General features: G+C 47.4%; 46 protein-coding genes (1 of these 46 running past the window's edge). 39 read left to right on the forward strand and 7 right to left on the reverse strand.

Features of this window, described 5'->3' with window-relative positions; all coding sequences use genetic code 11:
* The 12 genes from EA408_06745 to EA408_06800 form a co-directional block, all read left to right on the forward strand.
* On the forward strand, positions 1-2,787 hold a 2,787-nt coding region (locus tag EA408_06745), incomplete at its 5' end, for a SusC/RagA family TonB-linked outer membrane protein (protein ID TVR72392.1).
* Positions 2,739-4,607 carry a RagB/SusD family nutrient uptake outer membrane protein gene (locus EA408_06750; GenBank protein TVR72393.1) on the forward strand — a complete coding sequence of 623 codons (1,869 nt, stop codon included), beginning with the start codon at positions 2,739-2,741 and terminating at the stop codon, positions 4,605-4,607. The genes EA408_06745 and EA408_06750, both read left to right, overlap by 49 nt.
* 232 nt (positions 4,608-4,839) lie before the next feature.
* Positions 4,840-5,871 carry a T9SS C-terminal target domain-containing protein gene (locus tag EA408_06755; GenBank protein ID TVR72394.1) on the forward strand — a complete coding sequence of 344 codons (1,032 nt, stop codon included), beginning with the start codon at positions 4,840-4,842 and terminating at the stop codon, positions 5,869-5,871.
* A 138-nt stretch (positions 5,872-6,009) separates the two neighbouring features.
* Positions 6,010-10,455 carry a response regulator gene (locus EA408_06760; GenBank protein ID TVR72395.1) on the forward strand — a complete coding sequence of 1,482 codons (4,446 nt, stop codon included), beginning with the start codon at positions 6,010-6,012 and terminating at the stop codon, positions 10,453-10,455.
* 281 nt (positions 10,456-10,736) lie between these two features.
* Entirely contained in the window at positions 10,737-12,722 is a 1,986-nt protein-coding gene (locus EA408_06765) for a glycoside hydrolase family 97 protein (GenBank protein ID TVR72396.1), read from the forward strand.
* Between the two features lie 383 nt (positions 12,723-13,105).
* Complete coding sequence (locus tag EA408_06770) at positions 13,106-14,410, forward strand: SGNH/GDSL hydrolase family protein (GenBank protein ID TVR72437.1); 1,305 nt, start codon at positions 13,106-13,108, stop codon at positions 14,408-14,410.
* Between the two features lie 139 nt (positions 14,411-14,549).
* Positions 14,550-14,978 carry a hypothetical protein gene (locus tag EA408_06775; protein TVR72397.1) on the forward strand — a complete coding sequence of 143 codons (429 nt, stop codon included), beginning with the start codon at positions 14,550-14,552 and terminating at the stop codon, positions 14,976-14,978.
* A 34-nt stretch (positions 14,979-15,012) separates the two neighbouring features.
* The gene (locus EA408_06780) at positions 15,013-15,885 is read left to right on the forward strand and encodes a hypothetical protein (protein TVR72398.1); all 873 of its coding nucleotides are present in this window, start codon (positions 15,013-15,015) and stop codon (positions 15,883-15,885) included.
* A gap of 48 nt (positions 15,886-15,933) precedes the next feature.
* On the forward strand, positions 15,934-16,767 hold the full coding sequence (locus EA408_06785) for a hypothetical protein (protein TVR72399.1): 834 nt from the start codon (positions 15,934-15,936) through the stop codon (positions 16,765-16,767).
* 59 nt (positions 16,768-16,826) lie between these two features.
* Positions 16,827-18,686 (forward strand): DUF389 domain-containing protein, encoded by a 1,860-nt coding sequence (locus tag EA408_06790; GenBank protein TVR72400.1) that lies wholly within the window; start codon positions 16,827-16,829, stop codon positions 18,684-18,686.
* A gap of 68 nt (positions 18,687-18,754) precedes the next feature.
* On the forward strand, positions 18,755-20,428 hold the full coding sequence (locus EA408_06795; protein TVR72401.1) for a PAS domain S-box protein: 1,674 nt from the start codon (positions 18,755-18,757) through the stop codon (positions 20,426-20,428).
* A 28-nt stretch (positions 20,429-20,456) separates the two neighbouring features.
* Positions 20,457-22,058 carry an amidase gene (locus tag EA408_06800; protein TVR72402.1) on the forward strand — a complete coding sequence of 534 codons (1,602 nt, stop codon included), beginning with the start codon at positions 20,457-20,459 and terminating at the stop codon, positions 22,056-22,058.
* A 75-nt stretch (positions 22,059-22,133) separates the two neighbouring features.
* Here the strand turns inward: EA408_06800 and EA408_06805 are convergent, their stop codons facing one another.
* Positions 22,134-22,946: a DUF1080 domain-containing protein gene (locus tag EA408_06805; protein ID TVR72403.1), complete on the reverse strand. Its 813-nt coding sequence runs from the start codon at positions 22,944-22,946 to the stop codon at positions 22,134-22,136.
* Between the two features lie 90 nt (positions 22,947-23,036).
* Here EA408_06805 and EA408_06810 point away from each other — a divergent pair, with 90 nt between their 5' ends.
* Positions 23,037-23,585: a DUF3267 domain-containing protein gene (locus tag EA408_06810; protein ID TVR72404.1), complete on the forward strand. Its 549-nt coding sequence runs from the start codon at positions 23,037-23,039 to the stop codon at positions 23,583-23,585.
* 133 nt (positions 23,586-23,718) lie between these two features.
* On the opposite strand, the gene EA408_06815 is transcribed toward EA408_06810, so the two are convergent.
* Together EA408_06815 and ggt are read right to left on the reverse strand one after the other, a co-directional pair.
* A complete protein-coding gene (locus EA408_06815; GenBank protein ID TVR72405.1) occupies positions 23,719-24,153 on the reverse strand; it encodes a hypothetical protein in 435 nt (144 codons plus the stop codon).
* Positions 24,154-24,240: 87 nt separating this feature from the next.
* Positions 24,241-25,947, reverse strand: coding sequence for a gamma-glutamyltransferase (ggt, locus tag EA408_06820; GenBank protein ID TVR72406.1), 1,707 nt, complete (start codon positions 25,945-25,947; stop codon positions 24,241-24,243).
* A 245-nt stretch (positions 25,948-26,192) separates the two neighbouring features.
* Between ggt and EA408_06825 the strand changes: the two genes are divergently transcribed.
* The 8 genes from EA408_06825 to EA408_06860 all read left to right on the forward strand — a co-directional run bounded on the left by EA408_06825 (position 26,193) and on the right by EA408_06860 (position 32,583).
* Positions 26,193-27,731 carry a hypothetical protein gene (locus EA408_06825; GenBank protein ID TVR72407.1) on the forward strand — a complete coding sequence of 513 codons (1,539 nt, stop codon included), beginning with the start codon at positions 26,193-26,195 and terminating at the stop codon, positions 27,729-27,731.
* Positions 27,732-27,861: 130 nt separating this feature from the next.
* The gene (locus tag EA408_06830; GenBank protein TVR72408.1) at positions 27,862-28,272 is read left to right on the forward strand and encodes a nucleoside diphosphate kinase regulator; all 411 of its coding nucleotides are present in this window, start codon (positions 27,862-27,864) and stop codon (positions 28,270-28,272) included.
* A 136-nt stretch (positions 28,273-28,408) separates the two neighbouring features.
* Positions 28,409-29,110, forward strand: coding sequence for an SDR family oxidoreductase (locus EA408_06835; protein TVR72409.1), 702 nt, complete (start codon positions 28,409-28,411; stop codon positions 29,108-29,110).
* 10 nt (positions 29,111-29,120) lie between these two features.
* Entirely contained in the window at positions 29,121-29,759 is a 639-nt protein-coding gene (locus EA408_06840) for a hypothetical protein (GenBank protein ID TVR72410.1), read from the forward strand.
* Positions 29,760-29,768: 9 nt separating this feature from the next.
* The gene (locus EA408_06845) at positions 29,769-30,251 is read left to right on the forward strand and encodes a hypothetical protein (protein TVR72411.1); all 483 of its coding nucleotides are present in this window, start codon (positions 29,769-29,771) and stop codon (positions 30,249-30,251) included.
* 102 nt (positions 30,252-30,353) lie between these two features.
* Positions 30,354-31,142 (forward strand): PhzF family phenazine biosynthesis protein, encoded by a 789-nt coding sequence (locus EA408_06850; protein ID TVR72412.1) that lies wholly within the window; start codon positions 30,354-30,356, stop codon positions 31,140-31,142.
* Between the two features lie 68 nt (positions 31,143-31,210).
* A complete protein-coding gene (locus EA408_06855; GenBank protein ID TVR72438.1) occupies positions 31,211-31,966 on the forward strand; it encodes a class I SAM-dependent methyltransferase in 756 nt (251 codons plus the stop codon).
* Positions 31,967-31,989: 23 nt separating this feature from the next.
* The gene (locus tag EA408_06860; protein TVR72413.1) at positions 31,990-32,583 is read left to right on the forward strand and encodes a hypothetical protein; all 594 of its coding nucleotides are present in this window, start codon (positions 31,990-31,992) and stop codon (positions 32,581-32,583) included.
* A gap of 154 nt (positions 32,584-32,737) precedes the next feature.
* Here the strand turns inward: EA408_06860 and EA408_06865 are convergent, their stop codons facing one another.
* The gene (locus tag EA408_06865) at positions 32,738-33,430 is read right to left on the reverse strand and encodes an SMUG2 DNA glycosylase family protein (GenBank protein ID TVR72414.1); all 693 of its coding nucleotides are present in this window, start codon (positions 33,428-33,430) and stop codon (positions 32,738-32,740) included.
* A gap of 53 nt (positions 33,431-33,483) precedes the next feature.
* Between EA408_06865 and EA408_06870 the strand changes: the two genes are divergently transcribed.
* The 9 genes from EA408_06870 (at position 33,484) to EA408_06910 (ending at position 40,856) form a co-directional block, all read left to right on the forward strand.
* Positions 33,484-35,019, forward strand: a complete 1,536-nt coding sequence (locus EA408_06870) for a hypothetical protein (GenBank protein TVR72415.1) — start codon at positions 33,484-33,486, stop codon at positions 35,017-35,019.
* Positions 35,020-35,023: 4 nt separating this feature from the next.
* Positions 35,024-35,773: a hypothetical protein gene (locus tag EA408_06875; protein ID TVR72416.1), complete on the forward strand. Its 750-nt coding sequence runs from the start codon at positions 35,024-35,026 to the stop codon at positions 35,771-35,773.
* 19 nt (positions 35,774-35,792) lie between these two features.
* On the forward strand, positions 35,793-36,704 hold the full coding sequence (locus EA408_06880; protein ID TVR72417.1) for a hypothetical protein: 912 nt from the start codon (positions 35,793-35,795) through the stop codon (positions 36,702-36,704).
* Positions 36,705-36,832: 128 nt separating this feature from the next.
* Complete coding sequence (locus EA408_06885; GenBank protein TVR72418.1) at positions 36,833-37,375, forward strand: carbonic anhydrase; 543 nt, start codon at positions 36,833-36,835, stop codon at positions 37,373-37,375.
* Positions 37,376-37,468: 93 nt separating this feature from the next.
* Positions 37,469-38,071 (forward strand): CDP-alcohol phosphatidyltransferase family protein, encoded by a 603-nt coding sequence (locus EA408_06890; GenBank protein TVR72419.1) that lies wholly within the window; start codon positions 37,469-37,471, stop codon positions 38,069-38,071.
* A gap of 12 nt (positions 38,072-38,083) precedes the next feature.
* On the forward strand, positions 38,084-38,881 hold the full coding sequence (locus EA408_06895; protein ID TVR72420.1) for a sulfite exporter TauE/SafE family protein: 798 nt from the start codon (positions 38,084-38,086) through the stop codon (positions 38,879-38,881).
* Entirely contained in the window at positions 38,881-39,615 is a 735-nt protein-coding gene (locus EA408_06900; GenBank protein TVR72439.1) for a phosphatidate cytidylyltransferase, read from the forward strand. Before EA408_06895 ends, EA408_06900 begins: the two co-directional genes overlap by 1 nt.
* 13 nt (positions 39,616-39,628) lie before the next feature.
* Entirely contained in the window at positions 39,629-40,303 is a 675-nt protein-coding gene (locus tag EA408_06905; GenBank protein ID TVR72421.1) for a phosphatidate cytidylyltransferase, read from the forward strand.
* A 121-nt stretch (positions 40,304-40,424) separates the two neighbouring features.
* Complete coding sequence (locus tag EA408_06910) at positions 40,425-40,856, forward strand: OsmC family peroxiredoxin (GenBank protein ID TVR72422.1); 432 nt, start codon at positions 40,425-40,427, stop codon at positions 40,854-40,856.
* Between the two features lie 91 nt (positions 40,857-40,947).
* On the opposite strand, the gene EA408_06915 is transcribed toward EA408_06910, so the two are convergent.
* Positions 40,948-42,153 carry a hypothetical protein gene (locus tag EA408_06915; protein ID TVR72423.1) on the reverse strand — a complete coding sequence of 402 codons (1,206 nt, stop codon included), beginning with the start codon at positions 42,151-42,153 and terminating at the stop codon, positions 40,948-40,950.
* A gap of 40 nt (positions 42,154-42,193) precedes the next feature.
* Positions 42,194-44,293, reverse strand: a complete 2,100-nt coding sequence (locus EA408_06920; protein ID TVR72424.1) for a DUF1538 domain-containing protein — start codon at positions 44,291-44,293, stop codon at positions 42,194-42,196.
* Between the two features lie 356 nt (positions 44,294-44,649).
* Between EA408_06920 and EA408_06925 the strand changes: the two genes are divergently transcribed.
* The 6 genes from EA408_06925 to EA408_06950 all read left to right on the forward strand — a co-directional run bounded on the left by EA408_06925 (position 44,650) and on the right by EA408_06950 (position 52,947).
* Positions 44,650-45,969, forward strand: coding sequence for a dicarboxylate/amino acid:cation symporter (locus EA408_06925; GenBank protein ID TVR72425.1), 1,320 nt, complete (start codon positions 44,650-44,652; stop codon positions 45,967-45,969).
* 169 nt (positions 45,970-46,138) lie between these two features.
* On the forward strand, positions 46,139-47,611 hold the full coding sequence (gene cls, locus EA408_06930; protein ID TVR72426.1) for a cardiolipin synthase: 1,473 nt from the start codon (positions 46,139-46,141) through the stop codon (positions 47,609-47,611).
* Between the two features lie 143 nt (positions 47,612-47,754).
* The gene (locus tag EA408_06935; protein ID TVR72427.1) at positions 47,755-48,858 is read left to right on the forward strand and encodes a hypothetical protein; all 1,104 of its coding nucleotides are present in this window, start codon (positions 47,755-47,757) and stop codon (positions 48,856-48,858) included.
* 160 nt (positions 48,859-49,018) lie between these two features.
* Positions 49,019-51,244: a bifunctional (p)ppGpp synthetase/guanosine-3',5'-bis(diphosphate) 3'-pyrophosphohydrolase gene (locus tag EA408_06940; GenBank protein ID TVR72428.1), complete on the forward strand. Its 2,226-nt coding sequence runs from the start codon at positions 49,019-49,021 to the stop codon at positions 51,242-51,244.
* Between the two features lie 84 nt (positions 51,245-51,328).
* Positions 51,329-52,018: a hypothetical protein gene (locus tag EA408_06945; protein TVR72429.1), complete on the forward strand. Its 690-nt coding sequence runs from the start codon at positions 51,329-51,331 to the stop codon at positions 52,016-52,018.
* A 17-nt stretch (positions 52,019-52,035) separates the two neighbouring features.
* Positions 52,036-52,947: a phosphoesterase gene (locus tag EA408_06950; protein ID TVR72430.1), complete on the forward strand. Its 912-nt coding sequence runs from the start codon at positions 52,036-52,038 to the stop codon at positions 52,945-52,947.
* Between the two features lie 92 nt (positions 52,948-53,039).
* On the opposite strand, the gene EA408_06955 is transcribed toward EA408_06950, so the two are convergent.
* The gene (locus EA408_06955; protein ID TVR72431.1) at positions 53,040-53,564 is read right to left on the reverse strand and encodes a tetratricopeptide repeat protein; all 525 of its coding nucleotides are present in this window, start codon (positions 53,562-53,564) and stop codon (positions 53,040-53,042) included.
* A 192-nt stretch (positions 53,565-53,756) separates the two neighbouring features.
* On the opposite strand from EA408_06955, the gene EA408_06960 reads away from it, so the two are divergent.
* The 3 genes from EA408_06960 to EA408_06970 all read left to right on the forward strand — a co-directional run.
* Positions 53,757-56,387 (forward strand): hypothetical protein, encoded by a 2,631-nt coding sequence (locus tag EA408_06960; GenBank protein ID TVR72432.1) that lies wholly within the window; start codon positions 53,757-53,759, stop codon positions 56,385-56,387.
* 126 nt (positions 56,388-56,513) lie between these two features.
* Positions 56,514-57,545, forward strand: coding sequence for a ChbG/HpnK family deacetylase (locus EA408_06965; protein ID TVR72433.1), 1,032 nt, complete (start codon positions 56,514-56,516; stop codon positions 57,543-57,545).
* A 48-nt stretch (positions 57,546-57,593) separates the two neighbouring features.
* On the forward strand, positions 57,594-57,671 hold the start of the coding sequence (locus EA408_06970) for a sugar phosphate isomerase/epimerase (GenBank protein TVR72434.1). Its footprint extends 786 nt past the window's final position; the window shows 78 of its 864 coding nt (coding positions 1-78); it begins with the start codon at positions 57,594-57,596; its stop codon lies beyond the right edge, outside the window.

Below are 57,671 nucleotides of genomic sequence, written 5' to 3' on the forward strand. Positions count from 1 at the left end.
CCAAGTGCGCTTGGACGCCTTCAGGGACAGGTCTCGGGTGTCCAGATTATTACTTCCAATGTGCCGGGCGGACAGGCATCGATAAGAATTCGCGGGTTGGGAACAATAACTGATAATGAACCTCTGTATATAATTGACGGAGTTCCTTCAGGACCCGGCAACAACCTCAACCCCAATGACATTGAGTCCATATCTATATTGAAAGACGCTTCATCGACTGCAATTTACGGGACCCGGGGGGCAAACGGGGTGGTGATAATTACCACAAAACGCGGGCGGGAAGGTCAAAGACCCACGGTGAGCTTTTCTGCCCGCACGGGTATTGCCCAGGCAGTTAATCAGTATGATCTGTTAAATACACAGGAATTCGGTGAATTACTTTTCCTGGGTGCAAGAAATATGGGAAGGAATCCCGGTGTTGACTGGTCCCACCCACAATACGGAAGCGGAAGTGAGCCAAGGATTCCCGACTATATTTTGCCTGCCGGTGCTATGGCTGGAGATCCAGGTGTCGATCCGGCACTTTATAACTACCCTTCTTACCTTATTATGCCTGCCAACAAGGAGGGTACCAAGTGGTTTGATGAGATTTTCCGCAACGCCATAATGCAGGAATATGACATGGCGGTTAGCGGAGGTGCGGAAAACCTTAATTATGCGTTTTCAGGATCGTACCTTAACGAAGAAGGTATGTTGCATCATACCGGTTTCGAAAGGTACACATTCCGTGCCAACACAGATGCCGGGATTACCAATTTTATCAGGGCCGGACAGTCGTTACAGGTGTCATACAACAACCAGCAAGGAACCCTGTCAGGTTACGGAGGTGATCACAGTGAAGCATCGGCGGTTTCCTTTGCAACATTTTCCTTGCCCATCATACCGGTGTATGACATAATGGGTAATTTCGCAGGGACCAGGGCGCCGGAAACCGGTGCACAGGGTAATCCCGTTGCCAAGCTATACCGTGAACGGCATAACATCGGAGGCTACTTTCGCATGTTGGGTAATTTTTACGGGGAGGTCAGTATTATTGAGGGACTTGATTTCAGGAGTACCCTGGGGTACAATTACGGGCAGTGGAACGGCCGAAATCGCACCCTTGTAAACCCGGAACATTCAGAACCCGATATGACGAATGTGCTGAACCGCAGCAACAACTACACCTTTCAGTGGAACTGGTCCAATACACTCAATTACAGGACTACCTTCGGAGATGACCACCGGCTGAATATAATCCTGGGGTCTGAAGCAATTGAAAACAGGTTTGAGTGGATGAATGCAAGCAGAACCGATTTCTTCAGCACCGATCCAAACTATATGCAGCTCTCCTCAGGGGAAGACAATCAGCTTAACTCCGGCTCCATGGCAGAATGGTCTCTTTTTTCGCTGTTCGGCCGGGTTAACTATGACCTGCTTGGCCGGTACCTGTTCGAAGTAACCGTAAGGCGCGACGGTTCGTCCCGTTTCGGTCCTGAAAACCGGTTTGCAACCTTCCCGGCGGCATCGTTTGCATGGAATATTTCCGGGGAGGATTTCATGGCCGGCACACGAGACTGGCTGGATATGCTCAAGTTGCGACTTGGATGGGGTTTGGCTGGTAATGACAGGATCGGTAACTATGCCACTTATTCTACCTTCGCGACCCACCTGTCAAGAGCAGGTTATCCGATCGGAGGAACCGGAACCCCTCTAAGGATAGGATTTCAGCCCACGGTCAGAGGTAATCCTGATGTGACCTGGGAAACCACTGAAACTTACAATCTGGGTCTGGATTTTATTGGCCTTGGAAATTCAGTGAACTTTTCAGTTGATATCTGGGAGAGGAATACCAGTGACATGCTTTACCAGATAGGTGTACCTGCAACCATGGGAGAGGCAACACCCCCGTATATAAATATAGGAGAGATGAAGAACGTGGGATTTGATATTGAACTGGGTTATAACAACACTGCTTTTGCAGGCCGGTTCAGATATGGCCTTACCGGCACCATATCACGTTATGTCAATGAGATAGTAAAGCTTTCAGATGACCTGGAGGAAGAGATTGTTTTCGGTGACCTTCGTCAGATGTACTACACAAGGACAACTGCCGGTCGTGCATTCCCGGAGTATTACGGGTATATAGTTGATGGTATTTTCCAGACACAGGCGGAAGCTGATGCCCACCCACCGGCATTCGGACCGGAGGGCGATTACAACAGGCCGGGACGGTTCAAATATCGTGATATTACCGGAAGTGGTTATATCGATGCTGCTGATCAGACATATATCGGCAGTCCTCATCCTGATTTTACCGGTGGGTTGAACATAGACCTCGGTTATGGCAATTTTGACCTTAACATGTTCTTTTACGGGAGCTACGGGAACGATATGATAAATTATCACAGGCGCAGCCTGGATTATGGATCGTTCGACGTCAACAGGAGCAGGGATGCGCTCTATAAATCCTGGGGCAGCCCCTATCTTGACAACAACGCCGATGCCAAACTTGCCATTCAGGATATGCATACAGGAACACAGCTTCCTTCGACCCATTACATTGAAGACGGATCTTTCCTGAGGCTTCAGAACCTGAGGTTAAGCTACAGTGTGCCCGAAAGGTTTTCCAGCAGGATGCAGATTCAGCGATTGCGGCTGTTTGCACAGGTAACCAATTTATTTACGATTACAAATTATAGCGGACTGGATCCCGATCTGGATTTATGGGGCGGACATATGGGTATTGATCAGGGCTCATGGCCTACGCCACGTCGTATTATGTTCGGCGTCAACCTGAATTTATAATAAATAAAAAATACAAGCAGATGAAAAAAATATCAATAATACTGGTCTCTTTAATTTTTTTGGCCATCACAATTTCATGTTCTGAAAGCTTCCTGGAAAAAGAGCCTCCCGGTACAACAGCAGAGCCTGTTTTTTACAGTGAAAAAGGAATTGATGCTCTCCTGCTGGGGGTATACGGGATGATCAGCGGCGGTTTTATGGAATGGGCTTTCAGCTGGGGTGCTTCAGTACAGAACTGGCACTATGGTTCGGTTGCATCTGACGATGCATATAAAGGATCAACAATAACCGATCAGACACCTGTTAATTATATAGAACGCTGGGAGGTGATGCCTGATAACGGGTTTATACATGAGAAATGGCGCTGGGTTTTCGGATATGGCATATACCGGGTCAACACCATAATACCGATAATCAACGCTACTGAACTTGATCCCGGCACCATGGCCAGACTGATGGGAGAAGCGAGGTTCCTCAGGGCTTTCTACAATTTTGAAGCTTGGCTCGTATTCGGGAACATCCCCATTATTACCGAAGATACTCCCGATCCGTCGCAGGTTTCAAATATCAATCCGGAAGGAGCCATCTTAGAGCATATTATCGGTGATTTACAATATGCCTGGGAGAATCTTCCGGCTACCCAGTCTGACAAAGGAAGGCCAACCAGATATGCCGCCATGGGGCTTGCTGCCAGGGCGTACCTCCAGGTACTTGACTATGAATCAGCACGGCCGTTGCTGGATGAAATCATAAACAGCGGCAGATACCAGCTTAATGCCAATTTCTATGACAATTTCAGAATTGAACATAATAATCATCCGGAATCGGTTTTTGCCATCCAGGCTTCTGTGAACGATGGCGCATGCTGTGGTGCAAACGCCGAAATGGGTATCGGGCTTAACTTCCCTCATGGAGCTGATATCGGAACCTGCTGTGGTTTTCATCAGCCTTCGCAGAACCTTGTAAATGCCTTCAGGGTGGATGCTGAGGGACTGCCGGTATTTGACCAGGTTAATGTTCACCTGAAGAATGATATGGGAGTTGCTTCTTCTGTGGAATTTATTCCTTTTGAGGATGAAGTTGATCCCAGGCTTGACTGGACCGTAGGCCGCAGGGGGATTCCTTTCCTGGACTGGGGTATTATGAGGGGACGTGACTGGATCCGCAGCCATGATAATGGCGGACCCTACATGCCTGCTCTCAAGACCATGTTTAACCGGAGTGATGATCTGGTTCAGTCAACAGGGTGGATGACAGGGGTCAATGCCCTTAATTACGATTACATCCGGTATGCCCATATTCTGTTGTGGAGGGCCGAAGTGGCTGCCTATGAAAATGATCTTGAGCTTGCCCGTCAATATGTGAATATGGTAAGGGAACGTGCCGATAACGAGTATGTAATGGGCAGGGTTCAAATATACGAACTTCCTCCTGCGGCATATCCGTGGGGTCCGGGCAGCAGCCATGATGATTATATGAGCGGAGGTGACGTTGACTGGGATCAGCCGGCAGCAAATTACAGGATCGGACTATATTCCTCATTTCCCGGCCAGGCAGAAGCAATGCAGGCTGTTCAGTGGGAACAGCGGCTGGAGTTTGCAACTGAAGGTATACGCTTTTTTGATCTGAGACGGTGGGACAACCTTCCGGAAGGGCTTAATTCCATGCCGATGGCTGAAACTCTAAATTCTTTTGCGCTGAATGATATCAGAGACTTTATGAGTGGGGCCAGCTTCACCGAAAGGGATAAATATCAACCTATCCCTCAGCCTCAGATCAATCTTCAACCCGGTGTACTGGTGCAGAACCCCGGTTATTAAACATTATAAACCAATTAATACAATTAAACAATGGTAAATAGCTTATTTGATTCTCATGACATATTTGGTTTAGGTTAAGGTTAGCGGGCGGAAAAACACCCTGTCTACCCGAGGTTTGGTAGGTCCTGGGGAGAGACAGGGTGTTTTTTTCAAGGTGCAGGAATTGTTAGAGTCTCCAATGCTATTAAACTGACAACGCATATATTTTTAATATGAACTAAAAAAAGAAATTATGAAAACAAAACTACAATGCATTTTATTATTTCTGATGTTTATGGGTTTATCAACGATAAGCTCTTTGGCAGATGATGTTGCCATCAGCAGAGTGCAATACAAGCTTGAATCGGTTTCCAGAGATGACGGATTAGTTACGTTTGATGAAAAAACCACTGAAGGAAACCTTCTTGTAATTCTTTCCGGTCATCGTACAGGTGAAGATGATCCCATAATCATTGCTGGCAGCGGCTGGGAGAGGCATCTGGCCTTTATGCCTGAAGCAGGCAGAGCAATTGCAATCTGGAGCAAAGTTGCTGCTGGAGATGCCTCCGATATTGCTGAGATTGATTGGCAAAAACCTGAATGGTCTACCAGGGATGCGTGGGTAATCCTGCAGGAGTTTACCGGCGGTGAGAACTGGGAGTTTATTGAAGCGGTTAGTGTACACAATACGTCAGAAGCCACTGAAATAGCCATTGGTCCTGCAGAAAGTCCCGGATCAGATAATATCCTGGCTATAGCAGCAACTCTTTATCGGGGTGATGTAGAAGAACCTGCATATGTTGCCGGTGACGGTGATGAATTTTCAAAGGAAATGGAAGGGCTTATCCACTATGAATACGAAGAGCCAAATAATGCAGGACAAGTTGTACATGGTTCAACTGCCTTTATCTTTACCCAGGAGGGAGATTTTGAATGGGTGGTTGAATCAACATGGACGCCCCACCGCCTTGTTGTGGGCATGCTGGCTCTATTTTCCTGTGATCCGGTTCCAACAAATGTCTCTGAAATCGCTGAAGAATACAAGAAAAGCTTGAGTATATTTCCAAACCCTGTGCAGGATGGCATACTCAACATTAACCTCGAAAGTGCCAACAACGGAGAAGCACATATATACGACCTGATGGGGCGGATTGCTTTTACATCAAGACTTACCCGGGGTAACAATTCATTGAACGTTGAAAATTTGCAGAATGGAATTTATATATTAAAAGTAAGCACAAGCAGTGATATGACAACTACCCACCGGTTCATGATACACAGATAGCGGAGATAGTAATTGATAGCTTGCAGAAAAGAGGCTGTTTTAATAGAGACAGCCTCTTTTAGATGTGCAGTCATTAAAAGGAAGAGTAATATTTTTTACTGATAATAATTTAGTAACTAATGCCTATATTCCCTAACTTTGTATATAAGCTATTCAGCTAAATGGACCGGCATGTTCCTGAAAATAATACTACCAGTTGTTTTTGCTTCAATGCTATTCCAGGCATTTAGCCAATCACAGCAAGAGAGTCCCCTTTTTGTGAAACAATATACAACAGAGGATGGACTTTCAAATGCATCCATAACTTCCATAATACAGGACGCTAAGGGTTTTATGTGGATTGGAACGGAAATGGGCCTTAACCGGTTTGACGGAAATGCATTTAAACAATTCCTATTAACCTTTGACCAGCAGGAATATCTTGGCCTGACAAATGTCAGCCATTTGTTTATGGACAGGGATGGTTCATTATGGGTAGCCTCTGATGTTCTAACACAATATATTTCTGAAAAAGAGTATTTCTCGCATCAGATATTCAGCAGAGAGGAGTTTTTCGGACTACCAGGCTACAGGATAAATGCTTTGTGCCAGGACTTGCAGGATCGATTCTGGATCGCTACCCATGAGGGCATGTCTGTAATTGATAAAAATACCGGGCTGATAGAAGATGTTCTTTCCAGAGATGTTTTAACAATTACCCCGGAAACAATCAATTACCTTATGCAGGAGGAGTTTCCGGCTGATGTGGTTTCAGCGGCAGCCTCACTTCTGCATAAAAACTATTACTCCGAAGATGCATTCGTCGATGAGTTCAACCAATTACTTCCTGAGAACCTGCGGGAGATATATATTTCTGAGCTGCTGAAGGCGGTTGACTGGAAGAAGGATGTCAATGCCCCACTTGACAACAGTGTCAGGTATATCAAGAGAGATGACAGGGGAGGTATGTGGATTGTATATTCTCAGCATGGATTAAGCCATATTGACCCTGCATCACAAGAATACCGGCATTTTACCCATGTTGTTGATCCCTCGCTGAATCCCGGCGACCTGATAAACAATATCGTTGTTTCAGATGGTATGGTCTGGATTGCTACAACGCAGGAAGGACTGAAGGTAATGGAAATTGAAACGGGCGATGTTAGAAACATTGAACTGGATGGTGTTAAATATATTCACCATCTTATGAAGGAGGACAATATCATTTGGGTGTCAACCAGCAACGGACTTTTTTCATATTGTACAATAAATGAAACAGTTCAGCAAGTGGGTCTTATTCAACCAGGGCAGAGGCAATGGTTAAGGCCAATTGTGAAGTACACTTACAGGGATGATCATGACAATCTTTGGATAGGGACAGAACATTACGGTTTGCTGCTTGCCCAGGCAAGGAGATCATTTCACAGCTATGATACCCATATTTTTTCAAGTATCGGTGAAATAACCAGCAATGTGGTAAGAGCGACAAATCACGATAGCCGGGGAAGAACCTGGGTTGGCTATTCTGACGGAAGGGTTGAGCTATTTAATAATGACGGCACGATGACAACCTTGAATCGTGTGCCGGGCTTAGGACAAAATATGCAGGACGTCCACGCCATTTTTCGTGATAAAGATGATAATATGTGGGTGGGATCCTATCAGGGAGGCCTTGAGAAATATGACATTAACGGTAATCCTGTAGTTCATTATAAAACTGATTGTTCGGCAGGTTATGAGATACCCGGTAACGATATCAGGGCAATGACTGCAGATGGTGATGGTAATCTGCTGGTAGCTATACAGGGAAAGGGTTTTGCAAAGATCTGCAGGTCAACCGGACAAGTTTCATATGTTTCCAGTGTGTACTGCGAGGAAGACAGGCAGCAACCATATATCTGGATATGGGCGCTCTTAACTGACAGCCGTGGTAGGTTATGGCTTGCAGGCAACTCAGGGCTCACCCTGTACGATATTGAAAGTTCAGCATTTGAGCACTTTCAATTCGATGACAGGCGAAGAAGCGTATTGAGTATTCGCAGCTTAACTGAGGATCCATCAGGTCTGCTATGGCTTTCTACCGATTTCGGAGTTGTCGTATTTAATCCGGATAACCAAACATATTTGATGATCAACCAGGACCTGGGACTATCATCTAATATTACAGCAAGCATAACGAGCGATATAAATGGCAATATATGGGCAGGCACAATTGATGGCCTTAACCTTATTAATAATCAGCATCTTGGAATTGATCACACAACCAGTCTGGATACAGTCAATACCGGTATCTTCTCTCAGAATATAAACAGTTTCTATAAATCTGACGGACTGATTTCCAACCATTTTATATACAATTCGGTTAACCGGAACGATGCAGGATGGCTTTATTTTGGCACATCCCACGGGGTTGTTTTTTTCCATCCCGATTCAATAATATTAAATTCCTTTATACCTCCCGTCTACATTACCGGAATATCATTGTTTAACAAAGAGATAGGAATTGGTGATGATTCGGGAATACTGGACCGCAGCATTACCAGTCAGAGAAAGATAAAACTCAAACATAACCAGAATTCATTATCATTCACTTTTTCAGCATTGAACTTCATTAATGCAGAAAAGAACCAGTACGCCTATATTCTTGAGGGTTTTGAAAACGGTTGGAATTATACGGGTTCAGGAAATGTTGCGACTTATACCAATCTGCGGCACGGACACTACCGGTTCAGGGTTCGTGCTGCAAACAATGATGGTTTATGGGCCGATAATGAGGCTGTACTTGATATTATCATAACACCTCCCTTTTATCTTACTCATTGGGCATTTTTTGGTTACATGCTGTTTGTCCTGGGAATCCTGTTTCTATTAAGATATATTGTAAAGACAAAGACAACGGCTCGCATGGAGATCAAGAGAATGCAGGAGATAGATAACCTTAAATCCAGGTTTTTTACCAATATTGCCCATGAGATAAGAACGCCCCTGCTGCTTATCTCCGGCCCTCTTGATAACTTGTTGTCGAAAAGGGAGAATTTTGACTGGAAGAAAGATTTTTTCCAGGTTCATATCATGCACCGAAACATTCAACGATTGCAACATCTTGTAAACCAGTTCCTGGATTTCAGGCGAATTGATACAGGAGGCTATAGCCTCAAGGTAGTCGGTGGTGATATTATTTCTTTTGTGAAGGAGGTCAGCTTATCGTTCAGTTCATTAGCCAGGCAGAAAGATATCAGCTTCTCTTTTCAATATGAAGATTGTGACCATTTCGCCTGGTTTGACCCTGAGGTTATTGAGACGGTTGTAACCAACCTGGTGTCCAATGCAATTAAATTCACCCCTGAAAATGGTCAGGTTAGGGTAGAGCTCAGAGGATACCATCAATCTGATAAATATCAGAGCAGTTTCTATGCCAAAGACTTCATTACAATCAGTGTAATCGACTCCGGTCCCGGAATTGCTCCCGAAATGAGGGAGAAGATATTTGAGCGTTACCTCAGGATACGCTCAGACAGTGGTGAGGGCCAAAAAGGCACCGGGATAGGGCTGTCAATAGTCAAAGAGATGGTCGAGCTTCATAAAGGCAAAATAAAGGTTTCACCAAATGATCCGGAAAACTATGGCAGGGGTAGTACCTTTACCGTTTATATACCTCATGGGGAAAGTTATTATTCAGGGGCCATATCACCCGAAAATCTCAATAAACCTCTTATAGTAAAGGAAAATCAGGCAGAAACGGTTGAGGGTGTATGTCCGGATCTATTGCTTCAGGCAGAGCAACAAGGCCCTGATTACCGGGATCTTCCCACTGTTCTTATAGTGGAGGATGATCCTGATACAAGGCTGTTTCTTAATAAGGAGCTGTTGCAGCACTACAAGGTGATTGAAGCAGGATCGGCGGAGGAAGGCCTTGAGCTGGCACGCAATTGTATCCCCGATGTGGTTATTTCTGACATTATGCTGCCCGGGATATGCGGAGATAAGATGTGTCAGATCCTCAGGTCTGAAATTCAGACTGATCATATTCCTGTTATTCTGCTCACAGCAAAGGTGTCAGAAGAAGACCGGGTTTCCGGCTTTAAATGCGGCGCCGATGCATATCTGACAAAACCATTCAGGATCGAGGAACTTTTAGTCAGAATAAACAACCTGGTGGAAACCAGGGACAGGATCATTAATAAATTCAGTTCAGATTTTGCAAGGAATTCTCTGAGAAAGATCAGGATGTCGTCAGAGGACCGGTTTATGCAGAAGGTGCTGGATATTGTTCAGGATAATATATCCAATCCAGATCTTGATGTCGATTTTCTTACCGTTCAGCTGGGAATGAGCAGGGCCCAGTTATACCGTAAATTCAATTCCATTATCAAGCAGCCTGTAAAGGAATTTGTGAGAACAGTGAGACTGAAAAAGGCTGAGGAAATGATGATGCAAGATGATACAAATATCAGCGGTATTGCATATGCTGTCGGTTTCAGCAGTCCGCCATACTTTACCAGGTGCTTTAAGGCCACCTATGGCGTAACTCCATCAGAATATATGCAGAAGAAGGATAAATTGCCGCTTGCCGGCCAGGATGAAGATGCTGCCGAAAAGAGATAATCTGTTGTAAATGTCTCATCCTTTTAACTTACGTCTCTAAATTGGTTATAGAGAATTTCTGACAACATTTTTGAGATATTCCGCATATTGCAATCTGCCAGAATAGTTTTCCTTTGTTGCTGAAAACTTTACCGGAACCTGTTCCTGTAATTTCAAGGAAAGACATTTTAGTGACTTAGCTATAATATTCTTGATTCTCGTGGCAAAATATTATTCAAATCTCTCTTTGGTTCTGGCTATACCAGATTAGGATATCTATGTTTTTATAAAACTGAGTGTCTATGACCATCAGAAATGTTATTATTACCTTTTGCTTTAGCGTAGTGGCTTTATTTGGTTCATGTAATGAGCAAAAAGTCCGAAACTGGATAATCACATCGCCCGATGGATCTGTGCTGCTGACTGTTTCAACCTTGGGTGTTGAGAATTACTTTGATATCCCGTCGCCTCTGTCGTACAGTGTTGAGTTGGTTGCTGAAGGTGAGCATATATTGGCGGTAAGGCCGTCACCACTGGGCATTATCAGAAGTGATGAGGATTTCAGTAAGGATCTTGAACTGGTCAGTACACACGGGCCGGTTGTTGTTGATAAGGAATATTTCATGATCAGCGGTAAACGATCTCTCAGAAGGGATCATTACAGCGAATTCTCCCTTACGTTCAGGAATAGCAATAATGCACTGCTCGAGTTGCTTTTCAGGGTTTACAATGAAGGTGTGGCTTTCAGTTACCGTTTCCCTGAAGAAAGTGACAGCCTGTACACAGTACTCAGAGAACTTACAGGCTTTCATATTCCTGTACCCGGTGAGGCCTGGAAGCAGCCATATGACACCCTTGGAATATGGTCTCCTGCATACGAGTATGGATATGAGCCGGTTCTGGCTGTTGGAGACTATCCGCCCTTATCAACAGGCTGGGGTTTTCCTGTTCTGTTCCACACGAACGGTGTATGGATATTTGTAAGTGAAACAGCAGTATATGATGAATACTGCGGCTCACATCTTGCAGCTGATGCGCATGATGGAAAATACAAGCTCCATTTTCCGCATGAATGGGAGAACTATGGTTTGGGCGATGTACATCCTGTTAGTTCCCTTCCATGGCAAACTCCCTGGAGGTTCATTGTTGTCGGAACGACACCGGCCCCGATAGTTGAGACAACACTTCCGCATGACCTGGCCAGACCAGTTGCCCTGCAAGATGTATCATGGATAAAACCCGGTATATCATCGTGGAGCTGGTGGAGTGATCATTCCAGCAGCTATTTCCTGGAGCCCCTTAAACAGTACGTAGATCTGGCATCCGGGATGGACTGGCCCTATTCTCTTGTTGACGCCGGATGGCACGTGATGAGCGGCGGTACAGTGGAAGAGCTTATTGAATATGCCGGAATGAAGGAGGTTGGTATTTATCTGTGGTACAATTCAGGTGGTCCGCACACGAAGGTTATGGACGCCGGGCCACGTGATCTGATGCATGACAGAGAAATAAGGCGCGAAGAGTTTGAACGCATCAGCAAGCTGGGAGTAAAAGGGGTCAAGATCGACTTTTTTCAGAGTGAAAAGCAAAATATGATACAACTGTACCTCGACATACTCCGTGATGCTGCAGATTTTGAACTGATGGTTAACTTTCATGGCTGCACATTTCCCAGGGGATGGGAAAGGACATATCCCAACCTGGTGACCATGGAGGGAGTTAGAGGTGCAGAATTATACAGCTATCCGGGTTTTCCTCCAACTGCACCCTACCTGAACTCTATTTATCCGTTCACCAGAAATGTGATGGGCAGTATGGACTATACTCCTGTCACCTTCACCGATTTCAGTCCGCAATCCATCAGGCAGACAACCTGGGCTCACGAGTTGGCACTATCAGTTCTATTCGAGTCTGCCTTACAGCATTTTGCCGATAATATCAAGGGATTCAGAAAACAACCCAGGGAGGTACTGGAATTTTTGAGTAGTGTTCCGACAGTATGGGACAATACGTGGTTTATAGATGGTTATCCAGGCAGACTGGCAGTTTTGTGCCGCGAAAAGGATGATATATTTTACCTGGCCGGCATTAATGGAGAAATGGTGCCAAAGGAGTTTACCTTTACTCTCGGGCACTTACCTGAGGGAAGTTTTAAGATGTCAATTATAGCTGATGGCGAGCATATGGAAGATTACAAGTTTAAAGATATGGTAATAGGCAATGAAACCCCTGTGTCTTTGCATTTACTTCCGGCAGGCGGATTTGTGGCGCAAATAACAAGAATTTAGTTTTATATGATATCACAGCACAGACCATCATGATCCTTTCCAGGTTGTACAAGTACTACAGGAATAATAAGCAGTTGATACTGGTAATAATTGAATACTTTCTTATTGCTCTGCTTATTGGCTTTCTGCTGCTGATTGCCTATATGATACAAAATCCCTCCTGATTATCCGATTACCAATTGCATGATTAATAACACAGCAGTTTTATAGCTGGCGTAATACACTGCTTCCGGCAGGTTGCCGGTATACCGGTTATGAGGAATTATGATTAGTTTTGTCAGGCAAGACAAAAAAAATACATTTCGATGACCAGACCACTTCAGGCCTTATCAAAATTCACTCTTCTGTTATTTGCCACCTCTTTTCTGCTTACCTCCGGAATAATGGCACAAAGGGATCCCTACCAGTGGCCCTTCGCACGTTGTGAGGAGGGTGGCTATGTCACCTCACGCTATACCTTTCCCGATGCCTTTGCGGGAACCAATGCCGGGCCGGGGGAAAAAGAAAAAAAGTCACTTTCAGCCCCGGGGAGCATTGATCAGGAAGATGGTGAGGCAGGTAAATGGACTGGTACATGGAGTACCGCACCCCAGCTTGTGGAGCCGCATAATATGCCTCCCGAGCCGGGGCTGGGCAATAATACACTCAGGCAGGTTGTGCGGATTTCGGTTGGAGGGGACAGCCTGAGGGTACGCTTCTCGAATGAGTTCAGTACAAGCGGTGTTGAAATGAAAAGTGTGCATGTGGCAGTGTCAAAAGGAGGAGGCATGATTGATCCTTCAACCGTTACTGAACTGAAGTTCGGAAACCGGTCGCAGGTAACTATGGGGCCGGGTTATTTTGTGGTTTCCGACCCTGCTCCCTTTGCAACTGAGCCGCTGTCTGAACTGGCAATAACAATCTTCTTCGGCGAGACTTCGCCTGATGTTACCGGGCATCCGGGATCCCGTACCACCTCCTGGATCCTGCCCGGCGACAGGGCCTCATCCATTGATTTTGAGGGTGCTGTTCCGGCCGAACGCTGGTATGTGATCAGCGGTATTGATGTGAAAGCGCAGGCAACAGCAGGTTCACTGGTCATTATCGGGAACTCTATTACCGATGGCAGAGGATCGGGGACAAACAGGCAGAACCGGTGGCCCGATATACTGGCGGAGAGACTTATAAAAAATCCGCCTACCAGTAATACCGGAGTCCTGAACCAGGGAATAGGCGGTAACTGCGTGCTGCGGGAATGCCTTGGACCACCGGCTATTGAACGGTTTGACAGGGACGTGCTGGGTCAGCATGGTGTAAGGTGGCTGATAATTCTGCACGGGGTGAATGATATAGGGCAGACCGGTACCAAAGAGGAGGCAGACCAGGTTGCTGAAGAGCTTATTGCCGCTTATGAGCGGATGATCGCTGATGCGCATGCTGCGGGAATACTGGTTTATGGTGCTACTATCCTGCCGTTTGGCAATTCATTCTATTACACTGAGCCAGGGGAGGCGGCCAGGCAGAAGGTAAATGAATGGATCAGGAGCGGCGGGTGGTTTGATGCCGTTATCGATTTTGACAGGCTGATGCGTGACCCTGATGATCCCCGGCTACTCCTGAAAGAATTTCACACCGGAGATTTTTTGCATCCCAATGAGGCAGGATACAGAATGATGGGAGATGCTGTTGACCTGAAATTGTTTGAATAATATTCTGCTGCTGCTTCGGTTTATCATAAAATTTTGCCAACTTGCCAGTGTGTAAATAATTTTTAACAATTAAAACTGGAGGAGTTTAGTTATGCAAAAAATCAATCTGTTATCCTTTTTATTAGTGTCTTTATTATTTGTGTTTAGCTGTAGTTCTGGTTCAGAAGGAAGAAGAGTATCGGAAGATGAAGCAAGGGCCGAATCTGAAATTGCCGAAGATGCTGCAGAAGAACCGGTTTTTGACAGGGAGTTTTTTGAATCGAGATTGGCGGAGTTAAATATCCCGGTATTTGAAACTGCTGAATTTGATCATGCAAGAGAGAGGCTATATGGAGACGGTTACCAGCTGAGGTATACAATACCCGATAACAGTGATGAATCCCTGCAGTTGGTATACGACTATTATCATGAAATTTTTGATGATGCAGCCGAAAGAGCCGGATATGAACGGATGAATATAGACAGGCTGATTATGCTCAGAGATGGAGATGCAATTGTTCTTTCTGTAACAAATTTGAGAAGAGCTACCGATGATGTTCATCTTCTCACTTTTCTTTTCGGCTCATAATGAATTAACCAGGTAGTTTTACACAAGTCCCAATATGAAGATAAAGAAACCCCGCTTTAAGGAGATCCGTCTAAGGTTCCTGAGCGTTTCTGTTGCAGTGACTCTTCTGTTGTTATTAATTCTCGGGGCACTCTCATATCTTCATTTGGAGAATATAATTCACCTGTCTGATAATCTGAACAGGGTTATAAACAGCGTCACCCTTGTAATAGGAACCCTCTTTACAGCAAGCCTGCTTCTGCGGCTTACCATCAAAAGGGTGTACAACCTTTTTGATGAGCCGGAAGAGAGGATCTTCTACTCTAAGATATACAGCTGGTCGCTATACAGTATAGGTGTTTTCGTTATCCTTTACCACTTTGGAGTTTCCCTTGGTAATATTACCATCTTTATAGGCCTGCTGACCACCGGGCTTGCATTTGCAGTGAGGGATGTGCTGCTGTCGTTTTTCGGCTGGATAATCCTGCTTCGAAAGCAGCCTTTCCGCATTGGAGACTATATAAAGATTGGCGACGATGAGGGTAAGGTTCTGCATATCGGCACCTTTTATGTTCTGCTGGACAGGACACATGAGCTTCCCGATGTATATACCAGGGTTCCTAACCGGCTCTTTCTCGAAAAGAGTATCAGTAAGCTGGGCAAGAATATTCTACAGGAGCAGATACTTTTCCAGCTGTCACAGATGCCAGGCGAAAGTCACGGGATTACCGGCATCCTGAGGGATGGGATATCAGCTATTGCGGGCAACAGCGATCATCTGACGGTCTATCCGGACATCAAAAATGAGAAATTGTACCTTGTGGTTAAATACATGGTTAGCCCTGAAAGGAGACAGGAGGTAAGGTCTGATGTGATCGGGCTGGTTCTGGGAAGTTGCGGCGATATTATCGTTTTGCCAAAAATATGAACTCTTATGAATTTATATTTCTTATTAACCTGATAACAGAAAAAAGCCATGACAGACAGGAACCTTGTTTACCGCGGAAAATCTAAAGATGTATATGAGATAACTGCAGGGGAGCATGCCGGAAAATACCTGCTTCACTATAAGGATGAGGCAACCGGTTATATCGAAGATGGAAAGCCCGTTTTTGATCCGGGCTACGATACCGTTGTCGGCGAGATACCGGGCAAGGGAGCCATAGCCTGCCGGTTCGCAACCCATTTTTTCCGGCTGCTGCAGGAAAAGGGGATACCTTCTCATTATGTTGATACGATGAGCGATAATGAAATGGTGGTCGAGCCTGCTGATCCACTCGGACTTCCGGCGAAAGCCCCCGAATTTGAAGGCTCGGCGCCATTGCAGAACCTTGAGTTCACATGGAGGAACAATTCAACAGGCAGTTTCTGGAGGAGGTATCCGTTTGTAAGGCCATGCGAGAACATAAACAAGGTGGTGGAAGCATGGACCAAGGGTGATGTGGATGTTCTCATTTCGCTCGAGGCCCTTGAGGAGACCGGGGCAATGAGCAAAAAGGAGATTGATGAGAGTGTTAAACTTGTGAGGAGAATTGCAGGAATCGTTTCGGATGAGTTTGGATCAAAGGGCCTTCATGTGATAGATGGTAAGTTTGAACTTGGAAGGCTCAGGCACGGCGATGGCAAAATAGTGATCATTGACGAGATTTCGCCCGATGTGCTGAGGGTCTGCAACGGGTATTCTCCAGACAGTGAAGGCAACTGCAGGGTTTATAAAGAGTGTACGGTAACGGGCTTTTCCGCGGGCAAACGCACCATCAAGAACAAAAAACAGGTCAAGGCAGCCGGGTTTGTCGATATATTTTTGTAGGAAAGGAGGGGAATGAAGATTTTAAAATGGATGAGACCCAATGAAAACAATGGTGAGGGATGAAGTTTAGATTGCTGTATGATTTAGAGCAGCAGGAGTCTGTAAAGAAGACGCTCCTGAAGTCGGCCGAGGATCTGATAAGCCATTATGATATTTATGATGCCCCGGTAATAACAGACCTGGATCCGGGTGAACCTTTACTGCTATACCTTTCAGATCATCAGTTGAAAGAACTGGTGCCGGGTCTTGCCGGCATGGGTGTCAGGATTGCTGTTATCCCGCACCCCGGTGCCAGACAGTTATGCATCGGTATGGGGGTTGATACGAACCTGTCGAAGGCTCTTGACCATCTCAGGGATGCTCCCAAACCGGTAAAGACTGATCTGCTTTTCTGCAATGGCATCCCGATATTCAACAACATGGTCGTGGGCCAGACATTCAGGCTGACCAGCGAGGATGTGGCAAAGAAGGAGGGTTTCTGGAACAGGAGGCTGGGTTTCCTGACCAGGTTTCTTAACATACGACCCTTCCGGGTGGATGTGGAGCTTCCGAACGACCGCAAAATTAAAACCTCCGTAGCCGGTATAGTCGTGTCTGAACACCGGAAAAGCTCACTGCTCAGCAGGATGGTTCTGGAAGACTCATCCATAAGTGACGGCCGGATGCACGCCTTCCTTATTAGTCCACGTTCCGTTTCAGAAATGATCCACTCCGCTTTCCGCTCACTGTGGGATAAGAACAAGCTGCCCCCCTTTGGCGCTCACATAAAGACATCTCGTATCCGGTTTTCTTTTCCCGATGGAGAAAGAGACTTGCTTATTGATAAGGTAAAGCACTCTGCAAGTGATATTGAGCTTACAATTGGTGAGAAGCAGGTTGAAATATTTCCGGGGGCCTACCTTGAAGTGCCAGAGGCATCCCGGGAGGGTGCTGATATATTCCGGACCAGTGCATTGCCTTCGGGAGAGGCTGCCCAGGCGCTTGCAGAACGTAAACTGTCTTTCATAAGGCATGCTTCATCAGAGGAGTTCAAGGATCTTTTCCAGGTACTGAGGGATAATGCCCGACTCAAGAACTCCTATCTTGTGCTGATGGTCCTTTCGACACTGATCGCCACCTTCGGACTTTTTGCCAACTCAACACCTGTGGTGATAGGGGCCATGATACTTGCTCCGCTGATGTCGCCTATCATCTCGCTCAGCATGGGGGCGCTCAGACAGGATAAAAATATAATAACCACCAGTGTGAGTACGATACTGGCCGGACTGGGTATTGCTTTTCTGGCAGCCGTTCTGCTTACATTGATTACCCCTATACAATCGGCCGGTTCGGAGATACTGGCGCGGACAAGGCCTAACCTGCTTGATCTTGGTATTGCTGTGGTGTCGGGAATTGCAGGTGCCTATGCCCATGCCCGTGAGGAGGTTGCTAAGACTCTTGCTGGTGTGGCTATCGCTGTGGCCCTGATACCCCCGCTGGCGGTGGCGGCGATCGGTATAGGCTGGTGGGACTTGCCGGTATTTACCGGTGCTGCTCTTCTGCTTCTAACAAACCTTGCCGGTATAGTGCTTGCGGGATCGATAACCTTCATGCTGCTCGGGTTCAGTCCCCTGCGGCTTGCAACAAAGGGTATCTTTATCTCCCTTGCAGTGGTTGCCGCGTTAAGTGTTCCGCTGGCCCTGGGGTTCAACCAGATGGTGAGGGAACACAGGATCATAAAGCAGCTCGAGGGTATGCAGACAGAGCTTGCAGTGATAAGGGATGTAAAGGTGCAGAGGCTGGCTCCCCTGAGAATTTCATTAATGCTTGTTTCGGGCAGTGCTGTTACCGAGGACTATATTGACAGTATAAAAGAGCTTGTGGAGAAAGAAGTTGGGCATGAGGTGGAGATAGAGGTTGTTACTGCCATATCCAGATAGGCAGGCGGTTATTAGGCCCAATGTCTTTGCTAATTTGCTTATTGTCCGGTATTTCTTAAATTACCATAATGAAAGAGAGTGAAAAACGTGCCCTGTTACAGCGTGCCGGAATTGCAAAGATTGCGCTTGAGCCCTTTGCTGTCGGGGGAGATATGCCGGATGCGATCGAGCATATAGCTGAGGTGCTTTCCGAGACCATTGATGTTGCACGTACCGGTATCTGGCAGTTGTCAGATACCAGAACTGAATTGAAATCCCTCACGGTCTACGAACGTGGCAAAGGCAAACATACACGGGGGGAAATATTGAAGACCGGGGTATTCCCTTCCTATTTCAGGGCCATGATGACCGAAACCCGCATATATGCCGAAGATGCACAAAATGATCTGCGGACCGCTGAACTTGCAGATTCATATCTTAAACCACTGGGTATATCATCTTTACTTGATTCAGGAATAATATCAGAAGGAAGGCTTATTGGGGTTGTGTGCTGTGAACATACCGGTCCGGTAAGGAATTGGCACCCTGATGAGGAAGCCTTTGTAAGCACTGTTGCATCCATGGTAGCTCAGTTGTTCGTAAACCATGAGCGCAGGCTTGCTGAGAAAACCCTGGAAGAGAGCGAAAAGAAATACCGTTCACTTACCAATCAGCTTCCGGTGGGTGTCTACCGGACCACGACCGATGGCCAGCTGGTTTTTGCAAACCCGGCCCTCGTGAGAATGCTCGGTTACGGATCGGTGGAGGAGCTGTTGCAGCTCAACGTCAGCCAGCTGTATGTCAATCCTTCTGAAAGGGAAAAGCAGTTCAAGGCAAAAGAGTATAACGATAAGGTTGTGCAGAGTGAGTTCCGTCTGTGGAGGAAATCGGGCGAACAGATATGGGTTAAGGATAACAGCAGGCTATTGCTTGACAGCAATGGCAAGCCTGAATATTTTGACGGTGTACTTGAAGATATTACCGGTCAGAAAGCTTCGGAGAAAGCTTTGCTCGAAGCTAAAGAAAAGGCGGAGGAATCGGACCGCCTTAAATCGATGTTTCTTGCAAACATCAGCCACGAGGTAAGGACACCAATGAATGCTATTACCGGTTTTCTGGAGCTGCTGAAAAGCTCCGGCATGACCATTGATGAGCTGAAAAAGCACGTCAATATAATTGATCAGGGTGCTCAAAGGTTGATGTCAACTATCAATGACATTGTCGAGATATCAAGGATAGAATCAGGGCATGTTGAAATTGTCCTTTCTGAAGTTTCCGTTTCGGATATGATGAGTTATCATTACGATTTTTTCAGGCAGGATAGTGTCAGCAAGGGTATTGAATTCAGGTTGACAGACAAGTCAGTCGATGAGGTATCAACCATAATTACAGACAGGCACAAACTGGACAGCATCCTTACCAATCTCCTTATCAATGCGCTTAAATTTACTCCTGAAGGGGGATATGTTGAGTTTGGCAATTACAGGGAAGATGACTTGCTGGTATTATATGTAAGGGATACGGGCATTGGTATACCTGTTGATCAGCAAGATATCATTTTCGAACGTTTTGTGCAGGTGAAGATGGATGGCGGGAGGTCTTATGAGGGATCGGGGCTCGGACTTGCCATTTCCCGTGCATATGCAGGCATGATTGATGGCGAGATAAGGGTTGAATCATCAGAAGGAACGGGAAGCACCTTCTATTTGCGGGTACCTTTGGTTCTTGAAAAGAAAACAGGTGAATATATTGATACAGCATGATAATGGCTTTTATTAAAATGATATTCTCATGATTAAGGTTTTTGTTTTTAAACAGGGAATTTTTGCCGTTGGCTTTGCAATGCTGCTGATCGTATCCTGCCGTGATGGCTCAGTGGATGATACGGTAAACGGATATAACGACTTCCGGTTTCTTGAAGTGAACATTGAACGCATTCAACAAGGTTATGACGACGGCGAATTTTTAGTTACCGATGTTGTAAATGCATTTCTGGACAGGATAGAGAAGATTGACAGGAACGGCCCGGCACTGAATTCAATAATAACCGTCAATCCTGAAGCCCTTGCTATAGCATATGAACTTGACACCGAGCTGGCCGCGGGCAATAAAAGGGGACCAATGCATGGTATCCCCGTTGTTTTGAAGGATAATATCGACACAAGTGACAAGATGCCCACTACAGCGGGATCAAGGGCTCTTGAAGGCTCTTTCCCACTTAATGATAGTTTTGTAGCCAAAAAACTGCGTGAAGCCGGGGCTGTGATAATAGGCAAGGCCAACCTCAGCGAATGGGCAAACTTCAGGGGTGAACTTTCAACCAGCGGATGGAGCGGGTTCGGGGGGCAGACCAGGAACCCATATGTAACAGACCGTAATCCCTGCGGTTCCAGCTCGGGATCGGCGGTCGCCGTATCAGCCAACCTTGCAGTGGTTGCCATTGGTACCGAAACCAACGGTTCCATTGTGTGCCCATCACATGCAACCGGGATTGTGGGGATAAAGCCGACAGTGGGACTGGTAAGCAGGTCGGGCATAATTCCGATATCATGGTCAATGGACATTGCAGGGCCAATGGCACGCAATGTAAGGGATGCAGCCATAACCCTCGGGGTACTGGCCGGACCTGACCCGGAGGATCAGTCTACACAGGAACCTGATATACCGTACCATGACGATTATACCCGGTTTCTGAATGAGAATGGTATAGAGGGTAAAAGGATCGGCTTTTTCAGGGCGCCCCTGGGGAGAAACTTCAAGGTCGATTCACTTATGTATGAGGCGGTGGAGTTTTTTAAGAGCAGAGGAGCAGAGATAATAGAGATAGAATCTATTACAGCTCCGAATACGGGTTCGCATGCATACAGGGTCATGCTGTTCGAATACAGGGAGGGGCTGAACAGCTATTTTGAGTCACTCGGACCCGGTGCGCCTGTCAAAAGCCTTGATGAACTGATAGAGTTCAACAGGAATGATTCCCTGACCTTAAGATACTTTAACCAGAGGTACCTTGAACTGGCAAATGAGACAGGGGGTACCGGTTCATCCGAATATGCAGACGCGCTGAGGGCAATGCGAAGCGGCAGCCGGGAAGATGGAATAGACCGGGTCATGGACGAGCATGACCTTCATGCCATTATTGCTCCGACCGGCAGTCCCGCCTGGAAAACCGATCTGGTGAACGGTGACAGTTTTCAGCTTGGGAGCTCCTCGCCGGCAGCCCAGGCTGGATATCCCAATATAACACTTCCGATGGGGTCGGTCGACGGGTTGCCTGTAGGTTTATCAATATTCGGCAGGGCATACAGTGAACCGCTGCTGCTGGAAATAGCCTATTCATATGAAAGGGGAACCATGCACAGGCTGGTTCCCCGGTTTCTTGAGACTGACTGATTATATACTGCAAATCTTCAATGGTAACGGACCGGCATTGTGTCAATGCCAGGAAGGTTACCCGCAAGCGATCCTTCAGGGCATGATTCCGGCCGGAATCCCGCTTAAAGGCTTTATTTCGACGCTCTTTACAAAAAGTTCGGCGCCCTCTGACTGGATCTGGATCTTGCCTGAGGTCAGGGGCTGTACCTGCCCGTTTTCCCAGGTACCGGTATTATGGTTAACCATTACAGTAACACCGTTTACAACGTGAACAGCAGTTCTTCCGTAGGTGTAGAGTTCAATAGTGTTCCATTGCCCCAGGGGGTTTTCATTGTCGGGGTTTTTCCTTACATGGCGGCCGTTTGCATGGGCCCCGAAGGTAAGCCTCTCTGCTCCCGGAGTATAGACAAACTGTCCCAGTTCTTCGTCCCTGACAGCTTCCGTCTCTACAGTAGTATTCTCCATAAGATAATTGTCACCCAGGCTCTGGTGCATCATCTGGAACTCGATGTTCGGCATCCATGTCCCAAAAGCCACTCCGAATTCACCAAAGCTATGGTACAGCAAACCGCTGTTACGGCGGGAGAATACTTCGTCACCCCACCTGAAAACTAATCTCAGGTGATAATTTTCGTAGGATTCTTTGGTGGCAAGAGATCCGTTGATAACTCCGGAGATCCGGATCACGTTATCGCCGTTGTCTTCCACTACCGAAAAAACCTCCTCAATAGTGGCGGCCTCGGCAAGATGGTCCCAGTCGGACCCCAGGGATGAGCCAAGATACATATCCCAGTTAGACAGGTCATTGCCGTTGAAAAGTTGCTCCCATTGTTGTTCTCTCTGGCAAGCACTGAATATAAGGCTTATACCTGCAATAATTGTAAATAGAAAAAGTGTTCTTTTCATATAATAATAGTTTTAAAAAGTTTTTGATTGCCGAAGATATTGTTTTTTTCTCAAATAGTATATTTGCCAGTAAGTTATTAAATCCATATTTTGAAAAGCCAAGGAAAAATAGTTGAGTACACCATGGAGCCAGGTCGCGTGCATTTGGTATTTTTTATTATGGTACTTCCTGTGATAATTGTTTTCTCTGCACCGTATGTTGTTTTTTGGGGTTTTACTGCTTTGTACCAGGGATTAGTGTTCTTCCTTCTCTACTTCCTGCCACTGGTTATTGCAGGGATATTTGTCCATGAACTCCTGCACGCGACAGGGTGGAGCTTCTTTACCACAAGAGGAATAAGGTCTGTAAAATTCGGTTTCAGCTGGAAATTCCTGGCTCCCTACTGCCATTGCAGGGAACCGCTCAGGTCCCCGCACTACGCGATAGGTACCGGATTGCCGCTTATTGTACTTGGAGTGCTGCCGGGTATCATAGGTATTGTCCTCGGGCAGGGCAGTCTGGTAATTTTCGGAATAGTGTTTACATGGACCGCTGTGGGCGATATCATCACCCTGTATATGCTGAGGAATATTGGCAGGGATGTCATGGTATATGATCATCCCGATAAAATGGGGTTCTTTATCAGACAGGGATCGTGAGAACCGGGACCCCGAATGGTAAACAGGTTGTAGATTGCCTGCACGCAGGTGGACGGTCTCTTTGCCGGATTATTGTCGGTATTGATCGCATGACCACTTGCCGGCGGCGGTATATTGCATGACCGGTACCCGGTCATTCGACCAGCTCGCGGATATCTCTTATGACTTCATTTGTGGCTGAACGGACTTCCTGTATAACTGCTGAGGTGTTATCGATAACATCATTCCATGTATCAAGGGTTGCCTCGTCAATGTACACAAGCTCCTGTTCAATTAGTTTCTTCTGTTCCTCCAGGGCTTCCTTTGCTTCCTCAAGTTTAGCTTCGGCATCTCCTTCTGCCTCCTTAATGTGGCCTTCAAGGAATTCTATCCTCTCTTCAAGGTCATGGAGGATATCATTCAGGTTTTCAACCGTACTCTCTTTGACCTCGTTCAACTGCTCCTGCCTTACCCTGTCGGCAGAGCCGCCACCGCATGATCCAAAGACCATAGCCAGCATTATAAACAGTGCGGCCAGCCCGACAGGTGTGCCATTCATAATGGTATTACGCTCTTTTATCAACTTCATAACTATAAAGGTTTAATAAACTGTATATTAGTTGTAACCGCTAAAATAATAAAAATCTGTCACTTAGCAAAATTTAAAGTTTATATATTAATAACCTGCAGCCTGTCCGTCCTTTCTGGATTCTGATGCTCCGTAGTAAACTTCGTTAACCGGGTCCCACATTATTGCCTGGTATCCGCCAAAAGGGCCTACCGCCCACTGTAACCTGTGCCCCCTTTCAATAAGTCCGCGGATTGTCTCCCAGGGGAAGCCCGACTCGAGCATAACCACCCCTCCGTCAGTCATCCGCTGTCCGGTTGGCTCTGATGAACCCGAATGCTGTATCCTGGGCGCATCGCCTGCCTCCTGCAGGTTCATGCCGAAATCGATCATATTCACAACTATCTGTGCGTGTCCCTGTGGCTGCATGGCACCGCCCATTACCCCGAAGCTTATCCAGGGCCGGCCGTCTTTGGTGATGAATCCGGGAATAATGGTGTGGAAAGGCCTTTTGCCGGGTTCATAGGTATTAAAGTAACCCTCTTTGAGTGTAAATCCCTCACCCCGGTTCTGTAAAACAAAACCCAGCTGGGGAGGCGTCATTCCGCTTCCCATTCCCCTGTAATTACTTTGAATGAGAGAGACCATATTACCGTGCCTGTCGGCCGTTGTCAGGTAAATAGTGCTGGGTACCTCCATCATGCCCGGGTCATACCTGCGCGCTGCCCTGTCGGGATTAATAAGGCTGCGCCTTTCATCTGCATATTCTTTTGATATGAGTCTTTCTACGGGGACGGGACTGAAGTCCGGGTCAGCATAATAGTGGGCCCTGTCTTCAAAAGCCAGTTTTTTGGCTTCCACGAAAGTGTGGATGTATTCAGGACTGTAAAGGCCCATTGATGCGATGTCGTATCCTTCAAGTATATTGAGTATCTGGAGTACGGCAATTCCCTGTCCGTTCGGAGGCAGCTGCCAGACATCATATCCCCTGTAGTTTGCTGATACCGGATCGATCCATTCGGAGGTGTGCGAAGCCATGTCTTCGTAGCTCAGGAAGCCTCCGTTCTCATGAATATACTTTTCAATTGTACGGGCTATTTCTCCCTTGTAAAAGGCGTCGCGCCCTTCTGTGGCAATGATCTCGTAAGTATTTGCCAGCCAGGGGTTGCGGAAGATCTCGCCCTTGGCAGGCATTCTGCCTTCAGGCATGTAGGTTTCGCTGAAGTTGGGATAACGGCCCAGTCTCCCGACCGACCGTTCAAGGTAGTAAGCTATAAGTTCAGTTACGGGGAAGCCATTGCGGCCATATTCTATTGCAGGCTTGAGGATATCTTCCATGCCCAGCATCCCGAACTTGCCGTGCATCTCGAACCAGCCGTCTACAGTCCCCGGCACACTCACCGAAAGAGCTCCCGATGTGGGTATGTAATCGTATCCGTTCTCAATAAAATATTCTCTTGAGAGGTTTCGGGGACTGCGGCCGCTGGCATTTAATCCGTGAAGTTTGCCGCTTTCGGCATCCCAGATAATGGCAAAAAGATCGCCTCCAATTCCGCAACCGGTGGGTTCCATAAGACCCAGCATTGCATTTGCCGCTATGGCTGCATCCACAGCGCTGCCGCCCATTTTCAGGATGTCGAGTGCCGCCTGTGTTGCCAGGGGATGGCTCGTTGCAGCCATGCCGTTCTGGGCAATGACCTCCGACCTGGTGGCGAAATTATACCCTGTTATGCGATCCTGTGCTCCGGCGGCATGAACCATTACCAAAAACGAAACTGCGAAAATCATCAGGCTTTTAATTTTGTCTCTTTCCATTTTTTATGAGGGTTGTGGGGTTAGGATATGATGAACTTAATATATCTGCTAAAATAAACATTATTGAAAATCCGGCGAACTCCTGTAACATAATTGTGCCGGTTTTAGCATTGGTCAATGCCTGCCGGCGATCTCTTTCAATCGTTTGAGCCGGGGGTGTTTTATGCTGGTTACATCCAAAAAAAAAACTATTTTTGTGCCTGCATTGCAAAACATAAGAAATTTTCGAATTTACCTAATATACAATGGAATACTTTTCAGATCAGATGGCCAATGCCCATATCCTTAACCAGTTTTGGCTGACATTTCTGCTTGTTATCTCAATGGTGCTTGTGTCGCGTACCTTTGTGGCAGGCACAAGGTATTCTCCCATTCTGATAATCGTTGTTTTCGGACTGATAATGGGGTATGTGCTTGTGAATACCGGGATGGGGACTCCCGGCCTGGGTGAGTTTCCCATTGTGGACTTCACCAGCAGGGTTACTATCACAGCATTGATTGCATCATTCTTTGTAGGAGGGCAGGAGATAAGAAAACTCATTTCCAACAAAGAGATAGATAAAACCGATATAGTTGTGCCCTCAGACGAAGAGATGTTCCTTGGAACAAAGTTTACGCAGTTCATGTTTCTTATCCGCTCCTTTTTTGTGCTTATAGGCATAGAGTCTATGAAGAGGGTAATAATAGGTTATAACAACAATGAGCCTCTTGATGCATTCTATCCGCTTCTGGGCTACCTTGGACTTGTTGGTTCGATTATTTTGATAGACTACCGTGCCAAGATCACCAATAAGCCGGTTTATATAAGGAAAGGCATTTTTGAGACTGCAATCATCCTGGGAATTCTTGTATTTTCATGGCATCTTTCCGGCTGGATACGCCCGGTGATAGCGTTGCCTGAGATATTCTTCGCGATGATACTGTCAGTCTCAATAGGGCTGATGATGCCGGACTGGAAGTTCGGGCCTACAATAAGATCTCTGCTTTTTGCAGGAATACCTGTGGTTCTCGCTGCAAATTTCATGGTGGGTGGATCAAGGATAGCCGATGCTTTTACGCTTAGTGGCATGACATCGGTACTCTCTTTCGGGTTCTTCGGACAGCTGTTGTGGATGTTTGGGGGACTTGCCATTTTGATTTTTCTTGGCAAGGCCAATCACATGAGAAACCTTGCACCCGGGATGGCAGGCTCACTTTCCCACAGTGGCCTTACCGGAGCCTGTACTGCAGGTGACCTGGGTCCTGATGCACAGTTCAGGGCGCCCATCATGATCAACATCCCCTTTATAGGACATATCTTTGTGTTTTCTATCCTGGCCGCCAGTGCTACGGCAGGAAAGCTGCTGATACCATACACTCTGCTTGTGGTGGCAGCCGGAATTGGACTTACCGCATGGGCGCTGCGCACGTTGAGTAAGGCAAACAACAAAGAGACTCTGGAGATAAGGGGGCTGATGATATTCTCACTTGGCTGGCAGCTGGTTGCAGTTTTCGGCGGATTGCTCATACTGAACCTGGGTGGCATGGGCCTTAATGATTCGGTGATGGCAAATGCTTCGGCCATATCGCATTTCGGTTTGTTTGCTGCAATCCAGGGAGGGATGTTCGGCGAGCAGGCTTCAGGGCTTATAGCATTTGTCTTTGCAATGCCCTTCCTGGTGCACCCGCTTGTATTTGGCATTTTCGGAAAAACGGCTGAGAATGACGGCGTAATGCCCACAAAAATTGTCTTCCTCCTGGCAGCGCTGGGAATTCTTGGTGTAACCTACGCTTTGATCTTTTAACCTTCAAATAGAGATATATTTCGAACAATTTTATGTAAATTTGAGTACCTGTCCGCTTCTGCATGGTGGACAGGTTTTAATTTTGAAGACTATTTACTTATCAGGATTCAACCACGTAAAATTTTTTATCATGACAAAGCTGATACTTAACAAACTCGACTACCTGAGAATTCAGAAGTGTATTGAAGATGCAAAACAGTTAAAATCGATTACAGCAGTTGAGGCTGAAAGCCTTATGAAAGAGTTGAATTCTGCTGATATTATGGAACCTGAGAAGATACCAGCAAACGTGGTTACCATGAACTCAGAAGTCAGGATCAGTTTTCTGAATACAAACAAGCAGATACAGTTTAAAATAGTTTATCCGAGAGAAGCCAACGTTAAAGAGAACAAGATCTCCATTTTTTCACCAATTGCCACGGCACTCATTGGATACAAGGTAGGGGACGAAGTTGAGTGGATAGTTCCTGCCGGCCTGACCCGTATCAGAATAGATGAAATTGTTTACCAGCCTGAAGCTTCGGGAGAATACAACCTCTGATCCCACAGGCCTGGTATGATTCCGTGCTATTTGCAGGGTACTGATTACCCGGGTCTGGAGGTTTTTTAAAAAATCCGTTTCTGAACAACTTACAGGGTTGTTTGTTTAAGATATAAATTTTAATCTTGAACTAAAAATGAAAAATTTTCTTATAGTAGGAGCATCATCCGGAATAGGCAGGGAGCTTGCCACGATACTAAACCGGGAGGGGAACAAGGTCTATGCAACTTACCGTAATAATCCGGTTAACCCTGAAGATAACGATGTTGAATATCATTTTTTGGATATTGAAGCAGATGCACCGGATCTTGATTTCCTGCCCGACAGACTTGACGGACTCGCTTACTGTCCGGGAACGATCAACCTTAAGCCTTTCGTAAGGGTAAAGCCTGAAGATTTTATCGCTGATTTCAATATCCAGGTATTGGGTGCTGTAAAGGTAATACAGGCTGCACTTCCAAAGCTTAAGAAAGCTGAAACGGCTTCAGTGGTGATGTTCTCAACTGTTGCGGTTAAGATGGGATTCAATTTTCACAGCCTTGTTGCCACATCCAAGGGGGCTGTGGAGGGACTTGCACGGTCGCTTGCAGCAGAATTTGCACCAAAAATAAGGGTGAATTGTATTGCTCCCTCAATTACCGATACCCCCCTGGCGTCAGCGCTGCTCAATTCCGACGCAAAACGGGAAGCCAATGCTCAGCGCCACCCCATGAAAAGAGTAGGTTCAGTAAGCGATATCGCACAGATGGCAGCTTTTCTGCTGTCTGACAAATCCGGCTGGATAACCGGCCAGGTTTACGGTGTTGATGGTGGCATTTCCTCACTAAAAGTTAATTAAGGACCGGAACATGAATTTAATCGAATCAGCCGGGAACAGGAATTATTTTACCACAATGTTTACCATGTTGTTAACCCTTGCATTGCTGCTTTTAGCTGCTATACCAACATACGGACAGGAAGAATACAGGGAGTTCTATTCGGAGAGTCTGCGAACGACCAATACAGGCATGTATGTACTTGGAGGCTGGGCAATTACCAATATTGCTACAGGAGCATACGGGTGGTCCCGTTTCGACGGTGATAAAAAGTATTTTCACCAGATGAACCTTTTCTGGAACACGGTAAACCTTTCGATTGCCGGTTTTGCTCTTTACAGTAACTCTATTCTTGATATTTCGGCAATGGGAGCGGATGAGATAATGGACAAACACACCGGCACCGAAAGAATACTGCTTATAAATACCGCACTCAATGTGGGTTATATTGGAACAGGGTTTTTAATGAGACACCTGGCCGGCAGATCAGAGAAACAGAGTGATCTTCTCAAAGGGTACGGTAATTCGGTCATCCTGCAGGGAAGCTTTCTGTTCGTGTTTGACCTTGTACTATACGGGATCCTGAGAAACCAGAGGATTGATTTTATGGAAAATATAAATGTTGCGTTATTACCTGATGGTGCTGCTGTAAGGTTTGTTTTGCCATTATAGATTAAGAAAATGGCTTTTTACCAGTTAAATAAGAAACAGTTCATTCCCTCGACCATTGATGTTGTATGGGAATTTATCTCCAATCCCGGAAACCTGAAGGTTATCACCCCAAAAAAGATGGGATTTGAGATCACCTCCGGAAATCTTACTGAAAAGATGTACCCGGGAATGATAATCACATATAACGTTAAGCCCTTGTGGGGGATAAAGATGAAATGGGTAACCGAAATTACCCATGTCGAAGAAAAACGATATTTTGTAGACGAGCAGAGATCCGGACCCTATTCAATGTGGCACCATCAGCATATAATCGAGCCGGTTGAAGGCGGCGTGATGATGACTGACATTGTCTCCTACAAGCCCCCGCTGGGATTTTTGGGAGCCATTGCCAACGGACTGATTATCCGCAGGCAGCTAAATGGTATTTTTGATTATCGTCAAAAAGCACTGGAAAAGATGTTCGGAAAAGGCGATGCAGATCATCCGGAATAGAAGATCTCCCTTCCCGGGGACGCCTGTTCTCAGCTTAAACTTCAGCCAGGGCACCCCTTTTAAAATCGATATTTTGTACATTTACTCAAAATATTTCGACTAATGATTGTTTTGTACCAGGTTGACGCTTTCGCGGAAAAGTTATTTACAGGCAATCCTGCAGCCGTGTGTCCGCTGGAGAAATGGCTCCCGGATGAGTTGCTTCAGAACATAGCAATGGAGAACAACCTTTCTGAAACGGCCTTTTATGTGAGGTCGGGGGACCGCCACCATATACGATGGTTTACCCCTTCGGTTGAGGTTGAACTGTGCGGCCATGCTACCCTGGCTACCGCATGGGTGCTTTTTAACCTCGAGGGTCACAAGGAAGAGGAGATTACGTTTTTTTCCGCGTTAAGCGGAATACTTAAAGTAAAAAGAGAGGGAGACCGCCTGGCTATGGATTTTCCTGTCGACACGGTTCAGGAGGTGCCTGGGGGTGAAGATGTTGCCGGCTGTTTCAGTCCGCGTCCTTCAGGTGTTTACAGGGGACGGTCTGATTACCTGCTTCTGTTTGATAACGAGGATGATATTGCTGCATTGTCCCCTTCCATGGCTGAGTTGTTGATGATTGATGCAAGGGGCATAATTGTAACAGCAAGGGGCAGGGAGGTCGATTTTGTTTCCCGGTTTTTTGCTCCGCGGGTGGGTGTTGACGAGGATCCTGTCACGGGCTCTGCGCATACTACCCTGGCGCCTTTCTGGGCAGGCCGGCTGGGTAAAACCGAAATGACCGCCAGGCAGCTTTCGAAGAGGGGAGGGGAGCTGGTTTGCCGCTATCTCGGCGACCGGGTTGAAATTAACGGAACCGCCAGGCTTTATATGACAGGAGAGCTGCGCGGACTTGAATGAAAGGAATACAGGTTTGAATTTATTTATAAATACATCTGATTATGAGCAATGTATCCGGAAAGCCCAAGATGTGGTACGAACAGATGTTCGAGGATTATGGTGAAGAATACGACAAGGAAAGCTTCACCAAGGGTACTGTTGGTGAATGTGATTTCATTGAGAAAGAGATCAATCATAACAGGAATGTACGGATACTCGACATCGGGTGCGGGACGGGACGGCATGCGCTGGAGCTTGCCCGCCGGGGATATGATGTAACGGGAATTGATCTGTCAGAAAGACAGATAAGTATAGCCAGAGAAAAAGCCGGGAAAGAGAACCTTGATGTGAGATTTATCAGGGCCGATGCAAGGGAGCTTGACTTTAAAGATGAGTTTGAGCTGGTGATAATGATGTGCGAGGGAGGGTTCCCGCTGATGGAGACTGACGAGATGAATTTCGCTATCCTGCAGAATGCTGCAGATGCCCTGAAAGAAGGAGGCAAATTCATCTTTACAACTCTTAACGGACTTTTCCCTCTTTTCCATTCGGTAAAGGACTTTGTTAATGCCAGTAATGATAAGGGAAATGCCCTGGCTGAATCCTGCAGCTTTGACCTGATGACTTTCAGGGACTATAATATCACCTCCATTATAGATGATAGCGGGCGGAAGATAGAGTATGAATGCAACGAGAGGTACTACACGCCGCCGGAGATCACCTGGCTGCTCAAGTCACTCGGGTTTAAGACCGTTAATATTTTCGGTGCCAGGCTCGGTGCTTTCAGCAGGGATGACAAATTAACGACTGAAGATTTTGAGATGCTGGTTATTGCGGGACTTTAAATTTAACCTAAAACCTGATAAAAATGAAGAAACGTGATTTTCTGAAGGCCGGATTGCTTGGAATTGGTGCGCTGATGTTGCCAAAAAAGGCCCGGGCTCTTGAGTTTTACCCTATGCCGTCTGATAAGAAATGGGCCGTATTGTTCGGCACCTGGTGCGGCACTGCGCGTGATGCCGGTGTATGGATATCCGAGGGAATGGATGGCATAGCCCAGGTATACGATGTGCGCGAGAACCCCGACCTGTCGGGTTATGACCATATTGTTATCGGAAGCGCAATCAGGAGTAATGAGGTCTATCCAATGCTCAAAGAGTACCTTGAGAAGAACAGGAGCGTGATCGAAGGGAAGGTACGGGGACTCTTTGCCGTGTGCGGCAATATGATGCAGCCGGTAGAGAAGGAGCAGTATGATGCCTTTATCGGCTACCAGCTATCACCCATGACCGGAGCTTATAATGTTCCTTCACAAGTGTTCCTGGGCAGGATAACCTGGGGACTTATGGAGCCGGAGGTCCGCGAGAGAATGCAACAGATCTCCGGTATGATCGAGTATGACAACCTTAAAAGGCCCGAATGCATGGCCTTCGGCAGGGAGGTGCTTGAAGCTGCCGTTTAGGTTTTGCACAGAGAGGCTCCGGGACAGGCCCGGGGTAATTCCAGGGACGACTGAAGCTGCCGGTTAATTTTTTGCAGGGAGGTTGCGGAGGATGCCGGGGATGATTCTGGATGGACCTGAAACTTCAGGCCAGGTGTTACACACTGGGGGACTATCAGCCTGACCGGAATGCCTCCAGGTATTTTTCGATGTAACTTTGTTTTTGTTTTGACCTGTACTGCATAATAAAGCGCGGGTGCTCAAGCGGAATGAGCTTACCGAAGTACCTTTGTTCCCGGTTTATTCTTTCCAGCGTTTTGTAATTCTTGCCACTGCCAAGGCAGTAAGCCACCTCCGTGTCTATACCCTTGGCGATATGTGCCCCGATCGACCTGAGCATAAAGGGATATACAGCAGCAGCCAGTTCTTTGCTGTCGTAGTAGTTGAAGTTTACCTCTTTGCCTTTATCATTTGTTTTTACGAAACCGAGCGGGCAGGGGGAGTTTATGTAGAAATCTGAATAGAATCTTTCCGGTCCTCCATAGGCATCTATAACCTCGTAAATAAAAACCGAGGAGGGTTCATGCGTGTTCAGGCCCGCTATGGCCAGTTTGCATTTCTCGGCCAGCCGTTTTGTGTCGGTAAAGGGGATTCCAGTAACGCCGGCTCCGTGACGGCCGGGGTTTATGCCCAGTATCAGCCTGCGCTGGCGGTTATCATTGTAAAATTTCCGGTAAAAGAGCGATGAGATTCTCAGGGCTTCGGGATTCTCAGAAAAAGGATTCATTACCCTTATCCCTGCCGGCAGATCCAGTTTGACATCAAGGTTCCTGTTAAATTCGATCACCCTTTCGGCGAAAGTCTCCATAGGTATTATTATCAATTATCCCACAATATTAAATCTTTTTGTAAATTGTGCTAATGATAAACCAGATCAATATGCAAAAAGTAATTCTCCCCGCAATCTTTATTTTCCTGTTTGCAGCCTTTCAACCCGGACCGGCTATTGCCCAGGGCGATACATGGGAACCTTTGCGGTGGCTGCGTACAAGTGCCACACCGGCTTCACCTCAGGGGGAAGCAATGGTATCCAGGGTTGAAGATATAATGGAGGTTTTCAAGAGGGCACAGCCGCTAAATCCGCCGCGGGGACTTGTAATTAGTCCGCGAGCCGAATTTGTTGCAAGTCCGTCCCTTTCCGGTAAAAGGCAGTGGCCGCAGTCTGTTCGCCTCAACCTGATGATGAAGTTTCCCTATTCCACATCAGATGTAACTGCCGGTGTGAGGGTATGGATCAATGAGACGGGGAATCTTCTGGGAGATCCGGTGATGGCCGATGGGTCGGGTGAAATATACCTGCTGCCGCCGTTAATGGAAAGCATCGGGGGGCAGACCCTGTTCAACCGGTGCGCCCATCCTCCTGGTTTTGAGGAGCGCTATCCGGCACCCGGTTTTTTTCCGCTTTGGGATAATAATGTAGAGCCATTTCTGCGCTCGGTGGTACGTCCTACATTCGGATTGCATGAGGCGAGTGCTATTACAGTACTTACCAGGAGCGGCGAGGAATTCTGGAAACCCGTGAGCCAGGAGAGATGGATCAGGGCAATGCTAGCCAGGGCACAGGCGGAGATTGACCTGTTCCGCCAGGGGTATGCTGCAGCGATGGAGCAGGAGGTACCGCAGCAGCAGATAGACCAGATGCGGCAGTATATTAAGCGTATGCGTGACATGTTTGAAGAGCAGGCCGTTGTTGAAAGGCATGAAAAGTTGATGGAACAGGCAAAACAGAGTTATGATATGATGAAGGCCTTTAACCCGGAGGAGGCAGAGAAAATGTATGCCAATGCAGTTGAGGGGGCGGAGGACCGGCTCAGGCAGGAGCTTGAGGCTGCTGCAGGGCAACGTGTTGAACTTGATGAGTGGGAAAGGAAGCTTACGGAAGCGCTGATGACCCAGGGGGAAATACTTGGAAGGGTTGATGCTGCCATTGGGAGTGGGGACTGGGACGGGATCGAGGAACTCGGCAGAGAGCTTGATGTAAATCACCTGGTCTATATTGCCGATGCGGGAAGGGCGGCAGAGGGACTGAAGGCTGAGCTGAACGGACTTACCCCGGCCCAGCGCAGGGCCCAGGCTTACGGTTTTATAGTTCCGCCATGGCCGTCAATGGGCACCTACAGGCATATTATGGCTATGGATTTTGAGGCTGAAAGGTATAGCGGACTGGTCAGTCCTGATTCTGAGGGTGCCAGGGCGCTGGTCTGTATTGACGAGGATTTTTTCGCTGCTGCAGGTGATGAATCTACCATACGCGTTATGTCAGTCGAATGGTGGGAACTTATTGATGCACGCTACCGGTCAGAGGGAGGTATGTTCTATAATGAAAGGCGGGTTACAATGCTAAATGATCTCTGGAGGGGTGTGGACTGGAACGATTTGAGGAGAATGACGGAATAGAATCATGGGGCCATTAAGAAGCAGGTTCATTGCCCACCGGGGAGAATCTAACGATGCCCCTGAGAACACCCTGGCAGCTGTAAACCTTGCCTGGGAGAGGGGAGTGACTGCCGTTGAAGTGGATGTGCATTCTACCGCTGATGGTGAGATTTGTGTTTTTCACGACAAAAAGACAACCAGGACAACTGGAGAGAACCTGGTTATAGGTGAAACCAGCCTGTCACGGTTACAGGAACTGGATGCTGGGGCCTGGAAAGGTGGTGCCTGGAGAGGAGAAAAAATACCGGCCCTGTCACAGGTGTTATCTACAGTGCCTGAAAATGGAAAACTAATCATTGAGATAAAAAGTAACGCAATCTTGCCGGGAAAACTTCAGAGAGAGATAGCCGGCAGCGGATTGCGGAATGATCAGGTTGAGATAATCGCCTTCGATATCAAAACCCTGTACTCTTTCCGTGAAACGATGCCTGATCACCGGATGCTATGGTTGCTGGATCCTCTCTGGTTCTGGCTGTATCTTGCAGGGCCATCATTTCTTGCAAAAAAGATCATTAGACCAGGGTTATGCGGGATAAATATCGGATACAGCCCACTCCTGACCAGAAGGTTGGTTGCGGGGCTTAAATCTGCCGGCCTGCCTGTATATGTGTGGACAGTGAACAACTATAAAACAGCTGCAAAGTTGCTTGATTACGGTGTAGATATGATTGCCTCTGATAAGGCAGGCCTGATGATAAGAAAAATTTTAAAATAGTATAATACCGGAATATAATATGGGAAAAGTAATCCTGGGTATCCACGGCCTCGGGAACAAGCCTGAACAGAACAAACTTGATGAATGGTGGAGGCTCTCAATGGAGGAAGGGCTGAAAAGAGAAGGTTTCAATACCCCGTTACCACGTTTTGAGATCGTTTACTGGGCTGATATAATGCATAAGAAACCTCTCAAAAATTTTTATGATCCTGATGCTCCGTTATATGTAGATGAGGCTTATACCAGGGCACCTGAAAGTTTTATAAATGGTGATTATGCGTTAAGGAAAAAATTGCTCAGAATCGCAGGTAAATACCTCAACAGAATATTCCTTAATGAAGATCTGACACTCAGGTATTCCTTCATACCGAATTATATTGTAAGAAGGTATTTCAGAGATCTTGAAATCTATTACCGGGAGGAGTGCGAAACTGAAGATGCCGGGATCTGCATGATAAAGGAACTTATCAAACTGAGGCTTGTGACAGTACTTGATAAATACAGAAATGATGAAATAATGCTCATAGCTCACTCAATGGGTTCTATAGTTGCTTTTGACGTGCTGAGCTTTGTGTTACCTGAAACCAAAATTGATACATTTATTACAATAGGCTCCCCGCTGGGCCTGCCGCTTGTAATAAGCAAAATTGCCTCACAGTACAAGCCAAATCCGAGGGGAAGGAAAAATATGGTCACCCCTCCCGGTATTTACGGTAACTGGTACAATTTTTCAGATGTTCTCGACAGGGTCACTTTCAATTATAAGCTTGCCCGAAGGTTTAAGCTGAATGATAATGCAGTCAAGCCAAAAGATTATGGCGTGGTTAACGATTACCACAACCAGGATGGGGTACACAACCCCCACAAGTCTTACGGCTATCTTCGCGCAAGGGAGTTTTCAAGGGTGCTTGAAGAATTCATTTTACACTGAAAAGGTGTCTGGATTGCAATTTTTTATGTCCGGTTTGAGGGCTGCCCGATGATATTTTTCAACCCTGACAATTATTTATTCCATAAAGGTGATGTATTTTAGCAGCCGGATTTAAAAAATTGTAATTAATGGACAGACTGATTCCCGTAAAGACTGCTGATGATATTTTACCTGAGTACCTGGATACGCCGGTGCAGACCCTTTTTGAGTATCATAATTTCAGGAAGCCTTTCGGCAGCTATACCGATTCAAAAATGCTGATCGGTATGTGCATGGATAAAAGAATCCACCTGAACCTTCCCGACAGGTTCGCATTTACCATTCGTACGGGCGGAGCCAACCTGAGATACAGTGCATTCAACGTATCATACGCGATTGCCGTGGGAGGTGTCAGGTGCATAGTGCTGATAGGCCATAATGACTGCGGAATGGTCAACCTCTATTCTAAAAAGGATCAGATAGTCGGGGGACTGGTCGAGGGTGCAGGAATGGATCCTGAGCAGTCTGAAGACCATTTCAGGAATTATGCCCCGATGTTTGAGATAGACAGCGAAACTGAGTTCCTGCTGAGCGAAGCTGCAAGGCTTCGTAAGAAATATCCGAAAATCCTTGTGGCCCCGCTTTTCTATATTATTGAGGACAACCAGCTTTATTTCCTGGATGAGGGCTGAGATTACCGTTTTGAATCAACATCTAAATGTTTTAAGTTTGAACTGTATACCGCTATTCATATGCGGAGTATGGATACATGTTGCCTGAGACCAATGAGAAGACAAGAAATATTAACTGTTCCCAATTGTCTTGGATTTTACCGGATCTTTGCGTTCCCTTTTATTTTGTGGTTTGTTCTTTCCGGCAAAGAAACCCTCTTTGCGGTATTCCTGACCATAAACCTTCTGACTGATGTGGCTGACGGTTATATCGCCAGGAGGTACGATATGGTGACAGAGTTCGGGGCACGCCTGGATTCGATTGCTGATAATCTTACATACCTGCTGGCCTTTACCGGGATATACATGTTCAGGCTGGATGATTTCATGCCGCATATTGTCAGCTTCCTGGTGTTCGCAGGTTTGCTCCTTTCGAGTATCCTTCTTTCACTTGCTAAATTCAGGAGGTTTCCCAGTTTACATCTCTATTCATTCAAGATAGGAGGGTACATACAGGGTGCCTTTTTCATTATACTTTTCACGGTGGGTTTTATAACCCCTTTTTACTATCTTATGATAACATGGAGCATTCTTGCAGCAATGGAACATATAACCATTCAGCTGATCATACCTGAAATGAGGTCAGATGCAAAAGGTCTCTACTGGGTATTGAGGGAAAAAGAAGGTGCCCGGTCCGAAGAGGATACTACTGCATAACCCTGTTGGAATATGGTTTTTTATTCACCGTTCGAATATTACTATCTGTGGCTGCCTCTCATAGGGTTTATTGTGGGCATGCTTGCATCTATGATCGGCGGTGGAGGAGGGTTCTTCTTCCCTCCTTTACTGATCGTGCTTTTCAATGTGCCTGCGCATATAGCGGTTGCAACCTCACTGGCTGCAACCCTGCCCATATGCCTTATCGGTGCAGCAGGTCATTACCGGTTGGGTAATATTGATGTGCGTACGGGACTGGTTTTCGGAATTGCAGGTATAATAGGGGCTTTGGCAGGGGCATCTGTTGCGGGATGGCTTTCGCCTGAACAGCTTGGAAAAGCCTTCGGAATATACGCCCTGATATTGGGCGTTGTAATTTTGTTTACAGGTGGCAGGAGAGATGAAAATAAGGGAAGCATCATTGGAGGTCTTTATTCCAGGTTGTTTGGGTTTATACCCAAAGGCTCCTTTTATGGTTTTGCCGGTGGGGTAATAACAGGAACTTTCGGTACAAGTGGAACAGCCCCGGTCCTTGCCGGTCTGTTTGCGATCAAACTTCCTGTAAAGCTTATTGCGGGTACCTCGCTCATGGTTATATTAATGAATACAGTATCGGGATTTGCAGGCCATCTTGTGCTGGGTATGATAGATCTCACCATGGTCTGGTTATTAACGGCAGGAACAATTCTGGGTGCCCTGGCCGGACCGCTTATCACTGCGCGGTTTAACCCGGGCAGGCATGAAAAAACTGTCAGGTGGGTGTTTGCCATTTTCCTCCTGCTGTTTGGGATTATAATGGTAGTGACATGATGATAATCAGGATCTATATAATAATTCTAATCTATTTTATCCTGGGCGGACTGGGTTTTTACTTCATTAACCGACGCAGGGACAAAGAAGAGGCCAGGTATAACCGGGTTAAATACATCACTTATTTTTTTATCATTAATACCATATTCTTTTCAATAGTGGTCAGACCGGTGCTGTTCAATTACCTCGGTATCGTGATACTTGCGGCCGGATTTGGGGAGCTTACCCGGCTGTTTATCAGGTCAGGGTTCAGGAACAGAGGATTCTTTACCGTGTTTCTGGTTATATACCTGATCTTCTGTACGGGTTTCTACAGGTTTTCACTGATGGAGCAGGGACTTGTACTTTTCACCTTCCTGGTAATTTCTATATTTGATGCCTTCAGCCAGATAAGCGGTCAGCTTTTTGGCCGCACAAAGATAATGCCTTCGGTAAGTCCCAGAAAAACAGTGGAGGGTCTTGCCGGGGGGGCGGTAATTGCCGTAGCAAGCTCACTCCTTTTAAGTCCGCTCCTGAACCAGGGATTATCAGGTCCGGGTCCGGTTCTTCTGTCGGCCGGAATTGTATTTTTTGCTTTCCTGGGTGATTTAACAGTATCTTTGTTTAAAAGGCGGTACAAAGTTAAGGATTTCAGTAACCTGCTGCCCGGCCACGGCGGGTTTCTTGACCGGTTCGACAGCTTTATTGCAGGAGGTGCCTTTGTGGCGGCAACAGTTTTGGTAATGGGGTATTGAAAAACCACACGAAATGGTAAATCAGCTTGTTCTGGCGATATTGTTTCTTGCAGCCTTCATTCTTTTGCTGGTATTCAATGAGTTGGTTTACAGGAGACTGGGACTTAAAGGTGAAATTACCCGGAAATTTGCCCATTTTACCGCAACCCTGTCCACTATAACATTCCCTTATTTGTTTGAGGATCATTGGTATGTACTGGGACTTGCAATCTTTTTTTTCATATTGCTGTATGCCAGCCGTAATTCCAGCATTCTGAAGTCAATTCATGATATAAAGAGGATATCTGCCGGCAGCTACCTTCTGCCGGTGTCCATTTACCTTACATTTCTGGTATCATGCCTGATGGGGGACCGTTTCCTGTTCATCCTGCCGATGCTTGTTCTCGCTGTTTGCGACCCTGCTGCTGGTATTATGGGTATAAACCTTGAGCATTACAACCGGAAGATACACCTGTTCGGCCGTGAGTTGCAGAAAACCTGGCTCGGATCCCTTACTTTCCTGGTATCCTGCTTTATAATCAGCATTATGGCTTTATATTTCAGGTATATGGAGTTTGACCTGAAGATCTTCTGGCTGGCTCTTGCAATAGCATTTACCGGCACCCTGGCGGAGCTTCTGAGCTGGAAAGGTACCGACAACCTGTTCATACCCATGGCCGTATTGCTTGTACTTGCCCTGGCTCTTTGAATGGTTCTACCGTACCGTTCAGTTCAGGGGCGGACTGGAAGCTGATTATTAAAGTTGAACAATTACATGCCGTTCCGTGTTTAGTTAAAAGAAAATAAGTTCAATCAAAAAATACAATATCATGAGCAAACATTATGCAAAGGCAACCTGGAAAAACAAACTTGTTGAAGGTAACGGTGTATTTGAGTTGAAAAGCGGTTACCGCGGCAATTACAGTTTCAAATCAAGGTTCGAGGATGACAAATCGATATCCAGTCCGGAAGAGCTGATAGGAGCCGCCCATGCAAGCTGCTTCTCGATGGCCCTGGCCCATGCCCTGGACCAGTCCGGTTTCACTCCCGTGGAGATAAACACTGATGCGGAGGTAACCCTGTCAAAGTCGGGTGACGGCTTTGCGGTAACCGGGATACTGCTGAAGACAAAAGGCCGCGTCAAGGGTATCGACAATGACAGGTTTCTCGAAATTGCCAGTGATGCCAAGGACAACTGCCCGGTATCAAAGGCCCTTGAGGCTGTGAGCATCAGTCTTGAGGCAGAATTGATCCAGGCATGAAGATATAGCAGCTCTCGTTATCATCCCGGAAACCGGAGATTATGCTTAGGGTAACCCAGTGAAAATTACCAGTTTTACAGGAATATTCCTGTTATAGATCATGTACATAAGCTGCCGGTGAATCCAGTACCTGTATGCGGTCGGTATTGTCTTCCTTGATGGTGCTGACCTCCAGCAGCGCATCGACAACATCGTTGGTCAATCCGGCCGGCACGCTGATGGCGCTTCGTATCATGGTGGAGGAGACCTCAGCATCTGTAACTTCAGGCGTTATACGCGATGTGGTGGCGCCTGTGGCACCCACCTCGAGACATGCCTCCCTCAGCTTTTCAATGCGGTCTTCGTCTGATATGATCGATATCTCGCAATTATCCTGGGGCAGAAGTGTACTGCCCTGAGCCTGTCCGGCACCCTCGGCATCCAGTCTTTTGCGCCAGCTCGTGCCGGCTTTGAGCGAGTCTATGGCTGCAATTATCTGCTCCATGCTTGCAGCATACCTCTGTTTGCCTGTTTTGAGCCGTGTATCCAGCAGACCCATACTGACCGGGGTCTGGTAAATGTATCCCCGTCCCGGCCTGTCAAGCCTCGCCTGTTCGATCAGCAGCTTTATGATACTGTCGGAATCCTGTTCGGGCATTACCAGGTGGACAATCTCCTTCTCGGGCGATATGGTTATCCGTATAAGTCCAAGTTGATCCCTTATATCATTTCCGGTGGCGAAGGTAACAAGAGGTACGCATATTCCCAGGTCAAGAGCTATCCTGGCCAGGTTTTCGCCGCTACCGGGCACCGACAGAACACAGATCACATAGGACAGCTTTTTGACGATGTTCTGCGCGGAGTGGTCGTTTGCACCGTTATCAAGTGCGGCAGGGTTTATGTCGAAGGGCTCCTTGCTGAACTCCATGAGGTCCTGCGAGAAGACAGTCCCCCTTCCGGGGATGTGAAGGTCGGTTATCCGGACTATCTTTTCGACAACCTGCCGCGAAGTTTCCCTTGGCACTGTAAACCGGAAAATGTCGACCGGGGAGTTCTGGAGGCTGACAACGTTACCCGGGAGTCCGAATGGCTGCGGTTTGAGGAATTCCCTGACCGTCCTGCCGGGCTCTATATATGCTATCACTCCCAGCTCTCTAAGGAAGCTTGATATTTTGTCCTTGAGGAGGTGGTTAATGATACATGTTATCCTGCTTACCCTGTGAGGTGTGTAGATGCCTTTAGCCATTTGTGTCCTCCATACCTCCCTGGAGGGGGATGACACTTTTGCTTTCTTTTCTTTTGTTTCCTGCATCATCATATATTTTTTTCTGTCTGTTATTTACGTGATAATATGCCTGCTATACCTTTTCAGCGATCAGGTTTTCGCTTATGTCCACTTCGTCGTCGTCATCATCTTCATCGTGCTGGTCGAGGGACTTTTGCTGTTTGGTCTTCATTATCAGTCCGTATGTGAGCACTGTTATGATGGGAAACACCGAGGCCATGGCCAGGATGCCAAATCCGTCGACCACGTTCAGTTCGGCTCCCACGCTGAGACCCATTGCAAGTACCAGGGGTACGGTAACGGGTCCGGTTGTTACGCCACCACTGTCCCATGCTATTGCCGTGAAATCCTCTTCGCTCAGATAGGTGAGGGGCAGGAGCAACAGGTAGGGCGGCACCAGGAGGTACAGCAGCGGGATGTCGAACAATATCCGTGCAAGTCCCAGTAAAATACCTGTCCCCACCCCGATCGACACCACTCTCACTATTTTGGACTGCTTGATGGTGCCGACCGTAAGGTTTTCGACGGTCATGCCCAGCGCGTTGAGGGCCGGCTCGGCCAAGGTTGCCCCGAAACCAAGTCCGAATGCAAACAGCAATACAAGTATGATCCCGAAGACAGTAAGCCGGCTGTCGAACAGGGGGGTACGGGTTATAATGTGTTCATAGGTGCCTGATGACAGATCGAACCGGTTTTCGTGGAACTCTACCGGGGTGATCTGCCCGTTGTCGAGCATATCGAAAAAAGACCTTTTGGTGCCGTCGGTAGTAATGACCGAATAGACTATACCTGGGTCGAAATCGTCGATCATGACCCGGTCTACAAACTTCTCCTCGGTTGCAAAGGCCCTCGGGAGCTGTCCCCCGACTTCGCCGCCCAGCGTTCCCAGTCCCAGTCGTATTCCCGATGTGAGCAGGGTCATTCCGATAAGCGTGAAAACAAGTCCGAGTGCCACCTCATCCTTGTACCTGATCCTTTCGCGGAGCAAAACGAGCACCAGGATAAGCATTATTGAAAGCGGTATAACAGCACGTGCCCCGCCCATCGTCTCCTCCTTAAGCACAGGTCCGAGAGATTCCTGGGAGCCGCGCTGACCCGACAGGTCGGCACCGGCAATAAAGGTGCGTTCAAACTCCGAGGCACGGTCAATGATCCAGTCCGCCAAAGAGACTTCCCCGATAAGGGAAAAACGGAAATCGGGATCTTCTGTAAAAGCTGTCATTGCGTCAAGGTACTCCTTTTCTGAAGGGTAAAATGCCCGGCGACCCGTTTCGGTACCGTGTGTAAATGCATGCGAGGACAGCTCGGCTTCCGAATCAAAAAGGTAGAGCGCCTGCTCCCTCTGGGCGGGCGAGAAAAACCTCTCTTCGGAGGTTATCTCCGGGGCTTTGAAGCTCAGTACGCTGCCAAGAGTGAGGACCGCAAGTATCGGGAAGAGTGAGGCCAGCAGGATGATGCCGAACTCGCCGCTGGACCCTTTACCTTTTGATGAGGCCCGGGAGACACCTATTCCCAGTGCAAGAACAAGCGGTACGGTAACCGCGCCTGTTGTGACTGCTCCTGAGTCCCATGCAAGACCGATGATGGACCTGATGTTGTCGTTGAATGAGACAATTATAGAAAAGGTGAGTACCAATGGCATTATTATATATATAAATGGCTTGATCGAAAGGTTGTAGTAAAACCTGAACATACCCAGGCAAACGGCAATTCCCACACCTGCTCCAATTGACAGTACGAGCTGCTCTGTGTTGCGCTCAAGGAGCATGTACAGCAGCGGCGATTCCCATGCCCGCACTCCTGCACCTGCGGTTCGCAGTGCGCTGATAGCAGGTTCGGCCAGGGTGGAGCCGAAACCGAGCAGCAGTCCGAACAGGGCTATGACATAGATAGTTGTTTTGGTAGGGAGTTTTACCCCCACACGCTCTCCAAGGGGCATCAGCCCCAGCACGAGACCCTCGAGGAAAAACGCCAGGCCGAATACCACCATCGCTATACCGCCGGCAATGCCCAGGGCATTGGCTATCGGCACACCCAGTATAAGTGTCTGAAAAACGACGAGGTAAAAAATGATGAAAGCGACAGCTTTTACCTGCTCGACTATTCTTGTACGCGCATAACCGTATAGCAGTATGACCGCGTCAAGGAGGGGGATCTTTTTTCGTTCAATCATAACCCGATTTTTATGAGATATTTGCGGAAATAAATATAGTAAATATTGAAATGTAAAGCCTGTTTTACTGGCAATACGGCAGTTAACTTATTCACAATTTATCAATAGCTTAGCGTTTGGCTGCATGTTAACTTACTGATGATGTGATTTATGCGTAGCACAATTAAGACAGGCAAACAGCATCGGGCGGTAACCACTACCGGCTCATTGAGGAGAAAATTTACCAACTCATGGAGTAAAAATATCATCATTACCTTCCTGGTTAGGTAAGATTGCATGAAAAAATGTATTTTAGCGCAATTCCGGGTAGCCGGAATTATTTGAAGTTACAGCGGAACAATACAATTAATTTCTCTATGTGGAAAAAATGGAACAACCTCCCATTGTGGGGTAAGATCGTTGCAGGCATGGGGGCCGGACTTGTCTGGGGTATGATGGCTGTTATTTTTGACTGGTCGCAGTTCAATGAGCACTGGATAAAGCCGTTTGGTACGATATTCCTCAACATGCTCAGGCTGATTGCGGTTCCGCTCATTTTCGTATCTCTGGTAAAAGGGATGGCAAGCCTGACCGATATAGGCAAGCTTTCGCGAATCGGGCTGAAGACTCTTGGCTTCTTTATGGCGTCAACGGTGGTGGCAATTACAGTGGGACTTCTGATAGTAAACGTAATGAAACCCGGACATGCCTTTCCCGATTCCCGGCGGGCCGAGATGCAGGAGCAGTATGCTGCATCGGTCGGTGCGACCGAGGCGGTTGCCGAACAGGTAAGGACAGGGGGACCCCTGGACTTCCTGGTCGAGATAGTGCCCGAAAATATTGTGAATGCAGCAAGCGATAACCGGAACATTCTGCAGATCATATTCTTTGCAATACTGTTCGGGCTGGCCGTGGCCCTGATCCCCCATGAGAAGGTAAAGGCGGTTAAGGATGTTTTCGACGGACTGAATGATATTGTACTTAAGATAGTTGACCTGGTGATGAAAATTGCCCCCCTGGGGGTTTTTGCCCTTCTGGGCACCCTTGTAGTCGAGTTCACCGGCGATGACATAGCCGAGTCACTCGATCTGTTCGCCTCGCTGGGTCTCTATATAGTGGCTACCGTAACCGGGTACCTTGTTATAATATTCATTGTTTATCCTCTGGTCATAAGGCTTACAACCCCTGTGCGCTACAAGGATTTCTACAAGGCCATCAGTCCCGCCCAGATGATCGCCTTTTCAACCAGCTCGAGTGCAGCTTCGCTGCCAATATCCATGGAGGTTGTAGAACGGGACCTTGGTGTTTCAAAGACAATATCGAGTTTTGTATTGCCTATAGGGACAACCATAAACATGGACGGAACCAGCCTTTACCAGGCTGTGGGTGCGGTATTTATTGCCCAGGCATTCGGCTTTGACCTTACCATGGCACAACAGCTTACCATAGTTCTTACTGCAACCCTGGCTTCGATAGGCACCCCGGGTGTACCGGGAGGCGGGGTGGTGATGCTGGTCATTATTCTTACTTCGGTCGGGCTTCCTGCCGAGGGTCTTGCAATGGTGCTCGCCCTTGACAGGCCTCTTGACATGCTGCGCACGGTGGTAAATGTGACGGGCAACTGTGCCGCATCAACTATAATTGCCAAAAGCGAGAATGAACTGAGCTACCCGCCGGTGAGGGAGTCTGATGCCTGATCGTTGCGGTGCATTTTATACCGGATTTTACGCGCATTATGGTTCGTTCACCAATCCAGGAACGGACGAGACGATTGATTTAAAGTTTCACATACCGCTCATTATCTCGTGTAAAATCGTTATTTTTATGCACCTTATAGGCTGAAGCGTATTGTAATGCAAGTCGGATATGAGTTACCTCTCTTCATTATCGGATTCATGGAGCACGTTCTTTTTCGTTCTGAACGTGATCTACCTTACTACAGCCATTCTTGTGGCCATTTCGGTAATACTGGATAACCGAAATCCTACCAAGACAATTTCATGGGTGGTGGTTCTCTTTGTCTTGCCGGTACTCGGACTAATCTTCTATTTTATGGTGGGCAAGAACTACCGGAAAGAGAAGATTTTTTCAAGGAAGGGATTGAAGGATTTCGAGAGGATACGTAACCTGAGCGACAATCAGATCATCGAGCTGCAGGAACAGGATTATATCGAAAATGAAAAGGTGCGGGAAAAGCTGCCGATCATCAACCTTCTGCTTCGTAACAGCAAGGCTCTGCTTACCACCCGAAACCGTGTGGAGATTTTGAACAACGGCGATCAGACTTTCGCCTCGATCATATCTGAGCTTAAGAAGGCAAAGGACCATATCCACCTGGAATATTACATAATTGACGATGACGGAATAGGTAATGAGATAAGGGAGCTGCTGATTGCCAAGTCGGTCGAAGGTGTAAAAGTACGTATCATATATGATGATGTGGGGTGCTGGAAACTGGGGAAGAAATTCCTTGGGAGCCTGAAAAATGCCGGAGTTGAACTTTACCCCTTTATGCCCGTGCGTTTTCCGTTCCTTGCAAACCGGATCAACTACCGCAACCACAGGAAGATCATAGTTATTGACGGGAATATTGGGTTTGTAGGGGGGATAAATATAGCAGACAGGTACATAGTGGGCAGTGAAGATATCCCATTCTGGAGGGATACCCACATGAAGATAGAGGGAGAGGCTGTGAACTCCCTGCAGGTGGTATTCCTGATCGACTGGTATTTTGTTTCGGGAAAAATAGTGAGCAACCGTTCCTATTTCCCCAAATCCCGGATCAGAAACAGGCAGCTTGTGCAGATAACAGCGAGCGGACCGGACTCGGACTGGGCAAGCATAATGCAGGCGTACTTCAGCGCCATAAGCACTGCCAGGCATTATATCTATATAACCGTACCCTATTTCATTCCCAATGAGAGCATACTGACAGCACTCAAGACTGCTGCACTCAGTGGTATTGATGTCAGGATAATTATTCCGGGCAGATCAGATTCCGTTCTGGCCTATAACGGTACGATGTCATACGTGGAGGAGCTGCTGGAGGCGGGGATCAGGGTTTTTGCCTACCAGAAAGGATTTGTGCACAGCAAGCTGATAATGGTTGACGATGTGTTTGCATCGGTAGGAACTGCAAATATGGATATCAGGAGTTTTGACGATAATTTTGAAATAAACGCACTGGTATATGATGAGGGACTCTGCAATGAGCTGAAGGAGTCTTTTCTGAGTGATATCGGTAACTGCACTGAGATTGAGCTGGGAATTCATGCCAGACGGGGGTTCCGGAAGAGGTTCGTCGAGTCTTTTGCCCGGATCTTCAGTCCCCTGCTTTGATAAAGGTTATTTGTCATCCGCTGATAATCAGTGCCTGGCAATACAACATTATCCAGGTTTGTTATTTTTACTAAATTTAAACCAAATAAGCATGCTTTCTTTTTATCTATCCGTTTATCTTTGACATTTAAAATCTAAATAAGATGAAACAGTTTGTACGAAGATCCATTATTATTCAGGCAGTTTTGCTTTCCGGTCTTTTCATGCAGAATGCATATTCACAGCTTGACCAGATGGGAAGACTCCTCACAGGAGGTGTAAGTGATGCCGAAAAGCTTGCAGAGGCTTACCTGTCACCCTTTACAAATGCGTTCGGGGCAACGCTTAACGCTGGCTGGTACAACACTGCCAGGCCTCACAGGTTTCCGGGCTTTGACCTTACCCTGTCAGTTAATGTTGCATTAATACCCGATCAGGCCAAGTCCTTCGCTCCGGGTGAGCTCGGACTTAGTCACAATACCTATGTTACCGGTTCTCAGGTTACGCCTACAATTGCTGGTGAAAAAGGTATGCAGCCATCTGCCCTGAGATTTACTGAAACAGTTTCAGGCGACGAGGTTACCCTGGCCGAGATCAACCTGCCTCAGGGTACCGGCCTGGGTTTTGTTCCGGCTCCGACACTTCAGCTCGGTATCGGCCTGCCATTTGGTACTGACATAATTGGAAGGTATATACCTGAAGTGGGACTTGGTGATATTGGCAGCCTGGGGCTTTGGGGTATCGGAGTGAAGCACAGCCTTAAACAGTGGATACCGGTTGTGCAGCGTTTACCGGTTGTCAATCTTTCGGTTATGGCGGGCTATACAAAATTCTACACAGGAGCTCCCCTCGATTTCAGTCCCGCCGATATCGGGGCGATTGACAATACTTCCATGGCTGTGGATTTCTCCGGTCAGAATCTTGATTTCGGGGTGGGAAGCTTCACTGCAAATGTCATTGCCTCGGCCGATATTCCTTTTATAACAGGGTATCTCGGACTCGGCATAAATTCCACCAACACCACCCTTAAGATGACCGGCTGGTACCCGGTGCCTGCGGTTAACCCTGATAACATGCAGGTTGAGGTGACAGATGCCTCGGCACTGAAGGATCCTGTTGACTTTAAGCTGAAGGGCGATACTGGTGGAATACAGCCACGGCTTACCGCAGGCTTCAAAGTCAAGCTGGCGGTAGTCCATATCCATTTTGACTACACGTATGCCAATTACTCGGTGGTTACCGGGGGCATCGGTATAAGCGTAAGGTAATTATCATGCACGGCTTGTAATATTCCGGTGAACGGGCCGGAACACGATCCTGACTGCAGTACTCCGGCCGGATTGCCGGAGACTCTGCCGGCAGGAGTTCAGCATAACTGGCCAGTGCCGCCAGGACTTTAACAAAGGATGGTCGCAGGTTTATTCAGATATGATAGATAAGATAGACAAAGATGTCCTTCCTGAAGAGGTGAAGACCGGTATACTCAACAGGTACAGGGGACTGCTGAGAGCTTGCAGGAAATGTGTGACCCGGGCAGATACTGTAAAGATCAGGAAGGCTTTCAATTCCGCACTTGTTGCACATCTTCAGAAAAAGCGGGACTCGGGCGATCCGTATATTTACCATCCAATTGCAGTAGCCCGTATCGCCGTTGAGGAGATAGGGCTTGGATCTACTTCGGTCATATCTGCACTTCTGCATGAAACGGTAAGAGAAGGAGTTAACAGTCTCCAGGATATTGAAAAGGACTTTGGCAAACCCGTGAGGAACATTGTTGAGGGCCTTACCAAATTGTCGGAAATATCAGGGATGAAAACCTCCCTGCAGGCTGAAAATTTCAGGAAGCTGCTGCTTACGATGTCGACCGATGTGAGGGTTATCCTGCTTAAACTGGCTGACAGGCTCGAGAATATGCGGAACCTGGAGTACTCATCAGCCGAAAGGCAACTTAAAACGGCGTCGGAAACATTCTATCTCTATGCTCCGCTTGCACACCGCCTGGGCCTATACAATATCAAGTCGGAGATGGAGGACCTGTCGATGAAATACACCAATCCTGATATATACCTTGATATAGACAGGAAGCTGAGGAATACAACAACCGCAAGGAACAGGTTTATAAGAGAGTTTACAGAACCTATAAAGCAGGAACTTGCAAGTCAGGGGTTCAGTTTCGAGATAAAGGGGCGGACCAAGTCTGTCTATTCCATCTGGAACAAGATGAAGAGGCAGCAGGCTGAGTTCAGCGAGGTGTACGATATTTTTGCCATCAGGATCATTATTGATACAGAACTGAAAAAAGAGAAGGCTGATTGCTGGAGGGTATATTCTGTGGTGACGGATTTTTATCAGCCCAATACAAACAGGATGAGGGACTGGATCTCAGTGCCCAAGTCAAATGGCTATGAATCGCTGCATACCACAGTTGTCGGTCCCGGAGGAAAATTCGTAGAGGTACAGATACGTACACGCCGGATGGATGAGATCGCGGAGAAAGGTCTTGCCGCACACTGGAAATACAAGGGAGAGGGGATTGACAGGGGCCTGGGAGAATGGCTCACACACATAAGGGAGGTTTTGGAAAATCCGGAGCCGAGTGCACTCGAATTTGTCGATAACTTCAAGCTTAACCTTTACAGTGAAGAGGTATTCGTATTTACCCCCAATGGCGACCTGAAGCGTTTTCCTGCCGGGGCCACCGTGCTTGATTTTGCATTTGAGATTCACAGCGATGTGGGCAGTACCTGTGTAGGAGCAAAGGTGAACGGGAAAAATGTACCCATAAAACAGGTGCTGCAGAACGGCGACCAGATCTCGATTCTCACATCCAAAAACCAGAGGCCAAAGATAGACTGGCTGAACTGGGTGGTGACGGCAAAGGCGCGGACAAAGATCAAGAATAGCATAAAGGAGGAGAGGCAGGTGGAATCTGACGCCGGCAAGGAGTTGCTGAGCCGCCGGCTGAAGAACTGGAAGATCGGGTTTCCTGACAGGATAAAAACCAGGGTGCTGAAGCATTACAAGGTGAAGACATCATTTGACTTCTTTTACCTGATTGGTTCCGGGCGCATTGATCCTGCTGATGTCAAGGAGTTGATCATCAGGCTTGAACAAAAGGAGAGGGAGCAGGCGGCAGGACACCCGGATGAGTCCGCCGAACAGGAGTTGCCTGCAGACGGTGTCCAGGTTGAGAGGCAGGCCGATATACTAATTATAGATGAAAGCCTCAACAACGTAGACTATAAACTTGCCCGTTGCTGCAACCCTGTATTTGGCGATCAGGTTTTCGGGTTTGTAAGCGTTAGCGACGGGATCAAGATACACCGGATAAGCTGTCCCAATGCCCCCTCAATGCTGAGCCGGTACGATTACAGGGTGGTAAAGGCACGGTGGACAAGCTCACCCGACACCTCCAGTTTCCAGGTGATGATAAGGCTTAGCGGAATAGACGAGGTTGGCATAGTGAACAGGATTTCTGATGTTGTGTCAAAGGACCTTAAAATGACTCTGCGTTCAATAAGCATTGACTCTAACGATGGTATGTTTGACGGCGTGATAAGGGTTATAGTGAAAAATAAATACCAGCTCGACCTGCTGTTGCACAAGCTTTCCGGGATTAAAGCCGTGAACAGGGCCTCAAGGCTGGACAGATAGACCGGAGAAAGGTGTTTTAATAATATTTGTTTTGCAGTTACGTTATCTTTACAGTAATTTTATGGCAGGTAATATAAAGTCATTATGAGAACTTCACGCTTCATTAATCTGGTAATTGCTCTCTGGCTGATCTCTGTGGCGGCCGTTTCCCAGGGTTTGTTCAGCACCGGGAATGCCAGGGGTGCAGGACTTATTTCGGGCAACCTGCCTGAAAACAGCCGTTTCGGAATGGAAATGGGTACATCATTCACCTCATTTTCAGGTGGTGGGGGGATGACCGGCAGTTACATAGCCCCGCTGTTCGAGTATGACCTGAATCCCTCTTTTACAATTATAACAGGCGGTACTATTGCCTTTAACCGTTACAGCGACATGCAGCAGCCACTTGTTATGAACAACAATATGCCGCATGTTCAGCAGCAGGGGCCTGCTGACTATTCACTGTTCATGTCGGGAAGGTACATGGTTAACGAAAACCTGGCTGTTACAGGTACTGTTTTCAGGGAAGAGGGCCAGCTTCCGCTCCTGATGATGATGAATCCGGCACTGGGAGGCTACGGCAGCCAGGGGATGATGATGAACCCGGCGTTGGGAGAATACAGAAGCCATGGGATGGTTATGGGCCTGGAATACAAAATTACCGAGAACCTGCGGTTTGGTGCAGAGGTCGGAATGAACAGGACGAACAACCCTTACCATCTGTGGGCGCCATACTCAGATCCTTTCGGTAACAGGAGACATAACCGTACCAGAAATATGTTCTCACCCTTCTGAACCCGCCATAACACCTTATGTATGATATAATAGGTGATGTTCACGGAAATGCGGAAGCTCTTAAGAAGCTTCTGAATAAACTGGGGTATTCCAAAAAATCCGGTTATTACTGTCACCCACATCGCAAAGCGGTTTTTACAGGCGATTTTGTCAACCGGGGCGGTAAAGTACGCCAGACCTTGAAGATAGTCAAGAGGATGACCGAGAACAGGGCAGCCTTTGCAGTGATGGGGAACCACGAGTACAACCTTATCTGCTATCATACCAAATCGACCGGCAGGGGATACCTCCGCAGGCACAATTCGGCGTCGCGGACTCTTTTTTCTCCTACCCACAAGGCTTTTTCCAATTACCGGCAGGAGTGGGAGGAATACCTTGACTGGATGAAGCAGTTACCGCTGTTCCTTGAGTTCGAACATTTCAGGGTGGTCCATGCCTGCTGGGACAAGCGTGTTATAAAGTTTGTAAGGAGAAACCTTCCGGGGAACCGGATGACCGAATCTTTCCTGCACAATTCTGCCCGGGAAGGCACCATAGAGCAAAATGTGGCAGAGGTCCTGTTGTCGGGTGTGGAGATACCTGCAGGAAGTCTGACAACCGTGATAAACCAGACGGGAAAACCGGCAGAAAGCTTACGGATAAAATGGTGGATGGAGCCCAAAAAATACAGGCTGGCAGAGGTCGCCCTGGGTGATTACCAGATCCGGCCTAACCGGTTTATAAACGGGCGAGAAGAAAAAGCATTTATACCCTACCATGAGAACAGGAGGCCGCTTTTTATAGGGCATTACTGCCTCCGCGAGGAACCGGGAATCCAATCGCCCAATATCTGCTGCGTAGATTACTGCTGTTACAGGAAGGGCAGGCTTGCAGCATACCGGTTTGACGGCGAACTCAGTCTAAAAACCGAAAAGCTTGTTGCAGTATGATCTTTATTGTGGAGGGGCACAGCGGCAGTTTTTCGGTAAATGCTATGGCCAAAGGCTTTAACAGACCGCATGTTTAAACCAGGCTTATGACATCAGCGGCAATGTTCCCTGAGCAGTTCTTCTGCCGGATAGTACCCCAGCTCCATGGCCGTGCCCAGATCATTGCAGGCGCCGACCATATATCTGACCTGGAGATGTGCTATACCTCTGCCGTACCATGCAATGGCATTTTCAGGCTCCAGCTCGGTCACCCGGCCATAATCGTCTATCGCCCCGTAGTAGTCTCCTGTATTATATCTTGAAGCGGCCCTGTTGAGGTAGGCCGGCGCGTACTTTTCGTTGACCTCAATTGACCTGGTGAAGTCCTGGATAGCCCCCGGATCATCACCCGTCATGGCCCTTGATATACCCCTGTTGTTAAATGCGATACCCAGTCGTGGATTTGTCTCCAGGGCCATTGTGAATGCCTCTATTGCACCCTGGTAGTCTCCGAATTCGTGCCTGATGTTGCCAACTTCAAGAAATATCCTGTCGGTCTGCCCTGATAAATTCAGGGGAAGGGTGAGGAAAATTAACAGCACAACCTTGTTTATGATACTGACAGGATGCATTGTCATCAAGTTTGATTTGGCGGACTGGCCGGATTAAGGCCCGGATGTAAAAATAATTCTTTTTTGTGAAAGGTTTGCTATATTTAGCACCTGACTCTTCCGGTGGTCATTGTCAGATTATGCCGGTTCCCGGTGCCCCGGATGGTGTATTGCGTGAGGAGATCACCGGATATCACTAAATTATTTAAATAAAAACTTATGGACCAATTGATTCGTTTAACTGCAAGGGTGCTTATTGCGGCACTGGTTTTTACATCCGGACTATCTGCGTCGACAGCCCATGAAAGTCAGCAGGTACCCGACCCTGAATCACATTTCGGCTTTAAACCCGGAGCCGACAGGATGCTGTTTACCTATGAGGAGATGATCGATTACATGAAAAAGCTTGAGGCAGCATCGCCAAAGGTAAAGATGGAACAGATAGGGTATACGGAGCTTGGAAGGCCTATGTACCTTTTGTTTGTATCCTCGGTCGAAAATATAGCTAATATTGACAGGCTTCAAGAGGTGAACCGCCGGCTTGCACTTGAGCCTGACCTGGCTGATGCAGAGCGTAACAGACTCGTGGATGAGGGCAGGGTTTTCTTTTTTATGACGCTGTCGATGCATTCGACCGAGGTCGGGCCTTCACAGGCAGCACCACTGATCATCTACGAGATGATCACCTCTGAGGAGCCCGGGATGCAGTTTATACTCGATAATACGGTTTACATGATCACCCCGTCGCATAATCCTGACGGGATGAACATGATAGTTGAGAATTATAAGAAGTACAAGGGCACAAGATACGAGGGAAGCTCAATGCCCGGGGTCTATCACAAGTATGTGGGCCACAATATCAACAGGGACTTCATTACCCTGGCCATGAGTGAGAATGAGGCCGTTGCCAGGGCCTACAGCACCGAATGGTTTCCGCAGGTGAGTGTTGAGAGGCACCAGATGGGGTCGCGAGGCCCAAGGTATTATGTGTCGCCGCCCCATGACCCGATAGCAGAAAATATCCTGCCAGGAATATGGAACTGGAAGCGCATCTTCGGTTCGAGGGCGCTCACCGAGATGACCGAAGCGGGACTGCAGGGGGTATCTGTACAATACATCTTCGATATGTACTGGCCCGGCAATACCTCAACCAGCCTCTGGAAAGGTGTAATAGCAATGCTCTCTGAGGCAGCCAGTGTTGATATCGCCTCGCCTATATATATTGAGCCGAACGAGCTTACGGTTACAGGCAAGGGCCTTGCCGAATATGAAATCAGCATAAACATGCCCGACCCCTGGCCCGGCGGGTGGTGGCACCTGAGCGACATTGTTGAGTATGAGAGGGTCAATACCCTTTCGTACATGCGCACGGCGGCAATTCACCGGGAGGAGATACTGAGACACCGTAATGACATAACCAGGAGAGAAGTTGAGAGGGGCAGGAACGAGGCACCATACTATTACATAATGCCTATTGACCAGCATGACAGGAGTGAGCTGGCCGACCTGGTCAACCTTCTTGATAAGCATGGAATCACTACTTATCGCCTTACGGCCGACCAGGTGATTGAAAACAGGCTGCACAAAGCCGGGGATATTGTTGTACCTCTTGCCCAGCCCTACCGCGCCTTCATTAAAGAGGTGATGGAGGCACAGCAATTTCCGGTTCGCCATTACACGAGGGGAGGCGACATGATAAGGCCCTATGACATTACAAGCTGGTCGCTCCCGTTGCACAAGGGTGTTGAGGCCGTTGAGATAAACACAAGGTATGAAATTCCTGTTTCGACTCTCGAAAAGGTGGATATCCCGTTTGGCTTTGCTGCTGAAAGACCTGCCAGTTATGCAGGGGTGCTGTTCACGGCAACCAACAACGAAAGCTTCAGGGCAGCATTTACCGCTGCCGATATGGGGCTGAAGGTAGAGAGGCTTACAGAAAGCTATAAGGCTGGTGAAAAGGAGTTTCCGGAGGGCAGTTTCTTTATGGCATCGCAGAGGGATCTTGATATGGTTCTTGAAGGGCTGATGGTACAACCTGTATACCTGACCGGCGCATTTGAAGGCAGCACAGAAGCCCTGAGAATACCGCAGATCGCCCTTGTAGAAACCTGGTTTCACGATATGGATGCCGGATGGACACGGTACCTGTTTGACACATATAATATTCCATACCGTGTACTTAGGCCGGCCGACCTGCAAGAGGCTAACCTGCAACGCGACTTTGATATTGTGATCCTGCCCGACCAGTCACAGGCAGCCCTGATGGCTGGCAGGGGAGGCAGGCCCGGAAACTACACCATTACAAGGTACCCGCCCGAATATGCCAAAGGAATGGAGCAGAAAGGCCTGAATAATCTTCTTTCGTTTGTCGATAACGGAGGGAAGGTGGTTTCGTGGGGAAGATCCACCTCAATATTCATGGGCAACCTCAGCATTGAGGAGGAGAACGGCGAAAAACAGGAGTTCAGCCTGCCGGTTTCTGACATCGGGAGCAGGCTGTCAGGTCAGGGACTTGATGTTACCGGCTCATTCCTTCGGGTCAGGCTCAGGCCGAATCATCCTCTCACGCTGGGTATGCCTGAATATACCGGGGTTTTTCACCGCGGAAATCCCGTTTTTGCAACAAGCTTCCCCTATTTCGACATGGACAGGAGGGTTATTGCATCTTTTCCGAAGGAAGATATACTGCTGAGCGGATTTATAAGGAATGAAGACCTTCTTTCAGAACAGGTTGCAATGGTCTGGGTCAAAAAGGGAGAGGGACAGATAGTGCTTTTCTCTTTCTGCCCCCAGTTCAGGGGATCAACGCCCTCATCCTACAAGCTGCTGTTCAATTCGCTTCTTCTGTAACTCCGGGCTTCAGGGAAGGCCTGCCGGCTTTCCCTGGCTTTTACCGGCGGGTTGTTAGCTGATATCCCCAAATTTTGTTAATATTGAACCTGTCTGTTCACCCTGAAAAACAAAACTGCCATTAACATGACCTTTTCCCGTTTCAGATTGATAAACCGGCTGACCGGTATTTTTGCTGCCATATCAATTGTCTTTCTTGTTTTTGCATGCGGAGGGCGGAGCAGTTCCGAAAGGGCTGCCGCCGATCAGTATCAGACATGGGCTGAGAAGCTCGGATTCCCTGCCGGCGAAAGAGTGCTGATTTTTCATGCCGATGATATGGGTATGTGTGACGAAGCCAATGAAGCAACTTTTTACCTGATGGAAAACGGGTATATACAGAGTGCTGCCGCTATGGCGCCATGCCCGGCCTACGAAGATGCCATCAGCTGGGCCATTGAGAATCCGCAATACGATGTGGGTATTCACCTTACCCTGACAAGCGAGTGGCAAACCCACCGCTGGGGCCCGGTGGCTGATCCTTATGAGGTTCCCGGACTGGTAGATCCCGACGGGTACATGTGGCGGAGCGTTCAGGAGGTGGCGATGAATGCCACACCCGAAGAGGTTGAAAAGGAGCTCAGGGCCCAGATTGAATACACCCTGTCGCTGGGATACCGCCCCGACCATATGGATACCCATATGGGAACTGTCTTTGCCACAAACGAGTTTACTGAGATATACCTCAGGCTTGCCGAAGAATACAACATCCCTGCCATGGTGATAGATTTTTCCGACCCTGAGGTGGTTGAACGGTACCGGCAGGCAGGCTATCCCGTAACCGAAAGGCTGCTTGATATGCTGGACAGCTATTCGCTTCCGAAACTTGACTATTTCTCTTCCGTACCGGAGGCTGACACCTATGAGGAGGTTCGCGAACGGTTTTTTGAGCAGATACGTTCGCTTCAGCCGGGGCTTACAGAGATAATTTTTCATCCGCAGTTTGAAAGCGGGTTCGGAAAAACAATAACCGGTTCATGGCAACAGCGCGCATGGGAGGTGGATCTTTTTGCCGACCCCGTGGTACAGCAGTTCTTCAAAGACGAAGGGCTGATTTTCACCAACTGGAAAGAGGTGATGGAGAGGTTTGATGAATTATTGCCTGGTCTGGGGAACTAAGTTTGTATGTTTTGGTAATCCATTATTAAATAATCAAATTCCACAATCATGAAGCAACTGAAAATTTTCCTTACCGTTTTTATTGCATTTTTTGTGCTTATTCCTGTTAATGCGCAGCAGAGATAC

It is taken from the genome of Marinilabiliales bacterium, assembly GCA_007695015.1.
GTDB lineage: Bacteria > Bacteroidota > Bacteroidia > Bacteroidales > PUMT01 > PXAP01.

Bases quoted from the DNA above. Each gene is read 5' to 3' on its own strand.
- EA408_06750 (TVR72393.1), top strand. From the start codon at position 2,739: ATGGCCTACGCCACGTCGTATTATGTTCGGCGTCAACCTGAATTTATA.
- EA408_06755 (TVR72394.1), top strand. From the start codon at position 4,840: ATGAAAACAAAACTACAATGCATTTTATTATTTCTGATGTTTATGGGT.
- EA408_06765 (TVR72396.1), top strand. From the start codon at position 10,737: ATGACCATCAGAAATGTTATTATTACCTTTTGCTTTAGCGTAGTGGCT.
- EA408_06770 (TVR72437.1), top strand. From the start codon at position 13,106: ATGGCACAAAGGGATCCCTACCAGTGGCCCTTCGCACGTTGTGAGGAG.
- EA408_06780 (TVR72398.1), top strand. From the start codon at position 15,013: ATGAAGATAAAGAAACCCCGCTTTAAGGAGATCCGTCTAAGGTTCCTG.
- EA408_06785 (TVR72399.1), top strand. From the start codon at position 15,934: ATGACAGACAGGAACCTTGTTTACCGCGGAAAATCTAAAGATGTATAT.
- EA408_06790 (TVR72400.1), top strand. From the start codon at position 16,827: ATGAAGTTTAGATTGCTGTATGATTTAGAGCAGCAGGAGTCTGTAAAG.
- EA408_06795 (TVR72401.1), top strand. From the start codon at position 18,755: ATGAAAGAGAGTGAAAAACGTGCCCTGTTACAGCGTGCCGGAATTGCA.
- EA408_06800 (TVR72402.1), top strand. From the start codon at position 20,457: ATGATTAAGGTTTTTGTTTTTAAACAGGGAATTTTTGCCGTTGGCTTT.
- EA408_06805 (TVR72403.1), bottom strand. From the start codon at position 22,946: ATGAAAAGAACACTTTTTCTATTTACAATTATTGCAGGTATAAGCCTT.
- EA408_06815 (TVR72405.1), bottom strand. From the start codon at position 24,153: ATGAAGTTGATAAAAGAGCGTAATACCATTATGAATGGCACACCTGTC.
- ggt (TVR72406.1), bottom strand. From the start codon at position 25,947: ATGGAAAGAGACAAAATTAAAAGCCTGATGATTTTCGCAGTTTCGTTT.
- EA408_06825 (TVR72407.1), top strand. From the start codon at position 26,193: ATGGAATACTTTTCAGATCAGATGGCCAATGCCCATATCCTTAACCAG.
- EA408_06830 (TVR72408.1), top strand. From the start codon at position 27,862: ATGACAAAGCTGATACTTAACAAACTCGACTACCTGAGAATTCAGAAG.
- EA408_06835 (TVR72409.1), top strand. From the start codon at position 28,409: ATGAAAAATTTTCTTATAGTAGGAGCATCATCCGGAATAGGCAGGGAG.
- EA408_06840 (TVR72410.1), top strand. From the start codon at position 29,121: ATGAATTTAATCGAATCAGCCGGGAACAGGAATTATTTTACCACAATG.
- EA408_06845 (TVR72411.1), top strand. From the start codon at position 29,769: ATGGCTTTTTACCAGTTAAATAAGAAACAGTTCATTCCCTCGACCATT.
- EA408_06850 (TVR72412.1), top strand. From the start codon at position 30,354: ATGATTGTTTTGTACCAGGTTGACGCTTTCGCGGAAAAGTTATTTACA.
- EA408_06855 (TVR72438.1), top strand. From the start codon at position 31,211: ATGTGGTACGAACAGATGTTCGAGGATTATGGTGAAGAATACGACAAG.
- EA408_06860 (TVR72413.1), top strand. From the start codon at position 31,990: ATGAAGAAACGTGATTTTCTGAAGGCCGGATTGCTTGGAATTGGTGCG.
- EA408_06865 (TVR72414.1), bottom strand. From the start codon at position 33,430: ATGGAGACTTTCGCCGAAAGGGTGATCGAATTTAACAGGAACCTTGAT.
- EA408_06870 (TVR72415.1), top strand. From the start codon at position 33,484: ATGATAAACCAGATCAATATGCAAAAAGTAATTCTCCCCGCAATCTTT.
- EA408_06875 (TVR72416.1), top strand. From the start codon at position 35,024: ATGGGGCCATTAAGAAGCAGGTTCATTGCCCACCGGGGAGAATCTAAC.
- EA408_06880 (TVR72417.1), top strand. From the start codon at position 35,793: ATGGGAAAAGTAATCCTGGGTATCCACGGCCTCGGGAACAAGCCTGAA.
- EA408_06885 (TVR72418.1), top strand. From the start codon at position 36,833: ATGGACAGACTGATTCCCGTAAAGACTGCTGATGATATTTTACCTGAG.
- EA408_06890 (TVR72419.1), top strand. From the start codon at position 37,469: ATGAGAAGACAAGAAATATTAACTGTTCCCAATTGTCTTGGATTTTAC.
- EA408_06895 (TVR72420.1), top strand. From the start codon at position 38,084: ATGGTTTTTTATTCACCGTTCGAATATTACTATCTGTGGCTGCCTCTC.
- EA408_06900 (TVR72439.1), top strand. From the start codon at position 38,881: ATGATAATCAGGATCTATATAATAATTCTAATCTATTTTATCCTGGGC.
- EA408_06905 (TVR72421.1), top strand. From the start codon at position 39,629: ATGGTAAATCAGCTTGTTCTGGCGATATTGTTTCTTGCAGCCTTCATT.
- EA408_06910 (TVR72422.1), top strand. From the start codon at position 40,425: ATGAGCAAACATTATGCAAAGGCAACCTGGAAAAACAAACTTGTTGAA.
- EA408_06915 (TVR72423.1), bottom strand. From the start codon at position 42,153: ATGATGATGCAGGAAACAAAAGAAAAGAAAGCAAAAGTGTCATCCCCC.
- EA408_06920 (TVR72424.1), bottom strand. From the start codon at position 44,293: ATGATTGAACGAAAAAAGATCCCCCTCCTTGACGCGGTCATACTGCTA.
- EA408_06925 (TVR72425.1), top strand. From the start codon at position 44,650: ATGTGGAAAAAATGGAACAACCTCCCATTGTGGGGTAAGATCGTTGCA.
- cls (TVR72426.1), top strand. From the start codon at position 46,139: ATGAGTTACCTCTCTTCATTATCGGATTCATGGAGCACGTTCTTTTTC.
- EA408_06935 (TVR72427.1), top strand. From the start codon at position 47,755: ATGAAACAGTTTGTACGAAGATCCATTATTATTCAGGCAGTTTTGCTT.
- EA408_06940 (TVR72428.1), top strand. From the start codon at position 49,019: ATGATAGATAAGATAGACAAAGATGTCCTTCCTGAAGAGGTGAAGACC.
- EA408_06945 (TVR72429.1), top strand. From the start codon at position 51,329: ATGAGAACTTCACGCTTCATTAATCTGGTAATTGCTCTCTGGCTGATC.
- EA408_06950 (TVR72430.1), top strand. From the start codon at position 52,036: ATGTATGATATAATAGGTGATGTTCACGGAAATGCGGAAGCTCTTAAG.
- EA408_06955 (TVR72431.1), bottom strand. From the start codon at position 53,564: ATGACAATGCATCCTGTCAGTATCATAAACAAGGTTGTGCTGTTAATT.
- EA408_06960 (TVR72432.1), top strand. From the start codon at position 53,757: ATGGACCAATTGATTCGTTTAACTGCAAGGGTGCTTATTGCGGCACTG.
- EA408_06965 (TVR72433.1), top strand. From the start codon at position 56,514: ATGACCTTTTCCCGTTTCAGATTGATAAACCGGCTGACCGGTATTTTT.